General features: G+C 26.7%; 55 protein-coding genes and 1 riboswitch. Of the genes, 48 read left to right on the forward strand and 7 right to left on the reverse strand.

Features of this window, described 5'->3' with window-relative positions:
- The first annotated feature begins 191 nt into the window (after window positions 1-191).
- The 4 genes from O212_RS0114205 (at window position 192) to add (ending at window position 2,898) form a co-directional block, all read left to right on the forward strand.
- A complete protein-coding gene (locus tag O212_RS0114205; protein ID WP_024615764.1) occupies window positions 192-635 on the forward strand; it encodes a hypothetical protein in 444 nt (147 codons plus the stop codon).
- Window positions 635-1,129, forward strand: coding sequence for a hypothetical protein (locus O212_RS0114210; protein WP_024615765.1), 495 nt, complete (start codon window positions 635-637; stop codon window positions 1,127-1,129). Before O212_RS0114205 ends, O212_RS0114210 begins: the two co-directional genes overlap by 1 nt.
- A 115-nt stretch (window positions 1,130-1,244) precedes the next feature.
- The gene (locus O212_RS16515; protein WP_081705868.1) at window positions 1,245-1,412 is read left to right on the forward strand and encodes a small, acid-soluble spore protein, alpha/beta type; all 168 of its coding nucleotides are present in this window, start codon (window positions 1,245-1,247) and stop codon (window positions 1,410-1,412) included.
- Between the two features lie 300 nt (window positions 1,413-1,712).
- Window positions 1,713-1,812: riboswitch (purine riboswitch) on the forward strand.
- 96 nt (window positions 1,813-1,908) lie between these two features.
- Window positions 1,909-2,898 carry an adenosine deaminase gene (gene add, locus O212_RS0114225; RefSeq protein ID WP_024615766.1) on the forward strand — a complete coding sequence of 330 codons (990 nt, stop codon included), beginning with the start codon at window positions 1,909-1,911 and terminating at the stop codon, window positions 2,896-2,898.
- A gap of 57 nt (window positions 2,899-2,955) precedes the next feature.
- On the opposite strand, the gene O212_RS0114230 is transcribed toward add, so the two are convergent.
- Entirely contained in the window at window positions 2,956-4,362 is a 1,407-nt protein-coding gene (locus O212_RS0114230) for an MATE family efflux transporter (RefSeq protein ID WP_024615767.1), read from the reverse strand.
- 100 nt (window positions 4,363-4,462) lie between these two features.
- Here O212_RS0114230 and O212_RS0114235 point away from each other — a divergent pair, with 100 nt between their 5' ends.
- A complete protein-coding gene (locus O212_RS0114235) occupies window positions 4,463-5,278 on the forward strand; it encodes a MerR family transcriptional regulator (RefSeq protein WP_024615768.1) in 816 nt (271 codons plus the stop codon).
- A gap of 35 nt (window positions 5,279-5,313) precedes the next feature.
- Here the strand turns inward: O212_RS0114235 and O212_RS0114240 are convergent, their stop codons facing one another.
- Together O212_RS0114240 and O212_RS0114245 are read right to left on the reverse strand one after the other, a co-directional pair.
- Window positions 5,314-6,051, reverse strand: a complete 738-nt coding sequence (locus tag O212_RS0114240) for an amino acid ABC transporter ATP-binding protein (RefSeq protein ID WP_024615769.1) — start codon at window positions 6,049-6,051, stop codon at window positions 5,314-5,316.
- 11 nt (window positions 6,052-6,062) lie between these two features.
- Window positions 6,063-7,571, reverse strand: a complete 1,509-nt coding sequence (locus tag O212_RS0114245) for an ABC transporter permease subunit (RefSeq protein ID WP_024615770.1) — start codon at window positions 7,569-7,571, stop codon at window positions 6,063-6,065.
- Window positions 7,572-7,793: 222 nt separating this feature from the next.
- On the opposite strand from O212_RS0114245, the gene O212_RS0114250 reads away from it, so the two are divergent.
- The 17 genes from O212_RS0114250 to aspS all read left to right on the forward strand — a co-directional run bounded on the left by O212_RS0114250 (window position 7,794) and on the right by aspS (window position 25,719).
- Window positions 7,794-8,807 carry a tyrosine-protein phosphatase gene (locus O212_RS0114250; RefSeq protein WP_024615771.1) on the forward strand — a complete coding sequence of 338 codons (1,014 nt, stop codon included), beginning with the start codon at window positions 7,794-7,796 and terminating at the stop codon, window positions 8,805-8,807.
- 69 nt (window positions 8,808-8,876) lie between these two features.
- Window positions 8,877-9,479, forward strand: a complete 603-nt coding sequence (locus O212_RS0114255; RefSeq protein ID WP_024615772.1) for a hypothetical protein — start codon at window positions 8,877-8,879, stop codon at window positions 9,477-9,479.
- Between the two features lie 135 nt (window positions 9,480-9,614).
- A complete protein-coding gene (gene ruvA, locus O212_RS0114260; protein WP_024615773.1) occupies window positions 9,615-10,220 on the forward strand; it encodes a Holliday junction branch migration protein RuvA in 606 nt (201 codons plus the stop codon).
- A gap of 9 nt (window positions 10,221-10,229) precedes the next feature.
- Window positions 10,230-11,255 carry a Holliday junction branch migration DNA helicase RuvB gene (gene ruvB / locus O212_RS0114265; protein ID WP_024615774.1) on the forward strand — a complete coding sequence of 342 codons (1,026 nt, stop codon included), beginning with the start codon at window positions 10,230-10,232 and terminating at the stop codon, window positions 11,253-11,255.
- Between the two features lie 16 nt (window positions 11,256-11,271).
- On the forward strand, window positions 11,272-12,297 hold the full coding sequence (gene queA / locus O212_RS0114270) for a tRNA preQ1(34) S-adenosylmethionine ribosyltransferase-isomerase QueA (protein WP_024615775.1): 1,026 nt from the start codon (window positions 11,272-11,274) through the stop codon (window positions 12,295-12,297).
- A 36-nt stretch (window positions 12,298-12,333) separates the two neighbouring features.
- A complete protein-coding gene (gene tgt / locus O212_RS0114275; protein WP_024615776.1) occupies window positions 12,334-13,476 on the forward strand; it encodes a tRNA guanosine(34) transglycosylase Tgt in 1,143 nt (380 codons plus the stop codon).
- Between the two features lie 111 nt (window positions 13,477-13,587).
- The gene (yajC, locus tag O212_RS0114280; RefSeq protein ID WP_029699431.1) at window positions 13,588-13,866 is read left to right on the forward strand and encodes a preprotein translocase subunit YajC; all 279 of its coding nucleotides are present in this window, start codon (window positions 13,588-13,590) and stop codon (window positions 13,864-13,866) included.
- 224 nt (window positions 13,867-14,090) lie between these two features.
- Window positions 14,091-15,341 (forward strand): protein translocase subunit SecD, encoded by a 1,251-nt coding sequence (gene secD / locus O212_RS0114285; RefSeq protein WP_024615778.1) that lies wholly within the window; start codon window positions 14,091-14,093, stop codon window positions 15,339-15,341.
- Window positions 15,342-15,345: 4 nt separating this feature from the next.
- The gene (gene secF, locus O212_RS0114290) at window positions 15,346-16,215 is read left to right on the forward strand and encodes a protein translocase subunit SecF (RefSeq protein WP_024615779.1); all 870 of its coding nucleotides are present in this window, start codon (window positions 15,346-15,348) and stop codon (window positions 16,213-16,215) included.
- Between the two features lie 140 nt (window positions 16,216-16,355).
- Window positions 16,356-17,213, forward strand: a complete 858-nt coding sequence (locus O212_RS0114295) for a DHH family phosphoesterase (RefSeq protein WP_024615780.1) — start codon at window positions 16,356-16,358, stop codon at window positions 17,211-17,213.
- A gap of 53 nt (window positions 17,214-17,266) precedes the next feature.
- Window positions 17,267-17,785: an adenine phosphoribosyltransferase gene (locus O212_RS0114300; RefSeq protein ID WP_024615781.1), complete on the forward strand. Its 519-nt coding sequence runs from the start codon at window positions 17,267-17,269 to the stop codon at window positions 17,783-17,785.
- 115 nt (window positions 17,786-17,900) lie between these two features.
- Window positions 17,901-20,087 (forward strand): bifunctional (p)ppGpp synthetase/guanosine-3',5'-bis(diphosphate) 3'-pyrophosphohydrolase, encoded by a 2,187-nt coding sequence (locus tag O212_RS0114305; RefSeq protein WP_024615782.1) that lies wholly within the window; start codon window positions 17,901-17,903, stop codon window positions 20,085-20,087.
- Window positions 20,088-20,104: 17 nt separating this feature from the next.
- Complete coding sequence (gene dtd / locus O212_RS0114310; protein ID WP_024615783.1) at window positions 20,105-20,554, forward strand: D-aminoacyl-tRNA deacylase; 450 nt, start codon at window positions 20,105-20,107, stop codon at window positions 20,552-20,554.
- Between the two features lie 20 nt (window positions 20,555-20,574).
- The gene (locus O212_RS0114315) at window positions 20,575-21,174 is read left to right on the forward strand and encodes an MBL fold metallo-hydrolase (RefSeq protein ID WP_024615784.1); all 600 of its coding nucleotides are present in this window, start codon (window positions 20,575-20,577) and stop codon (window positions 21,172-21,174) included.
- A gap of 9 nt (window positions 21,175-21,183) precedes the next feature.
- On the forward strand, window positions 21,184-22,611 hold the full coding sequence (locus tag O212_RS0114320) for a coproporphyrinogen III oxidase (protein WP_024615785.1): 1,428 nt from the start codon (window positions 21,184-21,186) through the stop codon (window positions 22,609-22,611).
- Window positions 22,612-22,622: 11 nt separating this feature from the next.
- The gene (hisS, locus tag O212_RS0114325; protein WP_024615786.1) at window positions 22,623-23,873 is read left to right on the forward strand and encodes a histidine--tRNA ligase; all 1,251 of its coding nucleotides are present in this window, start codon (window positions 22,623-22,625) and stop codon (window positions 23,871-23,873) included.
- 52 nt (window positions 23,874-23,925) lie between these two features.
- Complete coding sequence (aspS, locus tag O212_RS0114330) at window positions 23,926-25,719, forward strand: aspartate--tRNA ligase (RefSeq protein WP_024615787.1); 1,794 nt, start codon at window positions 23,926-23,928, stop codon at window positions 25,717-25,719.
- A gap of 44 nt (window positions 25,720-25,763) precedes the next feature.
- Here the strand turns inward: aspS and O212_RS0114335 are convergent, their stop codons facing one another.
- The gene (locus O212_RS0114335) at window positions 25,764-26,138 is read right to left on the reverse strand and encodes a hypothetical protein (RefSeq protein ID WP_024615788.1); all 375 of its coding nucleotides are present in this window, start codon (window positions 26,136-26,138) and stop codon (window positions 25,764-25,766) included.
- Window positions 26,139-26,279: 141 nt separating this feature from the next.
- Between O212_RS0114335 and O212_RS0114340 the strand changes: the two genes are divergently transcribed.
- The 6 genes from O212_RS0114340 (at window position 26,280) to O212_RS0114365 (ending at window position 33,365) form a co-directional block, all read left to right on the forward strand.
- A complete protein-coding gene (locus O212_RS0114340) occupies window positions 26,280-26,738 on the forward strand; it encodes a hypothetical protein (RefSeq protein WP_024615789.1) in 459 nt (152 codons plus the stop codon).
- Between the two features lie 115 nt (window positions 26,739-26,853).
- Complete coding sequence (locus O212_RS0114345; RefSeq protein WP_024615790.1) at window positions 26,854-27,522, forward strand: PHP domain-containing protein; 669 nt, start codon at window positions 26,854-26,856, stop codon at window positions 27,520-27,522.
- Window positions 27,523-27,562: 40 nt separating this feature from the next.
- The gene (locus tag O212_RS0114350; RefSeq protein WP_051373022.1) at window positions 27,563-28,345 is read left to right on the forward strand and encodes an arginine deiminase family protein; all 783 of its coding nucleotides are present in this window, start codon (window positions 27,563-27,565) and stop codon (window positions 28,343-28,345) included.
- A gap of 145 nt (window positions 28,346-28,490) precedes the next feature.
- A complete protein-coding gene (locus O212_RS0114355) occupies window positions 28,491-30,221 on the forward strand; it encodes an SH3 domain-containing protein (protein WP_024615791.1) in 1,731 nt (576 codons plus the stop codon).
- 124 nt (window positions 30,222-30,345) lie between these two features.
- Window positions 30,346-31,548, forward strand: coding sequence for a hypothetical protein (locus tag O212_RS0114360; protein ID WP_024615792.1), 1,203 nt, complete (start codon window positions 30,346-30,348; stop codon window positions 31,546-31,548).
- A 188-nt stretch (window positions 31,549-31,736) separates the two neighbouring features.
- Window positions 31,737-33,365 carry a cell shape-determining protein gene (locus O212_RS0114365; protein ID WP_051373023.1) on the forward strand — a complete coding sequence of 543 codons (1,629 nt, stop codon included), beginning with the start codon at window positions 31,737-31,739 and terminating at the stop codon, window positions 33,363-33,365.
- A 64-nt stretch (window positions 33,366-33,429) separates the two neighbouring features.
- Here the strand turns inward: O212_RS0114365 and gltS are convergent, their stop codons facing one another.
- Window positions 33,430-34,626 (reverse strand): sodium/glutamate symporter, encoded by a 1,197-nt coding sequence (gltS, locus tag O212_RS0114370; protein WP_024615794.1) that lies wholly within the window; start codon window positions 34,624-34,626, stop codon window positions 33,430-33,432.
- Window positions 34,627-34,957: 331 nt separating this feature from the next.
- Here gltS and O212_RS0114375 point away from each other — a divergent pair, with 331 nt between their 5' ends.
- From O212_RS0114375 to O212_RS0114390, 4 genes are read left to right on the forward strand one after another with little or no spacing between them, the layout of a single operon-like run.
- Window positions 34,958-35,329 (forward strand): GntR family transcriptional regulator, encoded by a 372-nt coding sequence (locus O212_RS0114375; RefSeq protein ID WP_024615795.1) that lies wholly within the window; start codon window positions 34,958-34,960, stop codon window positions 35,327-35,329.
- 11 nt (window positions 35,330-35,340) lie between these two features.
- Entirely contained in the window at window positions 35,341-36,210 is an 870-nt protein-coding gene (locus tag O212_RS0114380) for an ABC transporter ATP-binding protein (protein ID WP_035279617.1), read from the forward strand.
- A 3-nt stretch (window positions 36,211-36,213) separates the two neighbouring features.
- Window positions 36,214-36,813, forward strand: a complete 600-nt coding sequence (locus O212_RS0114385; RefSeq protein ID WP_024615797.1) for an ABC-2 transporter permease — start codon at window positions 36,214-36,216, stop codon at window positions 36,811-36,813.
- A gap of 2 nt (window positions 36,814-36,815) precedes the next feature.
- A complete protein-coding gene (locus O212_RS0114390) occupies window positions 36,816-37,472 on the forward strand; it encodes an ABC-2 transporter permease (RefSeq protein ID WP_024615798.1) in 657 nt (218 codons plus the stop codon).
- Window positions 37,473-37,508: 36 nt separating this feature from the next.
- Here O212_RS0114390 and O212_RS0114395 read toward each other — a convergent pair whose 3' ends face one another.
- On the reverse strand, window positions 37,509-39,065 hold the full coding sequence (locus O212_RS0114395) for an ABC-F family ATP-binding cassette domain-containing protein (RefSeq protein WP_024615799.1): 1,557 nt from the start codon (window positions 39,063-39,065) through the stop codon (window positions 37,509-37,511).
- 160 nt (window positions 39,066-39,225) lie between these two features.
- Between O212_RS0114395 and O212_RS0114400 the strand changes: the two genes are divergently transcribed.
- The 12 genes from O212_RS0114400 to O212_RS0114460 all read left to right on the forward strand — a co-directional run bounded on the left by O212_RS0114400 (window position 39,226) and on the right by O212_RS0114460 (window position 52,657).
- Window positions 39,226-39,516 (forward strand): metal-sensitive transcriptional regulator, encoded by a 291-nt coding sequence (locus O212_RS0114400; protein WP_024615800.1) that lies wholly within the window; start codon window positions 39,226-39,228, stop codon window positions 39,514-39,516.
- 26 nt (window positions 39,517-39,542) lie between these two features.
- Window positions 39,543-40,520, forward strand: coding sequence for a calcium/sodium antiporter (locus O212_RS0114405; RefSeq protein WP_024615801.1), 978 nt, complete (start codon window positions 39,543-39,545; stop codon window positions 40,518-40,520).
- A gap of 418 nt (window positions 40,521-40,938) precedes the next feature.
- The gene (locus O212_RS0114415; RefSeq protein WP_024615802.1) at window positions 40,939-41,631 is read left to right on the forward strand and encodes a FadR/GntR family transcriptional regulator; all 693 of its coding nucleotides are present in this window, start codon (window positions 40,939-40,941) and stop codon (window positions 41,629-41,631) included.
- A 220-nt stretch (window positions 41,632-41,851) separates the two neighbouring features.
- Complete coding sequence (locus O212_RS0114420) at window positions 41,852-43,372, forward strand: L-lactate permease (RefSeq protein ID WP_024615803.1); 1,521 nt, start codon at window positions 41,852-41,854, stop codon at window positions 43,370-43,372.
- A 57-nt stretch (window positions 43,373-43,429) separates the two neighbouring features.
- Complete coding sequence (locus tag O212_RS0114425; RefSeq protein WP_024615804.1) at window positions 43,430-45,841, forward strand: glycyl radical protein; 2,412 nt, start codon at window positions 43,430-43,432, stop codon at window positions 45,839-45,841.
- A 60-nt stretch (window positions 45,842-45,901) separates the two neighbouring features.
- Window positions 45,902-46,831, forward strand: a complete 930-nt coding sequence (locus tag O212_RS0114430; protein ID WP_024615805.1) for a glycyl-radical enzyme activating protein — start codon at window positions 45,902-45,904, stop codon at window positions 46,829-46,831.
- A gap of 53 nt (window positions 46,832-46,884) precedes the next feature.
- A complete protein-coding gene (locus O212_RS0114435) occupies window positions 46,885-47,673 on the forward strand; it encodes an electron transfer flavoprotein subunit beta/FixA family protein (protein WP_024615806.1) in 789 nt (262 codons plus the stop codon).
- A 13-nt stretch (window positions 47,674-47,686) separates the two neighbouring features.
- A complete protein-coding gene (locus O212_RS0114440) occupies window positions 47,687-48,877 on the forward strand; it encodes an electron transfer flavoprotein subunit alpha (RefSeq protein ID WP_024615807.1) in 1,191 nt (396 codons plus the stop codon).
- Between the two features lie 2 nt (window positions 48,878-48,879).
- Window positions 48,880-50,280 carry an FAD-linked oxidase C-terminal domain-containing protein gene (locus O212_RS0114445; RefSeq protein ID WP_024615808.1) on the forward strand — a complete coding sequence of 467 codons (1,401 nt, stop codon included), beginning with the start codon at window positions 48,880-48,882 and terminating at the stop codon, window positions 50,278-50,280.
- A gap of 195 nt (window positions 50,281-50,475) precedes the next feature.
- Complete coding sequence (locus tag O212_RS0114450; RefSeq protein ID WP_024615809.1) at window positions 50,476-50,865, forward strand: hypothetical protein; 390 nt, start codon at window positions 50,476-50,478, stop codon at window positions 50,863-50,865.
- Between the two features lie 123 nt (window positions 50,866-50,988).
- The gene (locus O212_RS0114455) at window positions 50,989-51,825 is read left to right on the forward strand and encodes a Cof-type HAD-IIB family hydrolase (protein WP_024615810.1); all 837 of its coding nucleotides are present in this window, start codon (window positions 50,989-50,991) and stop codon (window positions 51,823-51,825) included.
- Window positions 51,826-52,051: 226 nt separating this feature from the next.
- Window positions 52,052-52,657 (forward strand): manganese efflux pump MntP family protein, encoded by a 606-nt coding sequence (locus tag O212_RS0114460; protein WP_024615811.1) that lies wholly within the window; start codon window positions 52,052-52,054, stop codon window positions 52,655-52,657.
- Here O212_RS0114460 and O212_RS0114465 read toward each other — a convergent pair.
- Window positions 52,641-53,084, reverse strand: a complete 444-nt coding sequence (locus O212_RS0114465) for an EamA family transporter (protein WP_347452297.1) — start codon at window positions 53,082-53,084, stop codon at window positions 52,641-52,643. The genes O212_RS0114460 and O212_RS0114465 overlap by 17 nt on opposite strands.
- Window positions 53,085-53,146: 62 nt before the next feature.
- Between O212_RS0114465 and O212_RS0114470 the strand changes: the two genes are divergently transcribed.
- The 4 genes from O212_RS0114470 to O212_RS16720 all read left to right on the forward strand — a co-directional run bounded on the left by O212_RS0114470 (window position 53,147) and on the right by O212_RS16720 (window position 55,965).
- On the forward strand, window positions 53,147-53,527 hold the full coding sequence (locus O212_RS0114470) for a VOC family protein (RefSeq protein WP_024615813.1): 381 nt from the start codon (window positions 53,147-53,149) through the stop codon (window positions 53,525-53,527).
- A gap of 213 nt (window positions 53,528-53,740) precedes the next feature.
- A complete protein-coding gene (locus tag O212_RS0114475; protein WP_024615814.1) occupies window positions 53,741-54,955 on the forward strand; it encodes an NAD(P)/FAD-dependent oxidoreductase in 1,215 nt (404 codons plus the stop codon).
- Window positions 54,956-54,972: 17 nt separating this feature from the next.
- The gene (locus O212_RS0114480; protein WP_024615815.1) at window positions 54,973-55,653 is read left to right on the forward strand and encodes a pseudouridine synthase; all 681 of its coding nucleotides are present in this window, start codon (window positions 54,973-54,975) and stop codon (window positions 55,651-55,653) included.
- 144 nt (window positions 55,654-55,797) lie between these two features.
- Window positions 55,798-55,965, forward strand: a complete 168-nt coding sequence (locus O212_RS16720) for a hypothetical protein (RefSeq protein WP_160166421.1) — start codon at window positions 55,798-55,800, stop codon at window positions 55,963-55,965.
- Window positions 55,966-55,978: the final 13 nt, after the last annotated feature.

Consider the following 55,978-nt stretch of genomic DNA (forward strand, 5'->3'; position numbering starts at 1 on the left):
TAAAATATAATTTATATAAAATTCAATTAGCGAACTTAAATATAAAAAAGAAAATATAAATAATAGAGGTATTTAGTAATTAAATTTAAATTAATAAAGTAAAAATATTTTACATATAGTGATAAACTTATTATAATTAAGTTTGTTAAATTAAATTTTAATATAAAATATAAAAGGAAAGGTGACTTCAAATGAAAAAATCATTTTGGACGAAAATTATAATAGCTATAGTAGTTGTTATAATAGGTTTATTTGCATATAGTTACATAAGTAAAACAACAAATAATTCTTCTAATGGAAATAAAACTTTAACAGTAACAATAAAAGATGCATCAGATAATAAAACAATTATTGAAAATGAAAAGTTTAAAACAAATGCAAATACATTAGCTGAATTTTTAAAGGAAAATGAAAATACTTTAGGTGTTAAAATGGAAAATGGACAATATGGATCATTTTTATTAGCGCTTAAAGGAGTAGAAACGAAAGATAAAGATAAAGGACCATGGTGGACTTATGGATATAAATCACCATCACAAAATTTAGACTATAAAGTAGGTACTGCACCTGTTATGGATAAAATAAATGTACATGATGGAGATAGTGTAGAATTTGTATTTACTAATACATTTTAATGAATACTAGAAGATTAACTCAATGTGCGTTACTTTCAGCTATATTATATATAGTATATTTTATGGGTTCTTTTGTAACGTATTTTGAACTTGTAAGTTTTATAATTTTATTATATGGAACTACACTTCCTAAAAAAATATCATGGTTTTCCATTGTAGTATTTTGTATTTTAGTAATGTTAACTAAAGGAGTTGCTCCTTGGAGCATAATGTATTTATTAATACTTCCACAATATGCACTTATTTATAATACTTTATCAAGATGGACTAAATCTGAATATGTATATGGATTAGTGGGGGCTGTTTTATCTTTTTGTATGGGAACACTTATAGATCTTCCATATCTTTTAACAGCCGGACTTGGATCAAAATCTCTTTGGATTACGTTAGTTTTAGGTTTCCAAGTTTCTATAGGAAATGCCATTTGTACATTTATAGCTACTTTATTTTTATATAAGACATTAAGCAAAGTTTTAAAAAGAGTTATTATGTAAGAAAAAGACTTAGAATTACCTTTTCTAAGTCTTTTTTATAGTAAAGTTTTTACAGTATACATAAGTTAATAAAGTCTAATACTATTATTGATATTAAAGAAAAGGAGAGGTTTTAATGACTCATAAAAATAACAAAAATAGTAAAGACAATAAAAAAGTTTCACAAAAAACAAAAAAAGAAGTTCAAAAAATGAAAGTTGAAACTGCAAATGAAGTTGGATACTCAAAAGAATCAAGAAAGCTTGGAAAAGATAAAGAAAGAAGTGCAACCCATAAAAAATAATTATTAAAAACTACACTATAATTTAGTGTAGTTTTTTGTTGTTTTATAAAAGAAATTATATTGAAAAAAATTAATAATATGTTAAAATATAGGAGTAAATAATTTTTATTACAAAAGGGTGAGAGGGGATTTTAAAATGGATAAGAGAATAGAATTAGAAGCAAGAAGAGAGTCATTACTTAATAAGGGAAATCATAATGCAGCTTTAATTGCAAAGGTTAACAGAAAGCTTAGAAGATTAGAAGACAAATAAAAAAATAAAAATTACTATTGTTTTATTAGATTTTTATGATAAAATATATTTAATTTAAAAAAGCAATTCGTATAATCCTTAAAATATGGTTAAGGAGTTTCTACCAAGAACCAATAATTCTTGATTACGGAGAAGATATGTATTTATTTTCTTCGTAATCAAGAATTTTTTTTATTTTTAATAAATAAATTTCTTGGTAAGAAAATTTTAAGGGTAAAAATATTTGCTATAGGAGGATGTATCATGTTTAAAAAATTACCAAAAATAGAATTACATTGTCATTTAGATGGATGTTTAAGACCAGAAACAGTAAAAGAATTAATAGAAAAAGAAAATTTGAATGTAAATTTAAATGATATTGATGATATAAGAAAAGAATTAATAGTTCCAGATAATTGTCCATCACTGAATATATATTTAAAAAGATTTGATCTTCCAGTTATGCTTATGCAAAGTAAAGAAAATTTAAAAAGAATAGCATATGAACTTATAGAAGATGTTAGTAAAGAAAATGTTAAGTATATAGAAATAAGATTTGCACCACTTTTCCATAAAGAAAAAGGATTAACAGTTAAAGAGATAATAGAAAGTGTTTTAGAAGGATTAAAAGAGGGTGAGGCTGACTTTGGTGTTAAAAGTAATTTAATTCTTAGTCTTTTAAGACATATGGATGTTGAAACTGTTTATGAAGTAATTGAAGGTGGAAAAGATTTTATAGGAAATGGTGTTGTTGCATTAGATTTAGCAGGATGTGAAGAAAAAGGATTTTGCAAAAAGTTTGAAGATGCATTTAAATTAGCTAGAGAATATGGATATAAAGTTACAATTCATGCTGGAGAAACTGGACATTCAATTAATGTTAAAGAAGCAATAGAACTATTAGGTGCAGAAAGAATTGGGCATGCTGTTGCAATAGAAAAGGATAATGACATATATAACTTAGTTAAGGAAAAGGAAATAACACTTGAAATGTGTCCAAAGAGCAATGTTCAAACAAAAGCAGTAGAAAGCTATATGGAACATCCAATAAAAAGATTTTTAAAAGATAATCTTTATGTAAATTTAAGTACGGATAATAGAACTGTATCTAATGTAACACTTACAGAAGAATGTAATGCTATAGATGAAAATCATACATTAACTATAGAAGATGTTAAAAAAATATATAGAAATAGTATAAAAGGTGCTTTCTGTGATGAAGAAACAAAGGCTTGGTTAGAGCAATTTGCTTAAAAATACTATATTAAAGACTATATTTTAGAAGTTTCTAAAATATAGTCTTTTAAAATATTAATTATTTTCATTAACATTTATATTGTTTTCTATATTGTTTTCAAATTTTGAATTTATATATAGTTCATTAGAAGTATTATTTTCTAATAATATATTTTTTTTATATTTTAAATAGTACATTAAAGAAATTATAATAGTTATAGTTTCTGCAATTGGTATTGCGAGCCAGATTCCACTTACACCTATAAAGTAAGGTAATACAATTACACATATACTAACAAATATTAAAGATCTACTTATAGATATTATAGCTGATATTTGTCCATTTCCGATTGAAGTGAATAGGTTTGACATAAATATATTAATACCTATTATTAAAAAGCCGAAAGAAAATAACTTAAGTCCAGTATATGCTATATTATAAACATTTAAGTCATTAGTAAAAAATAAAATGATATACTTACCAAAGAAGAAGGAAATTAAAAATATAAATATTGATGACCAAGCTATAGTTATAAAGCTATAATTTAAGCTCTCTTTAATCTTTATTTTATTTTTAGCACCAAAATTATAACTTATAATAGGAGAAACACCAACAGAAATACCAAAAAACATTGCTATGAAGAAGTAGTATATATAAGTTATTATTGACATAGCAGCTATACCATTTTCACCATGAAAGTTAAGAATACTTATATTAAATAAGAAGGTGGTTATTCCTGTTGAAAATTCAGTAAACATTTCGGAACTTCCATTAAAGCAAGAATTCAATAAATCTTTTAAATAAAGTTTAGGCTTTGTAAAGGATAAAAGAGAATTTTTGCCTAAAAAATGAAATAAGCCAATAAATGCTGATATAGTTATTGATAAAAATGTTCCAAGTGCTGCCCCTAAAATGCCAGTTTTTAAAGTTACTATAAAAATATAATCGAATATTATATTTAAAATTAAACCAACTGAAGACATTAAAAGCGATAATTTAGGATTTCCATCTATACGTGCATAATATTCAAAATACAATTTAAACATCATAGGTACTGTCATTAATATTGTTACAAATCCATATTTTAATGCATATGGCATAAGGGATTCAGTTGCACCAAGTAGTGATAAAATTGGTTTTAAAAATACTATTCCAATAAAAGTTAAAATTAAAGAGGTTATAAGTAATGTTAAGGTTATAAAGGAAAAAAGTTTATTGGCTTCATCTTTTTTACCTTCACCAAGCTTTATAGAAACTAAGGCACCAGATCCAGTAGCAAGCATTACAGCTATTCCAAATATTATACAAGTTATTGGTATAATAATATTTATTGATGCAAGTGCATCAGAGCCTACAAATCTCGAGACAAAAAAACCGTCTATAGTAGTATAAAATGATAAAAATACCATTGCTATAACAGAAGGTAAAATATATTTTATAAACTGAAAATAAGTTTGATGTTTAGTAAAATTATTATTCATAGCTATTACTCCTTTAATTAATATAATTATTTACAATAATTAGTTTAAGGGATATAGTAACTATATAGTCAATAAAAATTAGGAATTTTTTGGAGGAAATATGGAAATAAAATTTACTGTTGGAGAAGTTGCAAAATTTCATAATTTATCAAAACAGACTTTGATATTTTATGATAAAATAGGTTTGTTTAAACCTAAAATAATTGATAAATCAAACGGTTATAGATATTATACTGCAGAACAATTAGAAGTTTTAGATAGTATTTTAATACTTAAAGAAATAGGTGTGCCTTTAAAAAAAATAAAAAGTTTTTTAGAAAATCGTAGTATGAATTCAACCTTAAATTTAATGCTTGAACAGAAAAAAGAACTGGAAAAACAGAAAGAACATTTAAATTTAATAATAAAAAGAATAGAAAAAAAGATAGAAACTATAGAGCATATAAATGAATTTGAGGAGAAAATATATTTTAAAAATATAGAAGAAGAATTTTTAGCTGTACAAGAAGTAGATGCTCCTTATGATTTGGTAAAAACAAATATAGCTATAAAGAAATTATTAAAAAAAGCTACATTAAATTCTTATATATATAATTATCAAATTGGAGTTATGATTTCAGCTGAAAATTTAAAAAGAGGAAATTATACTACTGCAGATTATGCATTTTTTAAACTTAATAATAAATGCTCTTATGAAAACGTTATTTTAAAACCAAAAGGGTTATATGCAATAATATATCATGAAGGTAAATATGAAGAAATTGGTACAAGTTATAGAAAATTATTAGATGAAATAAAGAAAAAAGGTTATAAAATAAAAAGTCATTCTTATGAATATTGTGTATTAGACAGTTTAACAAGTAAAAGTCCAAAGGACTATATTACAAAGATATCTATAATGGTACAAAAAGAATAAAAATCCGATATAAATATTTATATCGGATTTTTATTTTAAGAATTTATATATCTTTTTAAGAATTGTTTTGTCCTATCATTTTTTGGGTTATTAAATATTTCATCTGGAGTACCTTCTTCAACAACTAAGCCATCTGACATAAATATAATTCTATCACCAACATCTTTAGCGAATGACATTTCATGAGTAACAATTATCATAGTTCTATGTTCTTTTGCCAAATTTTTTATTACTGATAAAACTTCATCAACAAGTTCAGGGTCTAATGCTGATGTTGGTTCATCAAAAAGTATAACATTTGGATTTATAGCCATAGCACGAGCTATACTAACTCTTTGCTTTTGACCACCTGATAATGTATTTGGATACATATCTTTTTTATGATCCATTCCAACTTTTTTTAGAGCATCTAATGCTATTTCTGTGGCTTTATTTTTATCAAAATTTTTAACTACAATTAATGCTTCAGTTACATTTTCTAGAACAGTTTTATTGTTAAAAAGATTATAATGCTGAAAAACCATAGCAGATTGTTTTCTTAATAAATGAATTTCTTTTTTACTTATTTTATTAGCATTTAAAGAAACATTACTAATTGTTATTTCACCTTCATCAGGAGATTCTAAATAATTTAAACATCTTAAAAATGTTGATTTACCAGAACCTGATGGACCAAGAATAACGACGACTTCGCCAGTTTTTACAGTTAAATTTATATTTTTTAAAACTTCTATATTATTAAATTTCTTTTTAAGTCCATTTACTTTTATCATAATATTCACCTCTAGTATACTGAAATCTTTTTTTCTAAAATTCTTTGTAAGTAGTTAAAGAATTCTATAATTATCCAGTACATTATTGCTACAACAATATAACTTTCAAAAAATTTATAGCTAGATGATGCTACCATTTGAGCTTTTGCTAAAAGTTCTACAACTCCTAAAGTAAAAGCAAGTGAAGAGCCTTTAACTGTATCAACAAATATATTTCCAAGAGGGGGTATGGCAATTCTAAATGCTTGAGGAAGTATTATTCTTCTAAGTCCTTCGCCTCTAGTCATTCCTACTGAAAAACATGCTTCCATTTGACCCTTATCTATTGCATTTATTGAAGACCTTAATATTTCAGCAATATATGCAGAAGCATTTAATCCAAGTCCTATAAGGGCAGCTGTATAAGCTGTCATATTTTGAAGCGGTGGTATAACTTGTGGTATACCAAAGTATAGTAAAAATAGTTGTACTAAAAGAGGAGTACCTCTAAAAAAGGAAATATAAATTTCAGCTAATTGTTTAATAACTGGAATTTTATAAATTCTAATTATAGCAAGTATTATACCTATAATAAGTCCTAAAATCATACCGAATACTGATAGTGAAATAGTTGTTTTCATAGCCTTGATAAGCATAGGAATTAATTTTAATGAATACATAAAGTCAAATGATAAAGTCCCTTTAGAATTTTCTAAAATAGTTGAATTAGATTCATTATTATTTGGAGCTGTAACATTAGTTCCAAGCCACTTTTCAGATATAGCCTTTAAAGAACCATCATTTTTCATATCTAATAAAGTAGAATTTATTTCTTTTATTAAAGTTTCATTTTCTTTTGTTTTTAAAAATGGATAAGCATTTTCTATTTTATCAATAGGCTTTCCTGCAAGTTGTAAATTTAAGTTTTTTTCTTTAATTGCAGCTATTGCTGAAACTTTATCAATAACAACAGCATCAATTCTACCAAGTAATAATTCGTTAAAAGCTGCATCTGTATTTTGATAAGTTATAACTTTTATATCCCCATTTTTGTCATTATCTTTTACTATTTGTTCATAGTTGCTTCCAAGGTCTACACCAACTTTTTTACCCTTTAAATCATTAAGAGATTTTATTGAATTGTTACCTTGTTTTACAATTATTTGAGCACCGCTATATACAGTTGGATCAGTAAAGTAATATTTTTCTTTTCTTTCATTAGTTAAAGTTATTTGATTTGCTAAAGTATCAACTTTACCTGCTTCGAGCATACCAAAAAGTCCACTAAAAGAAGCAGTTTTAAATTGTATATTATAGTTTAACCTTTTTCCTATCTCATTCCATATATCAATTTCAAATCCATCAAGATTTTCGTTGTTTGCATATGTAAATGGATAGTATGTACCTGATGTACCAACAGTAATAGTTTTTTTACTTTGGTTTGAATTATTAGTTTGTTTATTATTTAAGTTTCCACATGCAAATAGGGTAATTACTATAAGCAACAATGATAATATTAGTAATGTAAAACGTTTTTTCATTTGCAAACCTCTTCCTATAAAAAAAATTCTTTTTTAAATTATAAGAATTCCTATCGGAATTGTCAAGATTAATAAATTTATATAAATATAAGGTTATTATATGAAAAATATTAATAAATAATTATTTTTTAATAAAATAATAAGAAAATATAAATATAAAATTTTAGTATATATATAATTAAATTAAGTGATATAAAGGAATTTTTAAGGAGTTGTTTTTATATGAGTAATTTAAATGGAGAGTTATTTAGAAAAGAAGAGAACTTAATAGAAATTAAATTAGATAGAGTAGAAAGTGGAAAAATATTTTATAAAAATAAAATAGATAGTAAAGAAAATTTTTTGATGGACTTTAACGATGAAGATACAATAAAATTTGAAGATCCAGAACCTTTAAATAGAACATTTTATAAAGTTGTTTATAATGGTGGAGAAATTGTACTTGCAGAAAGAGTTTTACCTCTTAAAAACTTTAGCAATTTTAGAGATTTAGGTGGATATAAAGATGAAATTGGAAGAATGATTAAATGGGGATTGTTTTATCGATCAGAGGACCTTTCAAATTTAAAAGATAATGATTTAAAATATTTTAATACTTTAGGGATAAAATATGTTCTAGATTATAGATCAAAGGAAGAAGAAGAGCAAAATCCAGATGTTAAAGTTAAATCTGTTAAAAATATAAACATATCAGGAATGAATATTAGTAAAGAAATTAGTAAAAGTGAAAATTTAGATATGACAAGCTATATAGCTGAAATATTAAAAGGTAAAGAAGCAAAAGTAACACCAGAAGAGTTGCTTAGGGAAGCATATAAAAGTATGCCTATTAACAATCCAGCCTATAAAGAGTTGTTTAAATTATTTAAAAATCCAGAAAATACAGCAATATTACAACATTGTACCGCAGGAAAAGATAGAACAGGAGTAGGTTCTGCACTTATATTATTAGCTTTAGGTATAGATGAGGAAACAGTAATAAAGGATTATTTAGAAAGTAATAATAATAGAGAACAATTTAATAAAAAAGTAATGAGTATTGCAAGTGAATATATAAAAGGTGAAAAAACAAAAAAATTAATAGAAGGAATTTTAGGAGTTAATAGATCATTTATAGAATTAAGTTTAAATGCTATAAAAGATAAATATAAAACTTATGAAAATTATTTTGAAAAAGAATATGGATTAACTACTGAAGCTTTAGAAAATTTAAAAGAAGAGTATATGTATAAATAAAATAAATTTACAGTTGAAATGAATAAAACTCCTTATTGTGGCAAAAATACCCAATAAGGAGTGATGAAAATGAAAGTTAAAAGAAAAGTTTATTTAAGTATATTACTTTTAGGAATTATAATTCTTTTTAGTTCAACATATTACTTAACATCAAAAAGTATTAAAAATAGAGAACTTCAAAAACAAAATAGTATACAAGTAGAAGAGGTTAACTCTTCAGGGGTTGTAGATGGAAGAAATCTTAGAGATGATTTGATTATTTCTTTTTATACTAATGAGAAAAGAGATAGGACAACAACAGTTAGTGATTTGATAAAGGCAAATGATTTAAAGATCGGTTTAACAGAAGAAGCATTAACAAAACAAGCACTAAAGGAAGGCTATGAATTAGTTGAAAAATCAGATGAAAGATTTATATATAGAAGAAATAAAGAAGAAAAAGAAAGTAAAAATTTTGAAGCTGGAACTTATTATATAGGTGAAAGTGATGGATATTTAGCAATATATAAAGCGGATAATGAAGGAAACCTTAAAAAAGAAAAAGTATATGAAGATGAAATGTCTATAGAAATGTTTAGAGAAGCTGATTCTGAAAAAATTAAAAATTTTAATTACTTCAATAGTAAGAACATAGAAGAAGTAGAAAATAAAATAATGGAACTTATTACTTAAAAAAGGACTAATTATATAGGTCCTTTTTTTATTGTTATCATTTCTTGAAAGATTTTAATTAAAATGATAAAGTAATAAGTAGACTTGTATGGGAACATACTTTCATCCATAACAATTTGGGAAGGGGGAGTATAGATGTATGAATATATAAAAGGTAAATATATTGGAATAATAAAAGATTATTTAATTATTGAGAATAATGGTATAGGATATAAAATATTTTCTTCAGGAATAACTATGTCAGAAATGCCTTCTATTGGAGAAGAAGTTATGCTTTATTTAGAGCAAATTGTAAGAGAAGATTTTATTGGCTTATATGGATTTTTATCAAAAGAGGAATTAAATATGTTTAAAATGTTACTTGGAATAAATGGTGTTGGAGCAAAAGCTGCCCTTTCGCTTTTATCAATTAGCAGAATAAACAATTTAAAATATGCAATTATGACTGAAGATGATAAGCATCTTTGTAGAGCACCTGGAATAGGTAAAAAAACTGCTTCAAGAATAATATTAGAACTTAAAGACAAATTAAAGCCAGATGAACTATTTGAAGGTGAAGAGTTTGATGAAAGTTTATCTTCAAAAGATGATGATTATGCATTTAAAGTTTCAGAAGTTTTAGGAGCACTTTTAGCATTAGGATATAGTGAAAAAGAAGCAAATATGGCTATTAAAAATATAAGTAAAGAAAATGCTGTAGAAATAATGATAAAAGATTGTTTAAAAGTTTTAATGGGGTAGGTGATATTTTTGGAAAGAGTTATTACACCTAATGAGCTTAATGAGGATTTTGGAGAATTAAGTTTAAGACCTCAAAAGATAAATGAATATATAGGTCAAGATAAAGTAAAAGAAAGACTAGATATATTTATAAAGGCAGCTAGAAATAGAAATGAAGCATTGGATCATGTTTTGTTGTATGGACCTCCTGGACTCGGTAAAACTACATTGGCTAATATTATAGCTAAAGAAATGGGTGGAAATCTTAAAGTTACATCAGGACCTGCAATAGAAAGAGCAGGAGATTTAGCTGCTATATTAACTACTCTTCAAGATAATGATGTTTTATTTATTGATGAAATTCATAGATTAAATAGAAATGTAGAGGAAATTTTATATCCAGCTATGGAAGATTATGCTCTTGATATAGTTATAGGAAAGGGAGCTGCTGCTAAATCTATAAGACTTGATTTACCAGCGTTTACTCTTATTGGAGCAACAACTAGAATTGGTATGTTAACATCACCTCTTAGGGATAGATTTGGAGTATTATGTTCTATGGAATATTATACAGAAGAGCAGCTAAGAGATATAATAGTTAGAAGTGCTTTAGTACTTGGATGTTCTATAACGGAAGAAGGCGCAATTGAAATAGCTAGAAGATCAAGAGGTACACCAAGAATAGCAAATAGATTATTAAAAAGAGTTAGAGATTATTCAGAAGTTAAATCAGACAATTTAATAAGTTATAAAGAAGCAAGAGAAGCATTAGAACTTTTAGAAGTTGACAGTCAAGGATTTGATAGAGTTGATAATAAAATATTAGAATCTATAATAGATAATTTTAAAGGTGGACCTGTTGGAATAGAAACATTATCCTATTTTATAGGAGAGGAGCTTGGTACATTAGAAGATGTATATGAACCTTATTTATTGCAAAAAGGATTTATAGTAAGAACGCCAAGAGGAAGAGTAGCAACAGAAAAAGCATATAAGCACTTAGGTAGAAGCTTTAGTGCTCATAATAAAGGAGAACAAAAAAGTTTTTTTAAATAGTAAGGAGACGAAATAAATGAAAGTAAGCGATTTTGATTTTTATTTACCAGAAGAATTAATAGCACAACATCCATTAGAAAAGAGAGATACTTCAAGGCTTATGGTTCTTGATAAAGAAACTGGTGAGATAGAACATAAAGTTTTTAAGGATATCGTTGGATATTTAAATGAAGGTGATACTCTTGTTTTAAATAATACTAGAGTAATGCCAGCAAGACTTATAGGTGCTAAAGAAGGTACTGGTGGTAAAATAGAATTTTTACTTCTTAAAAGACTTGAAGGAGATAAATGGGAGTGTTTAGCTAAGCCAGGAAAAAGTGCAAAGCCAGGAAGAAGATTTGAGTTTGGAAATGGAAAACTTAAGTGTGAAGTTTTAGAAGTATTAGAAACAGGTAATAGAGTTATAGAGTTTGAATATGATGGTATATTTGAAGAAGTTTTAGATTCATTAGGAGAAATGCCACTTCCTCCATATATACATGAAAGATTAGAAGATAGAGAAAGATATCAAACTGTATATTCTAAAGAAAAAGGATCAGCTGCTGCTCCAACTGCAGGCCTTCATTTTACAGAAGAGTTACTTAAGGAAATAAAAGAAAAAGGAATAAATATAGTTTACTTAACTCTACATGTTGGACTTGGAACATTTAGACCAGTTCAGGTTGATGATATAAATGATCATATTATGCATTCAGAATTTTATCAATTATCAAAAGAGTCAGCTGATATAATAAACAATACTAAGAAAAATGGTAAAAGAGTAATAGCTGTAGGAACTACATCAACAAGAACATTAGAAACTATAGCAGGAGAAGATGGTAAAGTTAAGGAAGCTAGTGGATGGACTGATATATTTATATATCCAGGATATAAATATAAAGTTGTAGATAATTTAATAACTAACTTCCACTTACCAGAATCAACATTAATAATGCTTGTTTCAGCATTAGCAGGAAGAGATCATGTATTAAATGCTTATAATGAAGCAGTTAAGGAAAAATATAGATTCTTCTCATTTGGAGATGCTATGTTTATTAAATAAAAAGCAATTGATTTAAAAACTAAAGGAGTGAAATTTTTGAGCAAAAGATATACTTTGTTAAAAAAAGATGGTAAAGCAAGAAGAGGTAGATTTGTAACACCTCATGGAACTATAGAAACACCTGTATTTATGAATGTAGGAACACTAGCTGCAATAAAAGGTGCGGTTTCAAGTATGGATTTAAAAGAAATAGGATGTCAAGTTGAACTTTCAAATACATATCATCTTCATTTAAGACCATCAGATAAAGTTGTTAAAGAAATGGGTGGACTTCATGAATTTATGAATTGGGATAGACCTATCCTTACAGATTCAGGTGGATTCCAAGTATTTTCATTATCAGGAATTAGAAAAATTAAAGAAGAAGGAGTATACTTTAATTCTCATATAGATGGAAAGAAGATATTTATGGGACCAGAAGAAAGTATGCAAATTCAAAGTAATTTAGCATCAACTATAGCAATGGCATTTGATGAGTGTATAGAAATACCATCACCTAGAAAGTATGTAGAACAATCAGTAGAAAGAACAACAAGATGGCTTGAAAGATGTAAAAAGGAAATGGATAGATTAAATTCACTTCCAGATACTATAAATAAAGAACAAATGTTATTTGGAATAAACCAAGGAGCTACTTTTAAGGATATAAGAATAGAACATGCTAAAACTATATCAAAAATGGACTTAGATGGATATGCTATTGGTGGCCTTGCAGTTGGAGAAACTCATGAAGAAATGTATGAAACAATAGATGCAGTCGTGCCATATCTTCCAGAGGATAAGCCTATATATTTAATGGGTGTTGGAACACCTGAAAATATTTTAGAAGCTGTAGATAGAGGAGTAGATTTCTTTGATTGTGTTCTTCCAGCTAGAAATGGTAGACATGGTCATGTGTTTACAGGAGAAGGTAAAATTAATCTAATGAACAAAAAGTTTGAATTAGATAAAAGACCAATAGACGAAGGATGTCAATGTCCTACATGTAAAAACTATACGAGAGGATATATAAGACATTTATTTAAGGCTAAAGAAATGCTTGCAATGAGACTTTGTGTACTTCATAACCTTTATTTCTATAATAAATTAATGGCAGACATAAGAAAAGCTATTGATGAAGATAGATTTAAAGAATTTAAAGAACAAAAGCTAAGTGAGTGGAGCAGAAATAAAAAGTAATAGCATTTAATAATAGTTTTAAATGTTTGTTGACAACAAAATGAAATAAATGTAAACTCATTTTAGGGATATATATTCCAAATGATAATTAACAAGGAAAGGGTGTATAAAATGCCAATTTTATATCAAATATTACCATTGATTTTAATATTTGGTCTTTTCTTCTTCATGATTATTATGCCAGAAAAGAAGAGAAAGAAACAATATGGACAAATGATGGATTCACTAAAAGTTAATGATGAAATAATGACAAGAGGCGGAATCGTTGGTAAAATAGTTCAAATGACAGATGAGCATGTAGTAATAGAAACAAGCTCAGAAAGAACAAAAATAAAATTAGTTAAAAATTCAATTGCAACTAAGATTAATAAAGAAGAAACTGATAAATAAAAAAATCACCACTTAATGTGGTGTTTTTTTATTTAACTACTTAAATTAACAAATAAGTGAAATGTTTACATAATACTTTATTATGAAAGTATATTATGATATAATAAAAAGCGATTTACAGAAATTTATACCAATAAATGTAAAAATATAAATAAAAAAGAATATCAAAGTATTAGTTTGGACACTATATAATAGTGTTGATACTGAACCGAAGGGGGAGAAAGATGAAAGGAAAAGGAAAAAGTACATTTATTTTTACGCTTTGCACCCTAGCTATAATAGTTCTTGCCGTAGTTTGCTTTAGAGGAGTTAAAATTGGAGGATGGGAAATAAAATCTTTCAATCAAGCTATAACTAAAGGGTTAGATTTACAAGGCGGAGTTTCTGTGCTTTTAGGAATTCAAGATGAAAATGTAAGTCATGAAGATTTACAAAAAACAAAAGACTTAATTAAATTAAGAGTCGATAAACTTGGAGTAGCTGAAACTGTAGTTACTACAGAAGGTGATAACAAGATAAGAGTTGATATACCAGGAGAATATAATTCACAAGGTATAGTAGATGCTCTTAGTAAAACAGGAGAACTTACATTTAAAGCACCAGATGGAAAAGTAATTTTAACTGGTAAAGATGTGAAAAAAGCTACATCTATGCTTGATCAACAAAGTGGAAAACCTGTTGTTTCACTTGAATTAAATAGTGAAGGAACTAAATTATTTTCAGATGCTACTCAAAAGTATTTAGGACAGCAAATATCAATTAATATGGATAATGAACAACTTACAAATCCTACTGTTCAAAGTCAGATAACAAATGGTGAAGCTGTAATTACAGGTATGGGTAGTGTTGAAGAGGCTAAAAATCTAGCTGGTCTTATAAATTCCGGAGCATTACCAGTTAGTATAAAAGCTTTATCACAACAAACTGTTGGTGCACAACTTGGTGAAACAGCATTACCTAATGCTATGAAAGCAGGAGTAGTTGGTATAATTTTAATATTCATATTTATGATTTTATACTATAGAGTTCCAGGAATTATTGCATCAATTGCATTAACATTGTATGTTACATTAGTTCTTTTAGTTTTTGTTGAGATAGGGGCAACTCTTACTCTTCCAGGTATAGCTGGATTCTTACTTACTATAGGTATGGCAGTAGATGCTAATGTACTTATATTTGAAAGAATAAGAGAAGAACTTAGAAATGGTATTTCACCAAAGACAGCAGTGAAGAAGGGCTTTGATAATGCACTTTCATCAATAGTTGACTCAAATGTAACAACAATAATAGCTGCATTAGTTCTTTATTTCGTGGGTTCTGGTTCAGTTAAAGGATTCGCTATAACATTAATGATAGGTATAGTTGTAAGTTTATTTACAGCACTTATAGTTACAAAATTCTTAATGAATCAAGCGATAGCTGCAGGCTTCTTAAACAAACCATCTCTATTTAGAGTGAAAGTGAAAAGGGGGTAAGGCTATGCTAAAAATAATAGAACATGCAAAAATATGGATTACTTTATCCCTTATATTTATAATTGTGGGATTAGGTTTTATGTTTACTAGAGGTCTTAACTTTGGTATAGATTTTAAAGGTGGTACTCAAGTTGTATTTGACTTTGGTAAAGAATTTAATAAACAGCAAGCAGATGATATTGTTAAAAAATATGATCCTGATGCAATAACTAATACTGTAAATACAACTCAGTATGAAATAAAAGCACCTAATTTACCATCAAAAGAAGTTAATGAAATTTATGATCAATTTAAGAAGGATTTTAAAATTGGTAATAAGGCATTGATTTCTCAAAATGAAATTGGGGCATCAGTTGGTAAGGAATTAACAGATAAGGCAATCATAGCTATAGCTATAGCATTTGTATGTATGCTTATATATATAGCAATAAGATTTGAAATAAGATTTGGTATAGCAGCATTAGTTGCTTTATTTCATGATATTTTAATAACACTTAGTTTTTATGCTATATTTAACATAACAGTTAATTCACCATTTATAGCTGCTATATTAACTGTTGTAGGTTATTCAATAAATGATACGATAGTTATTTTTGATAGAATAAGAGAAAATGCAAAGAGTATGAGAAGAAGCTCTCCAACTGAAATAGCAGATAAGAGCTTAACTCAAACAATGTCAAGGTCAATAAATACTACTCTTACAACTCTTATAACAATTGTAGCTGTTAACATTTTTGTACCAACAGTTAGAGAATTTTCTCTTCCACTTATAATTGGTATAGCTACAGGAGCATATTCATCAATATTTATAGCATCACCTTTATGGGTTTGGCTTCAAAAGAAAAAGAATAATAATAAAAAAGTAAGAGCATAATTTAGAATATTATGTCTAAATAAAAAGCCTTCAAATTAATTTTGAAGGTTTTTTAACTTTTTTACATAAATATTTGTCAAATGCTCGGTTTTAAATTATAATATTATTGTTTTCTAATTTTGTGGAGGAGATAGTAAGTGATGCGTAAGTTTTGGGAGAGCATATATTGCCCTAATTACATAAAAGGATATAATCCCTTTATTATAAAAGATATGAACAAGTCTATAGAACGTCTTGTTACGGCTATCAATAACAGGGAGAAGATCATTGTATATGGAATAAACACTGTTGATGGTATTTGTGCAATTGCTTCCTTAAGCTTAGTGCTAAGATACTTAAATGCAGATGTAGAGTATTTAATACATGATGGTGGAGACGAATGTAAGAAGGTAGATTCTTTTGATATAAAAACGAAAATAGATTTTTTGGGGGGAGAACTACTAATTACATTAGGTGTAGATTTAGCATCGCAAGAAGAAGTAGAACTCTGTGATAGGCTTGGAATAGATTTAATTGTAATAGAGAATAAAAGTACTGATACAAAAAAAGATTATGTTTATATAAATCCTAGTCAAAAATGTTGTCAATATAGATATAAAAATTTATCTATAAGTGCTTTAACATTTAAATTAATGCAAGCTATAGCTATTTATTATAATATGAAAAGTATTAATAAATACTTGGATTTAATTTTGATTGGTACGAAATGGGCAGGTTCTAAAGGTAGCGGAGAAAATGCTATTTTCTTAAAGGAAGGTAAAAAGTTTTTAGACAATACAAATAATATTGGACTTAGAGCTATAATTAACTTTAATAATATAGAGGAACTTGATGATGAGAATATAGAGAAAATTATAAATTTAATAACACCAACGACAAGTGCTGTTGGTAAGTTAAATAATGCTAGAATTGTTCTTGAACTTATCACAACAGATGATGAAGATAGAGCAGAACAAATAGCAAAATATTTATATAATACAAGAATAAGACAAATTTAAATGTATTATAATGTATTGGTATATGTAATTCTTAAAATATTGGAGGAATTAAAATGGATTTAAAAGAAAAAATAAGAGTAATTGAAAATTTCCCTAAAGAAGGAATAAGCTTTAAAGACATAACTACATTAATAGCAGATGGAGAAGGTTTAAAAGCATCTGTAGATGAAATAGTTGAACATTTAAAAGATAAAAATATAGATGTAGTTGTAGGACCTGAAGCTAGAGGATTTATATTTGGAGTACCTGTTGCTTATGCTTTAGGAGTTGGATTTATTCCAGTTAGAAAACCAGGAAAATTACCAGGAGAAACAATATCAATAGCATATGATTTAGAGTATGGTACAGATAATTTAGAATTACACAAAGGTGCTATAAAAAAAGGACAAAGAGTTGCAATAGTTGATGATTTGTTAGCAACTGGTGGAACTATAGAAGCTGTAGCTAGACTTGTAGAACTTGCTGGTGGAGAAGTTGCTTCATTAGATTTTGTAATAGAACTTACTGATTTAAAAGGAAGAGATAAACTTCAAGGTTACGATGTAATGTCATTAACACAGTATGATGTTTAAAATTATTGAAAATGTTTTGACAATATTATATAATAATAGATAATGGCTGGTTAGAAAACCAGCCTTTGATTTTAAATAATTATAGTTTAATACTATTTTAAGGGGCGTATTCCTAATGATAGAGAATTTAGTTAATTATATAGAAAAGAATTGTAATAATGTAGATATTGAAACAATAAAAAAAGCCTATAACTTAGCTAATGAAGCACATAAAGATCAAAGTAGAGAATCAGGTGAGCCTTATATAATACATCCTATAGATGTAGCTTGTATATTGGCTGAGCTTGGTATGGATACTAGTACGATTGCGGCAGGTCTTTTACATGATGTTATAGAAGATACAGATTATACTTATGAAGATATGGCTAATGAATTTAATGAAGAAATAGCTAATCTTGTAGAAGGTGTAACAAAGCTTGGAAAAATAGAGTATAAAACTAAGGAAGAACAACAAGCTGACAATGTAAGAAAAATGCTTTTAGCTATGGCTAAAGATATAAGAGTAATTATAATAAAATTAGCTGATAGACTTCATAATATGAGAACTCTTAAGTATATGAAAAAAGAAAAGCAAAAACAAAAGGCAAAAGAAACTTTAGATATTTATGCACCTCTTGCTCATAGACTGGGTATGTCAAAGATTAAATGGGAGCTTGAGGATTTAAGTTTTAGATATTTACATGAAGAAGAATATTATGATTTAGTACATAAAATTGCAGAAAAAAGAATAGAGAGAGAAGCATATATTGATTCCGTTATAGAAGATCTTAAAGAAAAGTTAGATGATGCAGGAATTGATGCTGATATAGAAGGTAGACCAAAACATTTTTATAGTATATATAGAAAAATGGTTAAAAAGCATAAAGATATAGAGCAAATATTTGATTTAACTGCAATAAGAATTTTAGTTGACTCAGTAAAGGATTGTTATGGTGTACTTGGTATAGTTCATACTATTTATAAGCCAATACCAGGAAGATTTAAGGATTACATAGCTATGCCAAAACCTAATATGTATCAGTCACTTCATACTACTGTTATAGGACCTCAAGGTAAAACATTTGAAATTCAAATAAGAACATTTGAAATGCATAAGACAGCAGAATATGGTATAGCGGCTCACTGGAAGTATAAAGAAGGCAGCGAAGAGGATAAAGGCGCTGACTTTGAAATGAAGCTTGCATGGCTTAGAGATATGCTAGAATGGCAAAAAGAAACATCAGATGCAGAAGAATTTATAGAAGGATTTAAAATAGATTTATTTTCTGATGAAGTATTTGTTTTTACACCAAAGGGAGTTGTAATAAATTTAGCTAGTGGTTCTACCCCTATAGATTTTGCTTATAGAATACATACTGATATAGGAAATAAGTGTGTTGGAGCAAAAGTTAATGGTAAGATAGTACCTTTAGACTATAAGTTAAAAACTGGAGAAATAGTTGAAATAATTACATCTAAAAGTACAAAAGGTCCTAAAATGGATTGGCTTAATATTGTAAAGAGCAATCAGGCTAAGAGCAAAATAAGACAATGGTTCAAGAAGATAAAAAAAGAAGAAAATATAGAAAAAGGTAAAGAGCTCTTAGAAAAAGAACTTAAAAAGCAAAGTGTTATATTTAATGATATTGCAAAAGGTGATGTTTATAATAAATTGCTTAAAAGATATAATATACATAGTTTAGAAGATTTGTATGCCAATATAGGTGTTGGAATAATAACAGCATCATCATTTGTATCAAGACTTAAAGAAGATAATATAGATGATAAAGTATCTAAAGAGGCTTTAGAGAAAAATATTGAAGAACAAATACAAAAACAAGAAAAGAAACATGAAAAAGAAGAACATGAGAAAACTTACGGTGTTACTGTAAAAGGACTTAGTAATATAATGGTTAGGTTTGCAAAGTGTTGTAATCCAGTACCTGGAGATGATATAGTTGGATATATTACTAAAGGTAGAGGTGTTTCTGTTCATAGAAAAGATTGTAATAATGTAAAGGCATTAATTAAAAGTGAGCCAGAAAAAATAGTTGAAGCTAGTTTTGGAAAGGCCAAGGGTTCAGCTTATATAGCAGAAGTTCAAATAAGAACAGAAGATAGGACAGGAATATTAGCTGAAATAATGAATGCTATTAGTGAAAAGGGATTACCTTTAAATTCGTTAAATGCAAACTCATCTAAAGGAAATATTGCAACTATAAATATAAAAATAAAAATAAACTCAATAGAACAATTAAAGGAGTTTATGAAAGCAATTAGAAAAATTAGAGGAGTAATTGATATATACAGAGTTAATAATTAAAAAAGGACGTGTTCATTTTGAGAGCTGTAGTACAGAGAGTTTCTTCATCAAGTGTAGCAGTTAATGGTGAAGTAGTAGGAAAGATAAATGAAGGATTAAATATTCTTATTGGGATATCAAAAGAAGATACTTTAGAAGATTTAAAGTATATAAAGGATAAGGTTATAAATCTTAGAATTTTTGAAGATGAAGACTATAAGATGAATCAATCTTTATTAGATGTAAAAGGAGAAATTTTAGTCATATCTCAATTTACACTTTATGGTGATTGTAGAAAAGGTAGAAGACCAAACTTTATGAATGCCAAAGGCGGAGAAGAAGCTAAAGTTTTATATAATGAATTTGTAAGTATGCTAAAAGAAACAGGATTAAAAATTGAAACTGGAGAATTTGGGGCGGATATGAAAGTTGATATACAAAATTATGGACCTGTAACAATACTTTTAGATAGTTTTAAACAATTTTAATAATAAGGAGATGATTTTTCATGATAGTTAAAACAATACCAGCAGGAATATATGATGCAAATTGTTATTTAGTTATAGATAAGGATACGAAGGAAACTGGGATTATAGATCCAGGTGGAGATGAACTAAAATTAAAACAAATAATAGAAGAACTTGATGTAAAACCAAAGTTTATATTATTAACACATGCTCATTTAGACCATGTTGGGGCTGTTGAATATTTAAGTAAAGAGTTTAACATACCTTTTTATGTTAATGAATCAGAAATGAAATATGTAGAAAATGATAATTATGTATTTGGTAATATAAGAAAGCCAGATGGATTTTTAGATGAGGATTCAGAACTTTATATTGGTAAAAATAAAGTTAAGGTTATATGTACACCAGGACATACAGAAGGTGGAGTATGTTTTTTAATTGGAGATGATTTATTCTCAGGAGATACTTTATTTCAAGGTTCAATAGGAAGAACTGACTTTTCAGGAGGCGATTTTGGAAAGATAATTAATAGTATAAGAGTTAAATTATTACCACTTGGAGATTATATAACTGTATATCCAGGACATGGACCAAAAACAACTATAGGGTTTGAGAAAAAGCACAATCCATTTTTAACTTAAGGAGAAAATATGAAGATTAATATAGGATTGAATGATTTAAAATACAGATATGATGTATATCAAATGTTTAACTTATACTTTCCTTTAGATGAAATAAAATTTGAAAGTGAAGAGGAATTTGATTATACTGTCGATGTTAATGAAGATGAAATTATTTTTAAACATAGTAATTTTAAAATAAGAGAAAAAGTTGAAGGAAATATAAAAGATATAATAAAGAAAACTATTTTCAAAGGGCTTAAAGAGTTAACTGGTGACGTTTATCCATGGGGGACTTTAGTTGGAATAAGACCTTCTAAAATAGCATTGAAACTATTAAAAGAGGGAAAGAGCGAAGAAGAAATAGTAAAATATTTTTATGATAAACATAGGGCTTTAGAGGAAAAAGCAAAACTTTGTATTGACATTGCAAAAGTTGAAGAAAAATTTGTGGATTTAAATAATAAAAAAATAGCAATATATATAGGAATGGCGTTTTGTCCTACTAGATGTTTATATTGTTCATTTGCATCAAATCCTATATCAGGAAATAAAAAACTTGTAAGACCATATTTAGATGCACTTTCTTATGAAATAGAGAAAATTAAAGAATATGTGGATAAAAAAGGGTTAGAGATAGAAACAGTATATTTTGGTGGAGGAACTCCTACGTCAGTATCTAATGAAGAGTTTGAAGAAATAATGAATAAGGTTTATAATTCATTTGTGGAAAATAGAGGTATTTTAGAGTTTACTGTTGAATGTGGGAGACCAGATTCTATAACTTTAGAAAAACTTAATACTATGAAAAGGTATAATGTTTCTAGAATAAGTATAAATCCTCAAACTATGAATGATGAAACATTAAAGTTAATAGGAAGAAATCATAATTCAGAAGATGTAAAAGAAAAATTTAAAATGGCAAGAGAATTAGGTTTTAAAGATATCAATATGGATATGATAATAGGTCTTCCAGGAGAAGGGATTAAAGAAGCTGTAAATACAGCTAATGAAATAAAAAAACTTAATCCTGATAGTTTAACTGTTCATGGACTTTCATTAAAAAGAGGATCTAGGCTTTATGAAAACTTTATATTAAAAAAAGGTCTTGGAATTAAATCACAAGATGAAATTTCAAAAATGTATGAGGAAAGTAGAAAATTAGCTAAAGAGTTAGAACTTATACCGTATTACATGTATAGGCAGAAAAATATGGTTGGAAATATGGAGAATATAGGTTATTCTAAGATTGGAAAAGAGTGTATATATAATATGCAAATGATTGAAGATACTCAAAGTATTATAGCACTTGGAGCTGATGCTGTATCTAAGGTCGTATTTAGAGAAGAAAATAGAATAGAAAGATTTCCAAATGTTAAAGATGTTAGAGAATATATAAATAGAATAGATGAAATGGTTGAAGGTAAAATAAATTTACTAAATACCTTGTATAAATAGGAGGAAAGATAATGGAAATACAAGCACCTAAAGGTACTAAGGATATGTTGCCAGCTGATGCATATAAGTGGCATTATGTTGAAAATATATTTAGAGAAATATCAAAAAACTTTGGTATAAGAGAAATTAGAACTCCGATGTTTGAACATACTGAGTTATTTTTAAGAGGTGTTGGAGAAACAACTGATATAGTTCAAAAGGAAATGTATACTTTTGAAGATAAAGGTGGTAGAAGTATAACTTTAAAACCTGAAGGAACAGCACCTGCTGTTAGAGCTTTTATTGAAAATAGATTATTTAATGAAGCACAACCAACAAAGCTTTTCTATATAACACCATGCTTTAGATATGAAAAGGCACAAAAAGGAAGATATAGACAGTTCCATCAATATGGAATTGAGATGTTTGGAAGTGAAAAACCTTCAATAGATGCAGAAGTTATGGCACTTGCTATGACTATATTAAAGAAGATAGGACTTAAAGGATTAAGTCTTAATATAAATAATTTAGGATGTCCTAATTGTAGACCTAAATATAATGAAGCATTAAAGAAATTTTTAGAAGAAAATTATGAAGATTTATGTCCAACTTGCAAAACTAGATTTTCTAAAAATCCAATGAGAATACTAGATTGTAAGGAACATAAATGTAAAGAAATTACTAAAAATGCTCCAATAATATTAGACTATATTTGCGAAGAATGTAGTGATCATTTTGATAAGGTAAAAGAATATTTAGATATTTTAGAAATACCTTATACAGTTGATCCAGGAATAGTTAGAGGACTTGATTATTATACAAAAACAATATTTGAAATATTAAATTCAGACTTCACTGTATGTGGAGGCGGAAGATATGATAAACTAATAGAAGAAATTGGTGGTCCAGAAACACCAGCAGTTGGATTTGGTATGGGAATAGAAAGACTTATACTTGCTATTGAAAAAGAAGGCATAGTTATAAATGAGGATCCTACAGTAGAATTGTATTTAGCTGCTAGGGGAGAAGAAGGGGCTAAAGAAGCATTTAAGTTAGCTCATGCTTTAAGAGAAGTTGGAGTAAGTTCAGAAATAAATCATGCAGGAAGAAGCTTCAAAGCAGAAATGAAATATGCAAATAAAATTGGAGCAAAATTTAATGTGGTTTTAGGTGATGATGAGCTTCAAAATAGAAAAGCTAGATTTAAGAGAATGAGTGATGGAGAACAATTTGAATTAAGCTTAGATGATTTAGAAAAAATAAAAGAGCTTATTAAAGCTTAAAATTTGTTTTAGCTTGCAGAGAAAAAATAATATAGATATGGAGGAATCACATATGGCAGAATCACTTAGTGGATTAAAGAGAACAATGATGTGTGGTGAACCTAGAGAAGAGCATGTAGGTAATAAAGTTACCTTAATGGGATGGGTTCAAAGAAATAGAAAACTTGGAGGATTACAGTTTATTGATTTAAGAGATAGAACTGGAATAATGCAAGTAGTATTTGGAGACGATGTTACTGAAGAAGTTTTCGAAAAAGCAAAAGGAGTTAGACCAGAATATTGTATAGCAGTTACTGGTGAAGTAGTACTTAGAGAAGCTCCAAATAAAGAGTTACCTACAGGACTTGTAGAATTAAAATGTGAGGATATTAGAATTCTTTCAGAATCAGAAACACCTCCAATATATATAAAAGAAGGACTAGATGCAGCTGAGAATATAAGATTAAAGTATAGATATTTAGACCTTAGAAGACCAGATATGCAAAAAATATTTATGATAAGAAACAGAACTACTAAGGCGATAAGAGATTATTTAGATAAAAGTGGATTCTTAGAAGTTGAAACTCCTGTACTTACAAAAAGTACTCCAGAAGGCGCAAGAGATTACTTAGTTCCTTCAAGAAATTATCCAGGAATGTTTTATGCACTTCCACAATCACCACAAATATTTAAGCAATTATTAATGGTGTCAGGGTTTGACAAATACTATCAAATAACTAAATGTTTTAGAGATGAAGATTTAAGAGCTAATAGACAACCTGAGTTTACTCAAGTTGATTTAGAAATGAGCTTTGTTGAACAAGAAGATGTAATGGCTTTAAATGAAGGATTAATAGCTCACGTATTTAAAGAAGTGTTAGGTCATGAAGTTAAACTTCCAATTAAGAGAATGACTTTTAAAGAAGCCATGGAAAGTTACGGATCAGATAAACCAGATTTAAGATTTGGAATGAAGATTAAAAATATCTCAGAAGCAGTTAAAGATGTTGACTTTAAAGTATTTAAAGAACCTTTAGAAAATGGTGGATCAGTTAGATGTCTTTGTGTAGAAGGTGGAGCTTCTATGGGAAGAAAAGATATTGATAGACTTGGTGAGTTTGTAAAAACTTATAAAGCTAAGGGTCTTGCATGGATTAAAGTTAAAGAAGATGGAATACAATCTCCAATAGCTAAATTCTTAACAGAAGAGCAAATGGCTAATCTTTTAGAAAAAGCTTCAGCTAATACTAATGATTTAGTATTAATAGTTGCAGATAAAGATTCTGTAGTATTCCAAAGTTTAGGGGCATTAAGATTAGAACTTGCTAAAAAGCTTGATTTAATAAAAGATAAAAATGAGTTTAACTTTACTTGGATTACAGAATTCCCATTATTTGAATATAGTGAGGAAGAAGAAAGATATACTGCATGTCACCATCCATTCACAGCACCAATGGAAGAAGATTTAAAATACTTAGAAACTGAACCAGGAAAAGTAAGATCAATTGCATATGACTTAGTTTTAAATGGAGAAGAATTAGGTGGAGGATCAATAAGAATCCATGATACAGAACTTCAAGAAAGAATGTTTAAAGCTTTAGGATTTACAATGGAAGAAGCTTGGAAGAGATTTGGATTCTTATTAGAAGCATTCAAGTTTGGACCACCACCACATGGCGGATTAGCATTTGGTTTAGATAGAATGATAATGTTCTTAGCAGGAACTGATAACATAAAGGATGTTATAGCATTCCCTAAAAACCAAAATGCATATTGTTATTTAAGTGAAGCTCCAAATATTGTAGATGAAAAGCAACTAGGTGAGCTTGGAATATCAATTAATTTAAAAGAAGAAAATGAACAATAATTAAAAATACACCCAGAAATTTTAATTTCTGGGTGTTTATTATTTTAAATTAAGCTTATTATAATACATAAAATTCCGCTAAGCATTAATTCAACACTATGAAATTTAACATCAAAAATAGTAGTTCTTAGAGCATTATTTGCTCTATCTAATGATTCTTTTTCATGATGGGTCATTTCTAAATTGGCTTGAGACACATATTGAGAATTACTTTGGCCTAATGTATTAATTCCATTTCCTATATGAGTTCCGTCATAAATAGAAAAACCACCAATTATAGAGAAAATAATTCCTAATATAAGAAGTACATCAGAATATATATAATTAGCAATGACTGATATAAAGAAACTTAAAGAAATTAAAATTAGAAAGTAGATAATTAAACATTTACATCTTTGAAATACTTCATATTTTTGCATATTAAAATATTCTCCATAAAAAATATTGTTAATATATTATATTCAGTTAATAAGCAAACATTTCCTATAAGAATAAAGAATATCATAAGAATTTTAAGGTTAAAATAGCTTATGTATTATTAATTTTAGGAGGAAAGACATATGAAAAAACAATTTAAAAAATCTATAGCATTTGCAGTTTTATTTTTAAGTTTATTTAGTATTTCTGCGTCAGCTAACCCACTAAAAAAATTAATCCTTATGGGAGAAGTAAAGAAAGTAGAAGAATGTAAGGATACTAAAAGTGTTAAAGTTCTTGTTGATGGTTATTTAAAAGGATGTAACATATATAAAGGCGAAATAATACTTATAATAAATAAAGATACTAAAGTATATACAGAATGTAATAATGGTAAAAAATGTGAATCTATAAAGTGTGAAGTTGGAGATTATATATCTGCATCATTAGATGAAAAGATGACTAAATCAAATCCACCACAAGTAAATGCAAAAAGAATTCATATATCAAAAGTTAAAGATAGAGCAGAAAAAGAAACAAGTGTTGCAGATAATCTAAATGAAAAAGAAGAAAAGAAAGATGAAAAGAAAGTAGAAGAATAAAAAATTAACAAAAAAGCTATAAGGAATATGTTTCTTTATGGCTTTTTTCTATGTACAATTTTATATATAGATGAATAAATTAGTTGTATATGTAATTTAATCGAGGGGATTTATTTTGAAAGGAGATTTTCATATACATTCTAATTACTCAGATGGAGAATTATCTCCAAGAGAAATAGTTATATTAGCAAAAAGAGTTGGATTAGATGTTATATCAATAGCAGACCATAATACAGTAGGTGGAGTGGAAGAAGCAATTAAAGAAGGTAAAAAAATAAATATAAAAGTTATTCCGGCTATAGAATTATCTACTAGATATAAAGGGAAGAAAGTTCATATATTAGGATACTTTAATTCTAAAATATATAAAAATAAAGATTTTTTAAATGGACTTAGACTCTTAAGTCTTGGAAAGATAAAGGAGTTTAAAAATAACATTTTAAGAGAAGAAACTTGTTCTAAGGAAAAGAAAAAAATTTCTTTGGGTTGTGGTATAAAATTTTTGAAAAAATTTAATGGTAAAGTTATATTAGCTCATCCAGTATGTTTAGATAAAAAAATATTAAATGAAATTTTAAATTTTGACTTTGATGGAATAGAAGCAATACATTCTAGAAATAGTAGTTATGATACAGAATATTTTATAAAGTTAGCAAAAGAAAATAGATATATTTATACTGCAGGATCAGATTTTCATAAATTATTTGATAGTCATAGTAAACATGGGATGATAGGGAATACTTATTTAGAAATAAAAGATATTGACAAATTATTTTGTTTTTGAAAAAATAATTAGTAACAATAGACGGAAAAGGAAGGTAAAAATGAGAGAAATAGATTATATTTTAATGAGATATCCAAGTTTTATAGATATAGATAAAAATAATAGACATAAAAATAACTTTAGTAAGGAAAGAGCGTTAGATAATTATAATAATTTGATTAATATATTAACTGAAGAAAATATTAAATTTAAATTTTTAAATACAGAAAAATGTACTAGTGAGCTTTTTACTAGAGATTTAGGATTTTCTTTAGATAATATTATGTTTATATGTAATTTAAGAAATGCATCTAGAAAAAATGAAACTAAAAAATTAATAAGTTATGTAGAAAGAAAAAAAATAAACTATTATATTTTTGAAAATAATATTGAAGGAGGGGATGTAGTTATATGTGGCAATGTAGTTTTTGTTGGAATAAGTCAAAGAACTACAGAAGATGCAGTATATGAACTTAGAGATTATGTAGATGAAAAAAAATTAAAATACGAAATTGTTCCAATAAGATTTGATTGTGAAAATAATCTTCATTTAGATTGTGTATTTAATGCAATAGATAGAAAATCAGTAATAGTAAGTGATTATGTATACGATATGGATGAAGTGAAAAGCAGAGTAAAAAATGTATATAATATTTCAAATGAAAGCGCAGATAATTTAGGTCCTAACTTTGTAGTTTTAGATAAAAAAAGAATAATAGCTACGGATACAGAAGTTACAAGAGTGTTAAGAAAAATAGGATATAAAGTAATATTTTGTGAATATGATGAAATAGCCAAATTAGGTGGGAGCGTTTGTTGTAGTACATTGCCAATGATGTTTTAAATAAAAAAGTATAAGTGTATTTAATTAATAAGTTAACAAAATGTTTTAAAATGGAAAAAATCATAAAATTTTCTTTAAAAATATGTTAAAATAAAGTAGAATTGAATTATATGGTGTTATACTTTGGTTATATGGGAGTGATATAATGGATAAGAAAAAAATTGTAGCATTAATGCTTGCGACTTCAGCAACTACTGGAACTATTTTGCTTCATGATGGTGTTACAGCTCATGCAGATGAACATAAAGTTGGACATGTTGTAAATGTTGAAACTAATCTTAGAGTAAGATCTAAGCCAAATACAAGCTCAAATATATTAGGATATTTACGTAATGGAGAAAAAGTAAATATAATTAAAAAAGTTGGTGCATGGTATGAAATAGATTTTAGAGGAGAAAAAGCTTATGCACATGGAGATTATATAAAAGAAGGATCAAATGGATCAAGTTCTGAATCATCAGAGTCAGGAAAAGGAAAGGTAGTTAATGTATCATCAAGTCTTAGAATAAGAAGTGGTGCAGGAACTAATCATTCAATAGTTGGATATTTATATGAAGGAAACACATTTGATATATTAGGAAAAAGTGGTTCATGGTACAAAATAAAACATAACGGAACAACTGGATATGTTCATCAAGATTATGTAACAAAAGTATCAGGAAATAATGGAGGTTCTAGTAACAGTGGAAGTGATGAATCTTTAGGCGGAAAAGTAGGACAAGTAGTTAATGTATCATCAAGTCTTAGAATAAGAAGTGGTGCAGGAACTAACACTTCTGTTATTGGATATTTATCTAATGGAGATAAGTTTAATATTACAGGAAAAAGTGGTGCATGGTATAAAATAAATACAAGAGGAACTAGTGGATATATTCATAGTGATTATGTAAAAGTATTAGGACAAGGTGAAGATAATTCATCAAATAATAATAGCAATGATAATGGAGTATCTGGCAAAAGAGGAAAAGTTGTAAATGTTTCTTCTAATTTAAGAGTTAGAAATGCACCAAGTACAAGTAGTTCAGTCGTTGCTTATCTTTTAGAAGGACAAACTTTTGATATATTAGGAAAGAGTGGTTCATGGTATAAGATAAAGCATAATGGAACAACTGGATATGTTCATGAAGATTATGTAAAAATAGTTGGAAGTTCAAATGGAGATAATAATTCAAGTAATAGTGGTAGTAGTGAAGTCTCAGGTGAATATGGAAAAGTAGTAAATGTATCAACAAACTTAAGACTTAGAAGTGCGGCAAGTACAAGTAGTTCAGTTGTTGGTTACTTATACCCAGGAGAAACTTTGAAAATTACATCAAGAAGTGGAAATTGGTATAAAGTAAATGCAAATGGAAAAATTGGATATGCAAGTTCAGACTATATAAAAATAATTGATAAAGATGAGGCGAATAATGGAAGTTCTACATCAGCATCTTTTGAAACTGTATTTAATATATTAAAGCAACAAATAGGTTCTCCTTATATATGGGGAGGAAAAGGTGAAATAATAACACATGATAGTTTAAGAATGTTTAAAAATATGTATCCAGATGCGGCAGCAGCTGGAAAGTATGATATACCTTCTAAATATATAAATAATGGATACAGAGCATTTGACTGTTCAGGATTATTATATTGGGGATTCAGACAAATTGGTATAAATATTGGTGGATCAACATATTCACAAATAAATGCTGGTAGAGAAGTATCATTAAATGATGTTAGACCTGGTGATTTATTATTTTATGGAAGTCTTCAACACGTTGGTATGTATATAGGAAATGGTAAGTGGATTGAAGCACCTAAATCACATGATTATGTTAAAATAGCAAATGTTCCATGGAGTCATATAGGAAGAGCAAGAAGAGTTTTAAATTAAAATATTAAGCTTAGTTTTTAAAATAAAAAACTAAGCTTTTTTTATATATAAATATGGAAAAAAATTACATAAGAATATATAATAGTTTGTAAGGGAGTTGAATTTAAATTAAGGGGAGATATTTATGTGGAGTAAAATTGCAATAATAGGTTTTAATAACATTACAAAAGAAATTTTAAATGATGAAAATTTAAATATATCAAAGGTTTTAGTTGAAAATATAAATAATTTAAGTGATTATGATAGTAATTTATTAAGAAATACTTTAGTTGAAAATATTAATGAAATAATAAATGATGAGGAAATAAAATTAATAGTTAATTTAAACAATAATAATTTGAAATTAGATAACTTTATAAAGTGTATGGGAAAGGGAAAACATTTAATTTTTTTAGAAGATAGCATAAAGTTTAAAGATTATAAATTATTGAAAAAATCAGCAGAAAAATTAAATGTTACTATAAAATATAGTACGGATTCGTTAATTGATATATTAAATATTAATAAAGATAATATAACTAGTATTTGGGGGATTTTAGATAATGTATCAAACAATATAATAAATATAATGGAAAATAAAAAAATAGATTTAAAAGATGCAATAAATGTTTATAAAAGTAATTATAATAAAATTGATTTAATAAATTGTATTGAAGGAGAAAAATCAAAAAATAAATTAAGAGTTATTGCATCGAATATAGTAAATTTTGATATACCAGATGAAAAAATATATGTTGAAGGTATAGAAAATATAAATAAAGTGGATATAGAATATGCAAATAAATTTAATATGGCAATAAAACTTTTAAGTATATTAAAAATTAAAGATGATCAATTAGAAGCTAGAGTTCACCCTGTAATGATGCCTATAAAGAATAAATTAGTTAACATATTAAAAGATGAAATAGGAATAATAATTAAAAGTGGAGATTATGGAAATTTTATGATTTCTAATGATATTGGAAATTATAAGGTGAAAGCAAATTTAATTAAAGACAGTATTAAAAACTTTAACATAGGGTGTATAGATAAACAATATAAAAAAATTAAATTTAAGGATATAGAGGGGGCATATACTAAATATTATATAAGGATAAATATTAATAATAAACCAGGAATTATAGGAGATATAACATCTATTTTAGGAGATTATGATGTAAATATAGAATATATAGAAAATACTTTAATAGATAATAGTAATATGAGTATTGTAATAGTTACCAGTAAATGTAAAGAAATTCAAATAATTGATGCAATAGATTGTATATATGAACTAAAACCTACTATAAAAATAAAAAATATAATAAGGATAGAAAATTTTAAATAGGAGTTATGTTATCGTTTAGATAACATAACTCCTATTTTTAATAATTTTTAAAAATAATATGAATAAAATAAAATTATATATGGTATTTGATATTACATTATGATATAATACTAACAATATAATAAAAGGGGGAAGATACCATGAATGGTAGAGGAGATTTTGAAGATATATTTTCAAATATATCTAAAATGAAAAATGCAAAAAATAATTTCACGGAAAATATTAAAAATAAAAATGCTAAATTCACTCAATTTCTAAAATGGCTTTTAGTTGCCTATTTGGTATTAGGAGCAATATTATTATTTCAAAGTAAATTAATTCTGGATTTATCATTAAGCTTTTTTGTTTTAATATTACCATTTATAGCTTGTAGCATAATATATGGAGTTACTCATTTTAATAAAAAATATATTATGTCAGGAGTTATTGTACTTTTAATATATATAGGACTTATGATATTTTATAGTCCTCTTATAAGTTATAAAGCTCATAGAGATTTATTAGGTAAAGTAGATTCTGTTGAGTTTTCAAGTCAAATAGAACATATAGATTTAAAACAACTTCCTACGATAGATAAAGAACTTGCAGATAAGCTTGCAGATAAAAAACTTGGTGAAATACCAAGTCTTGGTAGTCAAGTTTATGTAGGTGATTTAACTCTTCAAAGTATTAATGGAGATCTTTATTATGTAGCTCCTCTTGAGCATTCATCACTTTTTAAATGGATATCAAATATGGAAGGAACAGCAGGATATGTAAAAGTAAGTGCTACTAATCAAAATGATGTACAACTTGTAACAGAACTTGATGGGAAACCACTTAAAATAAAATATTTAGAATCAGCATATCTTTTCTCAGATTTAGATAGAGCAGCTTTTTTAAGAGATATGAAAAAGGCACATACAGACTATACTTTTGAATTAGATGATAATGGAAGGCCATATTGGGTAATAACTAGATATGATAATGCAATTGGAATAACAGAATCTAAAGCAACAGGTGCGTTAATAATAGATGCACAAACTGGAGAATCAAAAGTTTATGATATAGATAATATGCCTAAATGGGTTGATAGAATACAGCCTGATAGATTTATTAAAAATTATATTGATAAATGGGGTACTTTAGTTCATGGAGTATTTAACTTTAGTGATAAAGATAAATTAGTATCAACAGATGGAATGAATCTTATTTACAATAAAAATGAATGCTATTATTATACTGGAATAACTTCTGTTGGAAATGATGAAGGATTAGTTGGATTTACTTTAACTAATACAAGAACAGGAAAAACAACTATGTACAAAACATCTGGTGCAACTGAAACTGCTGCAATGAAATCAGCAGAAGGAAAAGTTCAACAATATAAATATACAGCAACATTCCCTTATTTAATAAATATTCAAAATGAACCAACTTATTTTATGACATTAAAAGATGCAAATGGATTAGTTAAAAATTATGCTATGGTTAATGTTAAAAATTACAATACTGTAGCTGTTGGGGATTCTCTTCAAGCAACATTAAATAAATATTTGGAGGTTTTAACTAATACAAATATTTCTTTAGAAGGAAGCAATAGTGCCAAAGTTATTGAGGGAGAAATAGAGAGAATAGGTCTTGTTATAAAAGAAGGAGCTAGTATATATGATATTAAGCTTAAAGGATCAGATAATATATATTCAGTATCAACAGAAACAGCAAGAGAAGTAGCTTTAAGTAGTGTTGGAGATAAGGTTAAAATAGAGTATATGAATGTAGGAGATAGTAGATATATAATAGTAAATTCATTTACTAACGGAAAAATAAATAAATAATATTAATTTTGAAAAAGTCTATGTGAATAGTTCACATAGACTTTTTTTATAAATTAAATATTAACTAATTTATTATATTTATAAATAATGTAATAATAGCAGAATTAACAAAGTCTATAAATAGACATCCTACTATAGGAACAGTAATATATGGAGTTTTTGCAAAGCCAAATTTATTTGTTAATGCATCCATATTTGCGACAGCATTTGGAGTCGCACCCATTCCAAATCCGCAATTTGCTGATGCAAATACAGCTGCATCATAATCTTTTCCCATTATATTAAATGTTATAAAATAAGCGAATAATCCCATTAGTATAGTTTGTCCAATAAGCATTACAATCATAGGTATAGCTAAGTCAAAAAGCTCCCATAATTTTAAGCTCATAAGAGCCATTGATAAAAAGAATGAAAGACTAATTCCACCTATTACTTCAATTTCTTTTTCTTCAATATTTATATTTTTAAAATCATAAATATTTCTAATTATTGCAGCCGCAAGCATAGCACCAATATATGATGGGAATGTAAGTCCTATATTTTGAATTAAGATAGAAATTATGGAACCTAGTCCCATTGCAATAAAAATTAAAGAAACACCTTTCATAATTTTAATATTGCAAAGAATAGCTTTGTTATCTTCATGAAAATCACTAACTGGTATAAATTTATTATTAGATAGCTTAGGAGTTTTTAAACTTTTACGTTCTATTAAGTTTTTTGCAACTATTCCTCCTATTAAACTTCCCATAACTAATCCAAAAGTAGCAGCAGCAAAAGATATTGTAGTTGCTCCTGAAATACCCATTTGTTCTAAAAGTGGACCAAATGATCCAGCAGTTCCATGCCCACCAACCATTGGAATTGAAGCTGTACAAAGTCCTATTAATGGATTTAAATGAAAGAATTTTGCTAAAGATATACCTAATATATCTTGGCAAAATATTAAAATGGTAGCAACTAATAAAAATATAATAACACTAATACCACCTTTTTTTAATATTTTAAGGCTTGCTGTAAAACCTACACTAGTAAAAAACGCTGTCATAAAAACACCTTGAAGTGTAGTGTCTAAAGAGATAGTTGCTATATTTGCAATTTTAAAAATAAGAACCACGATGGAAAAAATAAGTCCACCTATAACTGGTGCAGGAATACAATACTTTGATAACACTGATATTTTATTTTTTAAATATTGCCCCATATAAAATACAAGTGTAGCTAATGCCATAGTTTGAAATATATCGAATTTAACTTCCATATAATTTCCTCCTTTGTGTAAAAATTAAATTGCTTATTGCTAATAAATTTTAAATGTTAATATTTAAAACCTAAATGTAGTTTATAATAAAATCGGTATAAATGCAAGTTATATATAATCTAAATTCATTTTTGAAAAGGTTGCTATTTGATTTACCTGTTAACATAGCAATATATTTCAAGATGAATGCAAGAAGTGTGTAGAATTTATTCATTTAATATAATGCTGTAATATAAGACTGAAAGTTTGTAAAAATAATTGACAAAATTATTCAGTGTGTATATACTGTACATAAAGAGTATATACAGTATATACAAAGAGGGGTGAAATTTTGAACATAATAATTTCGAATACTTTAGGAATACCAATATATGAACAAATAGCAAAAGAGATTAAAAATGAAATAATATCAGGAAATTTAAAAGAAAATGAATTACTTCCATCAATAAGAAGTTTAGCAGCAGAACTCAGAGTTAGTGTTATTACCACAAAAAGAGCTTATGAGGAACTTGAAAGAGATGGATATATCTACACGATTAAAGGAAAAGGGTCTTATGTTGCAGAGCAAAATAGAGAACTTTTAAAAGAGGAAAAGCTTAAAGAAATTGAAGGTAAATTTATTGAAGCAATTAATATTTCAAATAGCATAGGGTTAGAATTTGATGAATTAATAGAAATGCTTAAAACATTAAAAGAAATTTAAGGAGAGTTGTTATGGAAAATTATGATAATATATTAGAATTAAAAAATGTCATTAAAAATTACAAATATTTTTCGTTAAAAGATATAACCTTTAATCTACCAAAAGGAATGGTAATGGGATTAATTGGACCAAATGGAGCAGGTAAAACAACATTAATTAAATCTATAATGGGACTTTTAAAGGTGAATTCTGGAGATATAAAAGTATTTAATAAAAATATTAAAGATAATGAGATTTTTATAAAGGATAAGATAGGTTTTGTTTATGATGATTGTTATGCTTTTGAAGAATTTTCTTTAGAAGAAAATAAAAAAATAATATCATCATTTTATTCAAAATGGAATGAGGAAAAATATAAAAATTATATAAAAATATTTAATTTAAATAGTAAAAAGAAGCTGAAAGAATTATCAAAGGGGCAAAAGATGAGATTTTCTTTAGCTATTGCACTTTCACATAGTGCAGAACTTTTAATATTAGATGAACCAACATCAGGACTTGATCCTGTATTTAGAAGTGAACTTTTAGATATTTTATTTAATCTTATTGGAGAAGAAGAAATTTCAATATTATATTCTACTCATATAACTAATGATTTAGAAAAATTAGCTGATTATATAACATTTATAAATGATGGAAAATTACAATTTTCTATAGAAAAAGATACTCTTTTGGATAATCATTTCTTAGTTAAAGGGCCTTTAGATATATTAGATAAAAGTATAGAAAGTAAGTTTATAGGAGTTAAGAGAAATAAATATAATTTTGAAGCTTTAACAGATACTAAGATATGGGTAAAAGAATTAGGGGATAAAGTTATTTTAGAAAAGGCTAATTTAGACGATATAATAGTTTATTATTCTAAACATAAAGAGGTGTAATTTATGAGTGAATTATTAAGGATAGAGTTTTTAATTCAAAAGAACTATATAAAAAGCTTAGTTATAAGTATTATTGTAATTTTATGCAGTTTTACTTTAAGTAATTCTATAAATAATATTCAGTTTATGGCTATATTTTTTACTTTTTATTTCATAATAGTTTCAATTGAAATAGAAAAAAGAAATAAATTCAATATTTATTTGAATTCTTTACCAATTAAAAAAGAGGAATATATTTTATCAAAATATTTAAGTTCTATTATTTATATTATATTAACTAATATACTTTTTCTTATAATATCATTATTTTTAAATTTTATTTTTAATAGAACTATGTTTACATGTTTTTCAAATATAATTACAACCCTTTCAATACAATTTTTGTATGCTTCAATTATACTTCCAGTTTTTATAAATATAAATTATAAATATACAAAATTTTTTAATGTGGCATTTTCGGTGATTACAGTAATATTCTTAATGGAAATGCAAGTTAAAACAATCTTATTTATAAATAATTTTAAATTTTTAATTTTTAGTATAATAGTATTTTTAATATCTTCAATAATTTCAATATTTATTTTTAAAAGAAGGGATGTTTAATAATGAATAATTTAGTTTTAAAAGATATAAAAATACAGACTAAAATATATATAGTTTATATTTTATTTTTAATATTTTTAATAGCTTTAATTATAAAAAATAGAGAAAATGATTTATATGTTAATTTGCATGCTATTATGACTATAGTTTTTTCTTTTTCTTTTTCTTTATTAAGTATAAGTTTTATAATAGCGAAAACTTCTGGGAACAATATAAACAAGCTTTTAAAATCATTACCAATAAAAGCGGAAGAAATTGTACTTGGTAAAATTAAAACAACTATATATATTTTTTTTATATACTATATACCTGTTTTGTTAATCCAAGTAATAGTAAATAATATATTAAATATAAGTTTTTTAAGTAACATGTATATCATGATATTTTCATTCATAATATTTTATATAGTTGCATTGACTAATTTATTTTCAGCTTTACTATTTCCAAATAGTAATATAAATTTTTATATTAGGTTATTTTCAGTTTTAATATCCATATTTTTAATGGGGAATATTGTATCAAGTGACATAGAAGGAAATATACTATTTATTGTAAATAATTTAAATATTATTGCTTTAAGTTTAATAATAATTTTAATTATATTATCTATTATTTCATATAAAGTTGTATCCAAAAAGTTTAATAATTTAAATTTATAAAAAAGAGTTAGCTAAATTTTAGCTAACTCTTAATCTCTATATTATTTTAGTAGTCCAATCTTCACAGTTCCAAACTTCTGTAACTATATCTCTATAAAACTCAGGTTCGTGAGATACTAAAAGAATTGTTCCTTTATATTCTTTTAATGCTCTTTTAAGTTCATCTTTTGCATCAACATCTAAGTGGTTTGTAGGTTCGTCAAATATTAAAATATTTGTATCAGTATTTAATATTTTACAAAGTCTAACTTTTGCAGCTTCACCACCAGATAAAACTCTAATTTTAGATTCAAGTTGTTTTGTTGTAAGACCACATTTTGCAAGAGCCGATCTTATTTCATATTGAGTTTTACTTGGGAATTCTTCCCAAACCTCCTCAATACAAGTATTATTATTATCTTCTCTATCTTCTTGTTCAAAGTATCCTATTTGTTGATAATCTCCCAAATGAACTTTACCACTTAAAGGCTTAACTTTACCAAGTAAACTTTTTAAAAGAGTAGATTTACCAAGACCATTTGCCCCAACTAAAGCTATCTTTTGGCCTCTTTCCATATGTAAGTTAAGTGGTTTTGTAAGAGGTTTGTCATAACCAATAACTAAATCCTCAGTTTCAAATATAATTTTCCCAGAAGTTTTTCCATATTTAAAATTAAATTCAGGTTTTGGTTTTTCTTTAGTAAGTTCTATTCTTTCCATTTTATCTAATTTCTTTTGTCTAGATTTAGCCATTCCAGTTGTTGCAACATTAGCTTTATTTCTAGCAACAAAATCTTCAAGTCTTGCAATTTCTTTTTGTTGTTTTTCATAAGCTATTTCAAGACGTTTTTTATTTTCATCATATATTCTCTTAAATTCGTAGTAATCTCCAACATATCTTGTAAGTTTTCTTTCTTCAACATGATATATTAAGTTTACAACATCATTTAAGAAAGGAATATCATGAGATATAAGTATAAATGCATTTTCATAATTTTGTAAGTATCTTTTAAGCCATAATATATGTTCTTCATCTAAATAGTTAGTAGGCTCATCTAAAAGTAATATATCAGGATTTTGAAGAAGTAATTTACCTAAAAGTATTTTAGTTCTTTGTCCACCTGATAAATCATCAACATCTTTATCAAGACCTAAATCTAAAAGACCAAGACCTTTAGCAACTTCATCAACTTTAGCATCTATCATATAAAAACCATTGTTATCAAGCATATCTTGAATTGTTGCAGTTCTTTCAAGCATTTTATTAAGTTCATCTTCTGAAACTTCACCCATTTTTTCATATAAAGAATTCATTTCAGTTTCTAAATCAAATAAATATCTAAATGCATCTCTTAGTGCATCTCTTATAGATGTACCTTTTTTTAATGCTGCATGTTGGTCCATATAACCAACTCTAACATTATTAGACCAAATAACTTGACCTTCATCTGGCATTAATTTACCAGTAATTATATTCATAAAAGTAGACTTACCTTCACCATTTGCGCCAATAAGTCCAACATGTTCACCTTTTAATAATCTAAAAGAAACATCTTCAAATATAGCTCTGTCTCCAAAGCCATGATTCATATTTTTAACAATAACTATACTCATTTTTTCCTCCTAAAAATATACTGCTACAAATAAGTTTAATAGTAGCATAATATTTTGTAAAGGAAAAGTGTACAATATTAATGACTTTCAAAAAATAGAAAAATAATGTATTATATTATAATAGGAATAAATACCATAGGGAGGTATAAGGAGGACACGTATGGATAATGATATGTTAACATTTGATGAGCATAATGAGAAGCTTAGAAAAGATATAATGAATAGGTTAAGAAGAATCGAAGGGCAAGTTAAGGGGATACAAGGTATGATGGAAAAGAATGCTTGTTGTGGAGATGTTCTTGTTCAAATAGCAGCTATAAGATCTGCAATAAATAATGTAGGTGGACTTATTATAGAAAATTATGCAATAAATTGTTTAGGGTTAGATGATGAAGAAGAACAGAAGAAAATAAAAGTTCTAGTAAAAAAAATAAATAGTTTTGTTAAATAAGGTTTTTATAGAAAGGGAATTTTGATATGACAAATTTTATATATGTGGTGTTATTAATAATAGGCTTTATACTTTTAATTAAAGGAGCAGATGTATTTGTTGATGGAGCATCTAGCATAGCCAAAAAGATTGGGATACCATCTGTTATAGTTGGTCTTACAATAGTATCACTTGGAACAAGTGCACCTGAACTTGCTGTTAGTTCTATATCAGCATTTCAAGGAAATAATGGTATAGCAATTGGTAATATACTAGGATCTAATATATTTAATACATTAGTAGTTTTGGGTGGGACTGCTATTGCTAGTACGCTGGTAATAAAGAAAAATATTATAAAAAGAGATTTTTTTATAAATATTATAGTAATATTAGTACTATATTTTGTTTGTTTTGGAATATCATTTAATGGAAAAGATGGAGTTATAACAAGGTTAGATGGGATAATTTTATTGATATGTGCAGTAATATATACAATTGTTTTAATATTTAGTGCAAGAAAAGGAAAAATATCTTCTGATGATTTGGAAGTTTCAAAAAGTATTAAAACTTTACCTAATGTTATAAAAGTTGTTGTCGGTATATTGGCTATAGTTATAGGAGGAAAAGTAGTTGTTGACTCAGCAACTCAAATTGCATATTCAATAGGTATGAGTGAAAAGCTAGTTGGACTTACTATTGTTGCTGTTGGAACATCTCTTCCTGAACTTGTAACATCAATAGTTGCAGCTCTTAAAGGAGAAACGGAAATAGCAATAGGAAATGTGTTAGGATCTAATATATTTAATATACTATTAATATTAGGATTATCTTCCACTATAAATCCAATAGTTGCATTAGGAAATTTATCTATAGACTTATTATTTTTAATAATAGTAACTTTAGTGATTGGAGTTATTATATTTATAAATAATAAAGAAAGTATAAAAAGGCTAAATAGAATAGAAGGAACATTTTTAGTTCTTTTATATGTAGGATATTTATCATATATAATTATTAGAAATTAAATTTTAGCTTGCAGAGTTTGCAAGCTTTTTTTTATTTATAATAGATATAAGTAAATAAGTAGAATAAATTATATATTATCTTTCTAATAGGGAAAATAATATAAAAATTCATATATAAATATATTTTCCAGAATATAAAAATAAACAAAAATATTATTTCATTAGAAGAAATGAAAAGAGTATATAAGTATTTAAGTAAAAGATCAAATAATATTTATTTAGGAAATATAATTTCTAAAGGAAGATGATATATAACAAAATAAAAAATAGTATTGTAATTGATTTAATATTATTAAATCCTTTTTATTTTAAAGTAAAAATAAATTATATTAATAAGGAAAGTAATGCTAATTATAATATATTATTTTATAATATATATGGGGATTAAAGTATATAAAATACAAGGAGATGAGTAGGTGTGGATGTTTCATCAAAGAGTACAAAAGTTTATGAAGAAGTAGTAGAACGTATAAAAAATATGGTTGAAAATGGTGAACTTAAAATGGGTGAAAAATTACCAACTGAAAGAGCTATGGCAGAAGAATTAAATGTAAGTAGAGCATCTATAAGAGAAGCCATAAGATCTCTTGAAGTAATAGGTTTAGTAGAATGTAAGCAAGGGGCAGGAAATTATATAAGAAAAGATTTTAGTAAAATACTTTTAGAACCATTATCAATGATGTTTATGTTAAAACAAGGATCAGCTATGGATATATATGAGCTTAGAGAAGTTTTAGAACTTTCAACTATAATGTTATCAGCTAAAAGAATAAGCAAAGAAGATCTTGAAAAATTAAAGAATTTAATAAAAATGTTTAAAGAAAGTGATATAGAATCAAATAATGTAATTATAGATAAAGAATTTCACTACACTATAGTAAGAGCTGCAAATAATCAGCTTATAACTAATCTTTTGAATGTAGTATCACAATTAATGGATAAGTTTATAACTGATTTAAGAAAAAACATACTAGAAAGTAATGAAAATAAAGAAAAGTTATTGGAATTACATGAAAAAATTTATTTTGCACTTGAAGAAAAAGATGACTATAAAGCATATACAGCACTTAAGGATCACTTTAAATTAATAAAAGAATATATAAAGTGTTAAAAAAATAACAATATAATTAGGAAACTAATGGAAATTTAAAGTTCATAATTTATTCTTAAAGGGAGTTACATTTAGTAGCTCCCTTAATCATTATTAATACGTTTACAAATAATAAGTGTTAAAAAAATAACAATACTGGAAATACCTAGAATAAAGGAGTACAATAAAATTAAAAATTGGTCATACCACCTAGTTAGTATATATAATGAAGGAGGAAATGATGGATATTTATTTAAAATTTTTAATTGCATTATTACCAATAATTCTGCTTATGGTAGCACTTGGAGTATTTAAAGTTTCAGGATATAAAATTTGTCCTATAACTTTAATTGTTACTATGATACTTGCAATTACTATATGGAAAATGCCAGTTGATATTACAATATCAGCAGCATTAGAAGGTGTAGCACTTGCTATTTGGCCTATAATGATAGTAATTATAGCTGCAGTATTTACTTATAATTTGTCGTTATATACTGGTAGCATGGAAATCATCAAAAAAATGATGATGGAAATAACTACTGACAAAAGAATTCTGGTATTAATTCTTGCATGGGGATTTGGAGGTTTTTTAGAGGCTATTGCAGGTTTTGGAACTGCTGTTGCTATACCTGCTAGTATAATGGCAGGGCTTGGGTTTAATCCACTTTTTGCAGCAATAATTTGTTTAATAGCAAATACAACACCTACAGCTTTTGGAGCTATAGGACTTCCAGTAACAACTCTTGCTCAAGTAGCTAATTTAAATGTAAATCAATTATCCTATGCTGTAAGTATTCAATTATTTCTATTTATTATTGTAGTTCCAATTATATTAGTTATGATAACTGGAAAGTCAGTTAAAGCAATTAAAGGAGTTTTGGGAATTTCATTAGTTTCAGGAATATCTTTTGCTTTACCACAAGTTTTAATTGCTAAGTATATTGGAGCGGAATTACCAGCTATATTAGGCTCAATTCTTTCTATGAGTTTAACAGTTTTATTTGCCAAAGTATTTTATAAGGAATCAGCAAATAAAAATAATAGTTTAACTATGAAAAAGAAAATTTGGGCTTGGACTCCATTTATTTTAGTGTTTTTATTTATATTTTTCACTTCATCACTTTTTCCATTTATTAATGAAAAATTAGCTTTAGTGAAAACATCAATAAAAATTTACCTAGGAAGCGGTGCAAAACCTTATACATTTTTATGGCTTGCAACTCCAGGGACATTAATAATAATAGCTACATATATAGGAGGATTTATTCAAGGTGCAAAATTTAAAGAAATATCATTAGTTCTTCTTAAAACATGCAAACAAATGGGTAAAACGGCCATAACAATAATGTCCATAGTAGCTTTAGCAAAAGTTATGGGATACAGTGGAATGATTAAATCAATGTCAATAGTTTTAGTAGCAGTAACAGGAGGATTTTATCCAATAATTGCACCATTAATAGGCGCACTTGGAACATTTGTAACAGGTAGCGATACTTCTGCAAACGTTTTATTTGGAGGTCTTCAAGTTGAAGTTGCAAAGACTTTGGATTTAAATCCATATTGGCTTGCAGCAGCAAATACTTGTGGAGCTACTGCTGGAAAAATGATATCTCCTCAAAGTATAGCAGTTGCAACAGCGGCTACAGGTCTTGTTGGAGAAGAAGGAAAAATATTAAATTCAACACTTAAGTTTTGTTTAGTATTTGTAATATTATTTGGATTTATAACTTATTTACTTGGTCCTGTATTTGGATTTTAATTTATAAAATATAAAAATAATTAATATTAATTATTTTAAAAGATAGGGGAGATTCAAGTGGAAATTTTACAAAAGGGTTTTGAAAAACCTACAAAAAGAGTAGAAATTTTAAAAGAGGAAATTTTAGCTGCTTTTCCTGAAATTGAAGTTGATAGAGCTAGAATTTTAACTGATTCTTTCAAGAAAACAGAAAATGAACCTATAATAATAAGGAAAGCAAAGGCGTTAAAAGCTCTCTTAGAACAAATGCCTATAACAATTAGAAATGGTGAACTTATTGTTGGTAGTTTAACTAAAAATCCAAGATCAGCTCAAGTTTATCCTGAGTTTTCTAACAAATGGCTTGTAGATGAATTTGATAAGTTAGAAAAAAGAACTTCTGATGCATTTAGAATTTCAGAAGAGAATAAAAGCGAATTAAAAGAAATATTTAAGTATTGGGATGGTAAAACAGTAAGTGAACTTGCTACTTCTTATATGCCAGAATCAACAAAAAAAGCAATGAAAGCTAATGTATTTACTGTAGCAAATTATCATTTTAATGGGCTTGGTCATATATCAGTTGATTATGAAAAAGTATTAAAAAATGGATTCGCTGGAATAATGAAAGAAGTAAAAGAGCAAATTAAAAAATCTGTAGAAAGTGATCCTAATTATATTCATAAGAAAATGTTTTGGGATTCAATTTTAATCTGTTGTAATGCTGCTATAGATTATGCACATAGATATTCAAATCTTGCAAAAGAATTAGCAAGTAAAGAAAAGGATGAAAATAGAAAAAAAGAATTATTAGAAATATCAAGAGTTTGTAAAAAGGTTCCTGAATATCCAGCTGAAACTTTTTATGAAGCTTGCCAATCTTTTTGGTTTATTCAATTAATAATAAGTATGGAATCAAATGGTCATGCTATTTCTCCAGCTCGTTTTGACCAGTACATGAATCCTTTTTATAAAAGAGATTTGGAAAAATCAAATAATATAAAAGATTTTAATAGAGAAGTACTTCATTGTTTATGGGTTAAGTTTAATGATTTAACAAAGGTTCGTGATGAAACTACAACAAAAGCTTTTAGTGGATATTCAATGTTCCAAAATTTGATAGTTGGAGGACAAACTCCTGATGGCAAAGATGCAACAAATGAATTATCTTATTTATGTATGGCTGCTACAGGAAGTTTGAAGTTACCACAACCTTCTTTATCAGTTAGAGTTTGGAATAATTCACCTGATGAATTTTTAATAAGAGCATGTGAGGTAGCTAGATTAGGAACTGGATTACCAGCATTTTATAATGATGAAGTAATAATACCTATGCTTGTAAATCAAGGATTAACTTTAGAAGATGCAAGAGATTATGGAATTGTTGGATGCGTTGAACCTCAAAAGCCTGGAAAAACAGATGGATGGTATGATGCGGCATTCTTTAACTTAGCTAAGGTTTTAGAAATTTCAATTAATAATGGTTTTGAAAATGGAAAGAGAGTTGGTTCAAAAACTGGAGAATTTACAGATTTTAAAAATATAGATGATTTAATAGAGGCTTATAAAAAACAAATACATTTTTTTGTAAACCATATGGTTGCTGCTGATAACTGTGTAGATATTGCTCATAGAGAAAGAGCACCACTTCCATTTTTGTCATGTATGTTAGATGATTGTATTCCTTTAGGAAAATCAATACAAGAAGGTGGAGGTCATTATCGCTTTTCTGGACCTTTAGGTGTTGGAGTAGCCAATATTGGTAACTCATTTATGGCAATCAAGAAATTAGTATTTGATGAAAAGAAAATTTCTTTAGAAGATTTAAAAGAAGCACTTAATAATAATTTTGGTAAAGATTTAGAAGATGCAAATGAAAAAATGAAGTATGAAAATATTAGACAAATGCTTTTAAATAGAGCACCTAAGTTTGGTAATGACATAGATGAAGTTGATGAATTTACAAGAGAAGGCTCTCTTATATATTGTGACGAAGTTCTTAAACATTATAACCAACGTGGCGGAAAATTTTTACCTGGACTATATCCAGTATCAAATAATGTTCATTTAGGTTCATTAGTTGGTGCAACACCTGATGGAAGAAATTCAGGAGAGCCAATTGCAGATGGAGTTTCTCCAACTAGAGGAACTGATGTAAATGGACCAACAGCAGCTGCAAATTCAGTAGCAAAATTAGATCATTTTAGTGCTCCAAGTGGAACTTTATTAAATCAAAAATTTAACCCTTCAGCACTTGAAGGAGATAATGGTCTTAAAAATTTAATGAATTTAATTAGAAGTTACTTTGATAAAAAAGGAATGCATATGCAATTTAATATTATAAGTAAAGAAACTTTACTTAAAGCACAAAAGCATCCTGAAAAGTATAGAGATTTAATAGTTAGAGTAGCAGGATATAGTGCTCAATTTATATGTCTGGATAAAGGTGTTCAAGATGACATTATAAAGAGAACTGAATTAGAGTTATAAACTATAAATTTTGATTTTATTAGTATAAGTATTAAAAATTTACTTAAGAAGGATAAATATATGAGCAATATAGTTAATTACGAAGAAAGAGGATTAATATTTAATATACAGAGATTTTCAGTAAATGATGGTCCTGGACTTAGAACAATTATTTTTTTAAAAGGATGTCCATTGAGATGTTTATGGTGTAGTAATCCAGAATCTCAACATCAATATGAGGAATTAATGTTTAATAATAAAAATTGTATAGGCTGTCATAACTGTGAAAATGTATGTGAGTATGATGCTATAAAATTTGATGATATTTATAGAATAGATAAATTAAGATGTATTAATTGCAATAAGTGCATAGATGTCTGTTATGCCAATGCTTTAGTAAATGTTGGTGAAAACAAGACAGTAGGAGAAGTATTAGAAATAATAAAAAAAGATTCTGTACAATTTAGGCGTTCAGGTGGTGGAGTTACCTTATCAGGTGGTGAGCCTTTAATGCAACCTAAGTTTTCAAAAGAATTACTTAAGGCTTGTAAAGAATCTTTAATAAATACAGCAATAGAAACAACTGCTTTTGCAGAAAGCTCTGCAATAAATGAAGTTTTTCCTTGGGTTGATTTAGCATTAATAGATATAAAAAATATAAATGATGAAAAGCATAAAAAATATGTTGGACAAAGTAATAAAAAAATACTTAAAAATATAAAATTAATAGATAGTTTATGCAAAAATATAATAATAAGAGTTCCTATAATACCAAATTTTAATTGTGATGAAGAAAGTATTAGAGAGATTGCAAGATTTTCAAAATCTTTAAGTAACTTAGTTGAAATCCACATATTACCTTATCATAAATTAGGGGTAAATAAATATGAGTGTTTAGGAAGAGATTATAAGATGCAAGGAGATATAACTACTCCAAATAAAGAAACTATGGAAAAACTTAAAAATGTTATAGAAAAAGAAGGAGTAAAATGCAATATAGGAGCAGTATAAAAATTTGACGTTTTTGCAAACGTTATTAATAAAAAGAGAAAGGTGTGGAATTTATGAATACTATAGTTTGTATTAAACAAGTACCAGGAACATCAAAGGTTGAAGTTGATGAAAAAACAGGAGTTTTAAAAAGGGATGGAATAGATACAAAAATGAATCCATATGATTTATATGCTTTAGAAACAGCATTAAATATAAAAGAAGAAAAAGGTGGAGTTATAAAAGTAATAAGCATGGGACCACCTCAAGCTATGGAAGTAATAAAAGAAGCTTTTGCAATGGGGGCTGATGAAGGAACTTTAGTTTCAGATAGAAAATTTGCAGGTGCTGATGTACTTGCAACATCTTATACATTATCACAAGGAATAAGACAATGTGGTGACTTTGATTTAATAATTTGTGGTAAACAAACAACAGATGGAGATACAGCACAAGTTGGACCAGAAATGGCAGAATATCTTGGGATTCCTCATGTTGCAAATGTAAGAAGAATATTAGAAGTAAATGATGATTTTATAACAGTAGAAATGGATATGCCAAATACTATAGAAATAGTTGATATTAAATATCCATGTCTTATAACAGTTGAAAAAGATATATTTGAGCCAAGATTACCTTCATATAAAAGAAAATTAAAATCTAAGGATAAAGAAATAAGAGTTATATCTTTACAAGATTTTGAAGATAAAAACGAAAAAAAATATGGATTAAATGGATCTCCTACTCAAGTTGAAAGAATATTCCCACCAGAATCAAATGATGATCATGAAATGTGGACAGGTAGTTCAGATGAAATAAGTGAAAAAATGATAAAAAAATTAAAGGAATTAAAATTTATTTAAGGGGGAGTAAGTTATGGCAAAGTTAGTAATAAATCAAGATAAAGTAGGTAATATAGAAGAACTTATAAAGATTTGTCCTTTTGGTGCTTTAGAAGAAAAAGATGGAAAACTTGAAATAAATGCAAACTGTAAAATGTGTAAAATGTGTGTTAGAAAAGGTCCTAAAGGAGCAGTAGAATATATAGAGGAAGAAGTAGTTAAAATTGATAAAAGTAAATGGAATGGAATAGCTGTATATGTAGATCACGTAGATGGAGATATACATCCAGTTACATTTGAGTTAATAGGTAAGGCAAGAGAACTTGCAGATAAAGTAAATCAAAAAGTTTATTGTTTATTTATAGGAAGTAATATAGAAGAAAAAGCAGAGGAATTATTACACTATGGTGTAGATGAAGTAATGGTATATGATAAAAAAGAACTTAAAAATTTTAGAATAGAACCATATGCAGCAGTAGTTGATGATTTCATAAAGAAAGTTAAACCAGCTGTGCTTCTTGTAGGAGCAACAACAGTTGGTAGATCATTAGCTCCAAGAGTTGCAGCAAGATGTAGAACTGGTTTAACAGCAGATTGTACAATATTAGATATAAAAGATAATACAGATTTAGTTCAAATAAGACCAGCTTTTGGTGGTAATATAATGGCTCAAATAGTAACACCAAACTCAAGACCTCAACTTGCAACAGTTAGATATAAAGTAATGTCAGCACCTGAAAGAAATGAAAATGTTAGTGGCAAATTAACAATATGTAATATAGATTCTTCAAAATTAGATTCAAATATAGAAGTAAAAGAAGTTGTAGAGAAAGAAAAAGAACACAGCATATCAGAAGCAGATGTATTAGTAGTTGCAGGTAGAGCTGTAAAATCAGAAAAAGATATGGAAATGATAAAGGAACTTGCAGATTTATTAGGTGGTGAAGTTGCTGTAACTAGACCACTTATAGAAGCAGGATGGGAAGAGGCTAAGAAACAAGTTGGGTTAAGTGGTAGAACTGTAAGACCAAAACTTATAATAACTTGTGGAGTATCAGGAGCTGTACAGTTTACTGCAGGAATGAATAATTCAGATTATATATTTGCAATAAATAAAGATGAAAAGGCACCAATATTTAAAGTAGCTCACTATGGAATAGTAGGAGATATATATGAAATAGTTCCAAAATTAATAGAAGAAATAAAAGAAAGTAAGGGGGAATAGACATGAGTTACGGAAAGGTTACTGAAAATACTATAAAGGACATAGAAAAAATAATTAATGATTGTGATAGAGTATTTTATGGAGATAATATAAACGAAGATTATAGTCATGATGAATTAGGATCCATAAAAGAATTTCCAGATATAGTAGTTAAAGCATTAACTACACAAGAAGTATCAGAAATAATGAAATATGCTTATGAGCATAGCATTCCAGTAACTGCAAGAGGTTCAGGAACAGGACTTGTTGGTGCAGCCGTTGCACTTCATAAAGGAATAGTTCTAGATTTAAGTGGTATGAATAAAATACTTGAACTTGATGAAGAAAACTTAACATTAACTGTAGAACCTGGAGTATTATTAATGGAAATTGCCAAGTTCGTAGAAGAAAATGATTTATTCTATCCACCAGATCCAGGAGAAAAAACAGCTACTATTGGTGGAAATATTAGTACTAATGCTGGTGGAATGAGAGCTGTTAAGTATGGAGTAACTAGAGATTATGTAAGAGGCTTAGAAGTAGTATTACCTAATGGTCATGTAATGAATTTAGGTGGTAAAGTTGTTAAAAATAGTTCAGGATATAGTATTAAAGATTTAATTGTTGGAGCTGAAGGTACTTTAGCAATAATTACAAAGGCTACACTTAAATTATTACCATTACCTAAAAAGGCAATTAGTTTACTTGTACCTTTTGAAAACTTAGAAACTGCAATAGAAACAGTTCCTAAAATAATTAAGTCAAAATCAATTCCAACAGCAATTGAGTTTATGCAAAAAGAAGCAATTGTTGCTGCTGAAGAATATTTAGGAAAGAAATTCCCAGATCATACTTCAGATGCATATTTACTTTTAACTTTTGATGGAAATTCAAAAGAAGAAATAGAAAAGGATTATGAAAAGGTTGCAGATATATGCCTTAATGAAGGAGCTATAGATGCATTTATATCAGATACAGAAGAAAGACAAGAATCTATATGGTCTGCAAGAGGAGCATTCTTAGAAGCTATAAAGGCATCAACTACTGAGATGGATGAAGTTGATGTAGTTGTACCAAGAAATAAAGTTGCAGAATTCGTTAAATATACTCATAAATTAGAAAAAAAATATAACATTAGAATTAAGAGTTTTGGACATGCCGGTGATGGAAATCTTCATATTTATATATTAAGAGATGAATTAGGCGAAAAGACTTGGCATGAAAAACTTCAAGAAATTATGAAGTGTATGTATGATAAATCAAAAGATTTAAAAGGACAAGTATCAGGAGAACATGGAATAGGATTTGCTAAAAAAGAATATTTAAATGAATCATTAAGTGATGAGTTAGTTGGAATTATGAGAGGAATTAAATTAACTTTTGATCCTAAAAATATTTTAAATCCTGGAAAAGTTTGTGAATAATAATTTTAAGAAAAGGGCTTTTTATTTAATAAAAAGTCCTTTTTAGATTTTAAATTATATGTAATATTTGTTTTAAAATTTAAAAATATATTAATAAAATAAAAATCACAAATTATACATAAAAAGTTTCTAGTTATAACTTAATTTTATTGTAAACTTATTTATGAAAATAATGTTTAGCTTGGAGGAATTTTTATGAAAGATAAAATAGTAATATTTTTTGATGAAGCTGAAGAAGTAAAACAAATAAGTAATATAAAAGAAGCATTTGGAATTGCTGAAAAATATAATCAAGAGGCAGTTGAAAAATATTGTAGTGATTATGATTTAGATTATGATACTTTATCAAAAGAAGAAGTAAGTGAAGCTGCAGGTTATGAAAGTGGAACTTTAAAATTGTATAAAACAAATGATTTAATAGAGGAAATAAAGAAGTCAGACATGTTAGATGAAGAGAAAGACTATCTTTTAGATATACTTGAAAATACTTACGAATCATTGAATATAAGTGATTATGATGATTTAGATACTATGTTAGAAAATTGTGAAGAGATAGATATAGATGAAAATTATGATAACTTATAAGTTTTAGTTTAAAATAGACTACACCATTTAATATAATATGTTTGATGGTGTAGTCTATTTTAATTTTCATATAAATGATATAATTTTAAGGTAATGGAATTTTAAAAAGGAGTATTTTGAGATATGTATAAATTAGTTTGTATTGATATGGATGGTACGCTATTAAATAAAAATCATTTAGTAAGTGAAGAGAATAAGGAAACACTTAAAAAGGCTACAGAACTTGGAGTAAATATTGCAATATCTACAGGAAGAGTATTTGCATCAGCTAGAATATATGCAAATATAACAGGTATTAAAGCACCACTTATATGTTCTAATGGTTCCTATGTTAGAGAAAAAGATAATGATTTAGTTATATTTAAATCAGTATTAGATGAAACGGCTTTAAATAGTATTTATGATATAGTAAAAAAACATAAATTTTTAGCTTACTTTGATACGCCTTATGGAATAATAAGTGATTCTAAAATACCAGATGATGATAGCCATAGAATTATGAATGAGTGGGTAGATGATGAAGATAAAATTAAATTTTATGAGTTTTCTGATTTTAAAGAAGCTTTTAATATTTATAAAGATGATATATTAAAAGTAATAATTATAGAAACAGAAAATAGTAGTAAAATATATGATGTAAAAGAAGAAATAAATAAAATCAATAAAGGTGCAGATATTGTATATTCATGGAGTGGTTGTGTTGAAATAATGGCAAAGGGAACATCAAAAGGAAATGCTGTTAAGTGTATTGCCAAAAGACTTAATATAAAAAAGGAAGAAATTATGTGTATAGGTGATAGTGGAAATGATCTCTCAATGTTTAAAGAATCTGGACTTGCAGTTGTAATGGGAAATGCATCAGATGATATTAAAAGGTATGCAGATTATGTAACTGATACTAATGAAAATAATGGAGTTTCTAAAGCTATAAAAAAATTTATATTAGAGAAAAAAGATTGATTTTATTAAATGAATTTGTTATTATATTTAAGTGTTTAAAGTGTGTATTTGCATAAGGGAGTAGTTAGCTTAAAGAATTTTGGATAAGTTATTAAGTCAACATATTGAACGAGAAATAAAGTTCTGGCTTAATATTAAATAACGAGACTTACGCGTAGCTTTTTTTTGCTACGCATAAGTCTCATTTTTTTGCAAATAATTATAAAGAAGAGGAGAGTTTTGTGTTATGAGTATTTTTTCTATTATTTTGATGGGAGTAGGATTAGCTATGGATGCCTTTGCAGTATCTTTAGCTAAAGGAATGACAATAAAAAATGACTTAAAGAAAAAAGCCATAAAAATAGCTTTATATTTTGGAATATTTCAAGGGGTTATGCCTTTTATTGGATGGTTTTGTGGGAGATATTTTACTGAATATATAGGTGCGTTTGGTGATATAATAGCATTTATACTTTTAGTAGTTATAGGTGGTAAGATGATTTTTGAGTTTTTTAAAGGATTAAAAGATGAAAACCTAAAAACTGCATCAGAAGAAGTTTCAGATGAAATAAATATTGATGATAATAAAGATATATGTAGTGATGAATTGTCTACTAAAAGTATAGTAATACTTGCAATAGCTACAAGTATTGATGCATTAGCAGTTGGTGTTAGTTTTGCATTTTTAAATGTTAATATATTAGTATCAATATCAATAATAGCTATAGTTACATTTATAATATGTTTATTTGGTGTTATATTAGGAAAAAAACTTGGATTTATATTTAGCAAATATGCGGAATTATTAGGTGGAGCAATATTAGTTATTATAGGATTTAAAATTTTAATGTAATAAATATTGTTCTTAGAAATATAAGTAACCCACCAAAATTTGATTTTATATTAAGTGTTTCATTGAGTATAAAAAAGGTTAAAATTATTGTAATTATTATACTTAATTTATCTATTGCTATAACTTTAGTTACTTGGCCAACTTGTATTGCTTTATAATAGAATAGCCAAGATAAACCTGTAACTAATCTAGATAATATTAAAAATATCATAGATTTATTTGATATATTCTTAATACCTTTAAAAGAGCCAGTTGAAAATATAATTCCCAAAGTCAAAATTAAAATAACAACTGCTCTTATAGTAGTTGATAAATTAGAATTTATATCAAATATACCTATTTTGGCTAAAATTGATGTTAAAGTCGCAAATATAGCTGATAAAAAAGCATAAAAAAAACCACATATTGCATACCCCCAATGTAATATGTAATAATATTATTATACAGACTATGTAATGTAAATAATAATTTTTAAAGAGGAGAGAGTTTATGAAAGTTAAAATGTTGCATACTTGCATAAGAGTAATGGATTTAGAAAAATCTTTAAAATTTTATAAGGAGGCTTTAGGGCTTGTAGAGACTAGAAGAAAAGATTTTAAAGAGCATAAATTTACTCTTGTATATTTATCAAATGAAAAAGGTGGATATGAAATAGAATTAACTTATAACTATAATCCAGAAAAACCTTATGAGCTTGGAAATGGATTTAGTCATATAGCAATTGGTGTAGAAGACTTAGAAGGTATGAGAGAAAAACATATAAAATTAGGTTATGAAGTTACTGATTTAAAAGGATTACCAGGGGAAGCTCCTAAATATTTCTTTGTAAAAGATCCAGATGGATATATGGTAGAAATAATAAGATGTTAATTAAAAAGGTACAGTGAAAACTCACTGTACCTTTTTTATATAAACCTTCGAAATATATTTAATAAAAGTAATTTAAAAAAATAAAAACATGAAAATAGTATGAGAAATATTAAGACAACTTTTTTATATATTTAAATAATAATTATATAGTATAATATTATATAATTAATTTAAAATAGATGAAATTTGATTTATAGATTGGAGATTAACTTTATGAAAAATGTAATAGTTATTGGTGCTGGACCGGCTGGAATAATGGCATCTTTAAGTTCAGCAAAATTAGGAAATAAAGTAACATTACTTGAAAGAAATAATGAAATAGGTAAAAAGTTAAAACTTACAGGTGGTGGAAGGTGTAATATAACAAATAATAGAGATATAGAAGAATTTTTTGATAAAGTTGTTACAAATAAAAAGTTTTTATATAGTGCATTTTATACTTTTTCTAATTTAGATATTTTAGATTATTTTAAAAAAAATAATTTAGAATACAAAATTGAATATAATAATGATAATAAAGTTTATACGAAAAATGATAAGGCAGAAGATGTAATAAATGTATTTAAAGAAGATTTAAAAAATAGTGGAGTTAAAGTACTATATAATTCTAAGGTTATAGATTTAATTGTTAAAAATGGAGAGATTAAAGGTGTTATACTTGAAGGGGATAGAGAGATTTATTGCGATAAAGTTATAATTACAACAGGTGGAAAAAGTTATCCAACTACAGGATCAGATGGAATTATGTTTGATATTTTAAAGAAATATGGACATGATATAAAAACTTTTTATCCAGCTTTAATTCCCTTAGTAATAAAAGAAGGCTTTGTTAAAAATCTACAAGGAATATCTTTAAAAGATGTAGTATTAAGCGCAAAAGTAAAAAAGAAAAAAGTAGAAATAGAAGGAGACATGATATTTACCCACTTTGGTATATCAGGTCCTGGAGTTTTAAAATTATCATCTTACATAAATAAAATATTAGAAAATGAAGAGGTTTCAATATTATTAGATTTTATTAAAGATAAATCAAAAGAAGAGTTATCTTTAAAAATTAGAGAAAATAATAATAAAACTGTATTTAACAATTTAAAGGGTATATTACCACAAAAATTTATTAAAGAAATTTTAGAAAGTTTAAATTTAACAGACATTAAAGCTTGTGAATTAAAAAAAGAAGATGAAAATAAACTGATAAATAGTTTAAAGGAAATGAAACTTACAGCAATAGAAACATTAACTATAAAGGCTGCTATGGTAACTAGTGGAGGGGTTAGTGTAAAAGAAATAAATTCATCAACATTAGAATCAAAAATAATAAAAAATTTATTCTTTGCTGGAGAGGTTATAGATATAGATGCTGAAACTGGAGGATATAACTTACAAATTGCATATTCAACAGGATATTTAGCTGGATTAGATTATTAATTTGGAAGGATATAATAATGAGAATAAATAAACTTTTTAGCAATTATGGTATTTGTTCGAGAAAAGAAACTAATAAACTTATTGAGGAAAAAAGAGTATTAGTAAATGGTAAGATTGCAGAGACTGGTCAATGGGTTGAAGAGAGTGATTTTATATGTTTAGATGGTAAAAAGATAGAGAAAAAAGAAAAAATATATATAGCATTAAATAAACCTATTGGAATAACATGTACTGCATCAATAGATGTTTCAAATAACATAATAGATTTTATAGATTATAAAGATTATATATTTCCAGTTGGAAGATTAGATAAAGATTCTCAAGGATTAATAATATTAACTAATGATGGAGAATTTTCAAATAAAATTTTAGAGTCTGAAAACAATCATGAAAAGGAATATATAGTTACTGTAGATAAAGAAATAAATGATGAATTTATTTTAAAAATGTCAAGTGGAGTAGAAATTTTAAATACTATAACAAGACCTTGTAAGGTTAAGAAAATAAATAAAAATTCTTTTAACATTATATTGACTCAAGGCCTTAATAGGCAAATTAGAAGAATGTGTTTAGCTTTTGGTTATAAGGTTTTAAAACTAGAGCGTATAAGAATAATGAATATAAAAATCGATGGAATAGATTATGGTAAGTATAGAAATATAACAAAAGAAGAAGTAGATAAAATTATGAACTATTAAATGCAGAATTTTATAAATTCTGCATTTTTTGTTATATAAGGGAACTTTATATATTAAATAAACATAAAATTGTATTATAATAAAAACTTAATTTTAAATATAATTTATACATATTAATAGCTATTTTAATTAGGAGGTATTTTTATGGTAAATGATTTATCAAAAGAAAATATAGAAAATTTAGTTCAAATAGTAAATAAATCAATAAAAGTTGGAATAGATCATATAGTTATAAAAGATATTACAAATCTTACAGAAAGAGAAATATTACTTTTAGAAGAAGCATTAAATAAAACAAGCAGAATAATCTAAACAAAAAAGCATA

It is taken from the genome of Clostridium sp. Ade.TY (assembly GCF_000498355.1).
GTDB lineage: Bacteria > Bacillota > Clostridia > Clostridiales > Clostridiaceae > Clostridium.

Coding starts and splice junctions, on each gene's coding strand:
- O212_RS0114395 (WP_024615799.1), bottom strand. CDS start 39,065: ATGAGTATAGTTATTGTTAAAAATATGAATCATGGCTTTGGAGACAGA.
- O212_RS0114385 (WP_024615797.1), top strand. CDS start 36,214: ATGAGTGAATTATTAAGGATAGAGTTTTTAATTCAAAAGAACTATATA.
- O212_RS0114400 (WP_024615800.1), top strand. CDS start 39,226: ATGGATAATGATATGTTAACATTTGATGAGCATAATGAGAAGCTTAGA.
- O212_RS0114455 (WP_024615810.1), top strand. CDS start 50,989: ATGTATAAATTAGTTTGTATTGATATGGATGGTACGCTATTAAATAAA.
- O212_RS16720 (WP_160166421.1), top strand. CDS start 55,798: ATGGTAAATGATTTATCAAAAGAAAATATAGAAAATTTAGTTCAAATA.
- O212_RS0114435 (WP_024615806.1), top strand. CDS start 46,885: ATGAATACTATAGTTTGTATTAAACAAGTACCAGGAACATCAAAGGTT.
- O212_RS0114255 (WP_024615772.1), top strand. CDS start 8,877: ATGAAAGTTAAAAGAAAAGTTTATTTAAGTATATTACTTTTAGGAATT.
- secF (WP_024615779.1), top strand. CDS start 15,346: ATGCTAAAAATAATAGAACATGCAAAAATATGGATTACTTTATCCCTT.
- O212_RS0114315 (WP_024615784.1), top strand. CDS start 20,575: ATGATAGTTAAAACAATACCAGCAGGAATATATGATGCAAATTGTTAT.
- O212_RS0114480 (WP_024615815.1), top strand. CDS start 54,973: ATGAGAATAAATAAACTTTTTAGCAATTATGGTATTTGTTCGAGAAAA.
- O212_RS0114335 (WP_024615788.1), bottom strand. CDS start 26,138: ATGCAAAAATATGAAGTATTTCAAAGATGTAAATGTTTAATTATCTAC.
- O212_RS0114470 (WP_024615813.1), top strand. CDS start 53,147: ATGAAAGTTAAAATGTTGCATACTTGCATAAGAGTAATGGATTTAGAA.
- add (WP_024615766.1), top strand. CDS start 1,909: ATGTTTAAAAAATTACCAAAAATAGAATTACATTGTCATTTAGATGGA.
- O212_RS0114245 (WP_024615770.1), bottom strand. CDS start 7,571: ATGAAAAAACGTTTTACATTACTAATATTATCATTGTTGCTTATAGTA.
- O212_RS0114390 (WP_024615798.1), top strand. CDS start 36,816: ATGAATAATTTAGTTTTAAAAGATATAAAAATACAGACTAAAATATAT.
- secD (WP_024615778.1), top strand. CDS start 14,091: ATGAAAGGAAAAGGAAAAAGTACATTTATTTTTACGCTTTGCACCCTA.
- O212_RS0114235 (WP_024615768.1), top strand. CDS start 4,463: ATGGAAATAAAATTTACTGTTGGAGAAGTTGCAAAATTTCATAATTTA.
- aspS (WP_024615787.1), top strand. CDS start 23,926: ATGGCAGAATCACTTAGTGGATTAAAGAGAACAATGATGTGTGGTGAA.
- O212_RS0114405 (WP_024615801.1), top strand. CDS start 39,543: ATGACAAATTTTATATATGTGGTGTTATTAATAATAGGCTTTATACTT.
- O212_RS0114320 (WP_024615785.1), top strand. CDS start 21,184: ATGAAGATTAATATAGGATTGAATGATTTAAAATACAGATATGATGTA.
- O212_RS16515 (WP_081705868.1), top strand. CDS start 1,245: ATGACTCATAAAAATAACAAAAATAGTAAAGACAATAAAAAAGTTTCA.
- gltS (WP_024615794.1), bottom strand. CDS start 34,626: ATGGAAGTTAAATTCGATATATTTCAAACTATGGCATTAGCTACACTT.
- O212_RS0114295 (WP_024615780.1), top strand. CDS start 16,356: ATGCGTAAGTTTTGGGAGAGCATATATTGCCCTAATTACATAAAAGGA.
- O212_RS0114380 (WP_035279617.1), top strand. CDS start 35,341: ATGGAAAATTATGATAATATATTAGAATTAAAAAATGTCATTAAAAAT.
- O212_RS0114445 (WP_024615808.1), top strand. CDS start 48,880: ATGAGTTACGGAAAGGTTACTGAAAATACTATAAAGGACATAGAAAAA.
- O212_RS0114240 (WP_024615769.1), bottom strand. CDS start 6,051: ATGATAAAAGTAAATGGACTTAAAAAGAAATTTAATAATATAGAAGTT.
- O212_RS0114430 (WP_024615805.1), top strand. CDS start 45,902: ATGAGCAATATAGTTAATTACGAAGAAAGAGGATTAATATTTAATATA.
- O212_RS0114340 (WP_024615789.1), top strand. CDS start 26,280: ATGAAAAAACAATTTAAAAAATCTATAGCATTTGCAGTTTTATTTTTA.
- O212_RS0114305 (WP_024615782.1), top strand. CDS start 17,901: ATGATAGAGAATTTAGTTAATTATATAGAAAAGAATTGTAATAATGTA.
- O212_RS0114440 (WP_024615807.1), top strand. CDS start 47,687: ATGGCAAAGTTAGTAATAAATCAAGATAAAGTAGGTAATATAGAAGAA.
- ruvA (WP_024615773.1), top strand. CDS start 9,615: ATGTATGAATATATAAAAGGTAAATATATTGGAATAATAAAAGATTAT.
- O212_RS0114365 (WP_051373023.1), top strand. CDS start 31,737: ATGAAAAATGCAAAAAATAATTTCACGGAAAATATTAAAAATAAAAAT.
- O212_RS0114450 (WP_024615809.1), top strand. CDS start 50,476: ATGAAAGATAAAATAGTAATATTTTTTGATGAAGCTGAAGAAGTAAAA.
- O212_RS0114360 (WP_024615792.1), top strand. CDS start 30,346: ATGTGGAGTAAAATTGCAATAATAGGTTTTAATAACATTACAAAAGAA.
- hisS (WP_024615786.1), top strand. CDS start 22,623: ATGGAAATACAAGCACCTAAAGGTACTAAGGATATGTTGCCAGCTGAT.
- O212_RS0114355 (WP_024615791.1), top strand. CDS start 28,491: ATGGATAAGAAAAAAATTGTAGCATTAATGCTTGCGACTTCAGCAACT.
- queA (WP_024615775.1), top strand. CDS start 11,272: ATGAAAGTAAGCGATTTTGATTTTTATTTACCAGAAGAATTAATAGCA.
- O212_RS0114250 (WP_024615771.1), top strand. CDS start 7,794: ATGAGTAATTTAAATGGAGAGTTATTTAGAAAAGAAGAGAACTTAATA.
- O212_RS0114475 (WP_024615814.1), top strand. CDS start 53,741: ATGAAAAATGTAATAGTTATTGGTGCTGGACCGGCTGGAATAATGGCA.
- yajC (WP_029699431.1), top strand. CDS start 13,588: ATGCCAATTTTATATCAAATATTACCATTGATTTTAATATTTGGTCTT.
- O212_RS0114420 (WP_024615803.1), top strand. CDS start 41,852: ATGGATATTTATTTAAAATTTTTAATTGCATTATTACCAATAATTCTG.
- O212_RS0114230 (WP_024615767.1), bottom strand. CDS start 4,362: ATGAATAATAATTTTACTAAACATCAAACTTATTTTCAGTTTATAAAA.
- O212_RS0114210 (WP_024615765.1), top strand. CDS start 635: ATGAATACTAGAAGATTAACTCAATGTGCGTTACTTTCAGCTATATTA.
- O212_RS0114205 (WP_024615764.1), top strand. CDS start 192: ATGAAAAAATCATTTTGGACGAAAATTATAATAGCTATAGTAGTTGTT.
- O212_RS0114350 (WP_051373022.1), top strand. CDS start 27,563: ATGAGAGAAATAGATTATATTTTAATGAGATATCCAAGTTTTATAGAT.
- O212_RS0114300 (WP_024615781.1), top strand. CDS start 17,267: ATGGATTTAAAAGAAAAAATAAGAGTAATTGAAAATTTCCCTAAAGAA.
- O212_RS0114460 (WP_024615811.1), top strand. CDS start 52,052: ATGAGTATTTTTTCTATTATTTTGATGGGAGTAGGATTAGCTATGGAT.